The organism is Dorea amylophila, assembly GCF_025567265.1.
GTDB lineage: Bacteria > Bacillota > Clostridia > Lachnospirales > Lachnospiraceae > Dorea_A > Dorea_A amylophila.
This window is the reverse complement of the sequence record NZ_JAOQJW010000030.1, coordinates 1-48,540: the sequence shown is the minus strand read 5'-3', so window position 1 is coordinate 48,540 and position 48,540 is coordinate 1. Positions and strand designations below refer to the sequence as shown.

The window sequence follows — 48,540 nt, the reverse complement described above, 5'->3', positions numbered from 1 at the left end:
GTGTTTGAGGCGAACGCCGAGTTTGAGCGTAGTTCCTTTGCTTTTAGGTGATTCTGACTCTCTTAGTGTTTCTTATGGTATGGAACCTGAACAATAATCCTTATCTATTGTTTCCTTCAAGGACTGAGAGGTCGCTTCCCCAGTTAATAAATTAAATCCCAATTTAATACAAATAAATATACTTCGGAATCCCGTTCTCATACACCGTATTCATTTCCCCCTGAATCAACGGCGTCAGATAATCCACCATCTTTTCCGTTACATCATTTCCCGCATCATTAATATAATCCGCAGGTACACTCTTGATCGCATTGGCAATATCGCATACTGGAAGTGCCTTGAATTCTGTAGCGTAAGGCTTATCAGAAGTACGGATCACAGCAGCCATCATACCGGTTGCACCCCCGAGCGCATACTGGCAGGCGGTCTTTCCGAGCATTCTGGATTCCTGGATGTCGGTAGCACTTGCAAGATGTGCGGCGCAGCGCTGCATCAGGTTCAGTTCGATCGAACGTACCTTGCATCCGATCTCATTTCTGACAGCATCTTCCAGAACCTTTGCGGCACCGGCGATATAGCTGTGACCAAAGGAATCTACAGCAGAGCTCTGTACTTCTTCGGAAATGTAACGGCCGTCTTTGTTCTTCACGCCTTCGCTGACAGCGATGATCACGGCATCCTGTTCTTCCAGTTTTGCTTTTACATCTTTTAAGAATGTATCAATGCTGAATGGTACTTCGCAGAGATAGATGAAGTCAGGTCCTTTCGCACCATTTGCACGGGCAAGGCAGGAAGCGGCAGTCAGCCATCCGGCGTCACGGCCCATGACTTCTACGATAGTTACTGCTTTAGTTGCGTATACGTGGCAGTCGCGTTCCAGCTCGGCAAATGTAGTTCCGATATATTTTGCGGCAGAACCAAAACCAGGACAGTGATCCGTTCCGCAGAGATCATTGTCGATGGTCTTAGGAGCACCGACAACCGTAATATCTGTGATTCCCTTGGCGTTCAGATATTTGGAAAGCTTGTCCACTGTATCCATGGAATCATTTCCACCGATATAGATAAAGCAGTCAATATTGTATTTTCTAAGAACAGAGATAATGGTCTCATATTCATCTGCACACACAGTAGGATCTTTTAATTTCACACGGCAGGAGCCGAGTGCAGAAGCAGGGGTCTGACAAAGAAGATCCAGTTCGGATACATTTGTAATTTTAGTTTTCAGATCTACCAGGTTCTCAGTCAGCACTCCCTGGATTCCGTTGATCGATCCGTAAATCTTATCTACAGACGGGCTGGAAAGTGCGTTCTCAACTACTCCGGCAAGGGTTGCGTTGATTGCAGAAGTTGGTCCGCCGGACTGTGCAACTAGTAAGTTCTTCATATGATAATCTCCTAACTTTTTAAATTCAGTAAATATAGTATAACATAAACCAGGGGGATATGGTATAATAGAAATATATGTGAGTTTTTAAAAAGGAGAAACATTGGTATGGAATTGACAACAATCAGAGAATTGTATAAAAACAGAGATTCATACATGGATCAGAAAGTAACAATCGGAGGATGGGTAAGAAGTATCCGTGGATCCAAAGCATTCGGATTTATCGTAGTAAATGACGGAACCTTCTTTGAGCCTTTACAGGTTGTATATCACGACAAGATGGACAACTTTGCAGAGATCTCCAAGTTAAATGTAGGTGCAGCAGTAATCGTTACAGGTACACTGGTAGCAACACCTCAGGCAAAGCAGCCATTCGAGATCCAGGCAGATACTGTAGAAGTAGAAGGAGCATCCGCACCGGATTACCCACTTCAGAAGAAGCGTCACAGCTTTGAATATCTGAGAACAATCGCACATTTAAGACCTAGAACAAATACATTCCAGGCAGTATTCCGTGTACGTTCCCTGACAGCATATGCGATTCATAAGTTCTTCCAGGAGAGAGGTTTCGTATATGTGCATACACCACTGATCACAGGAAGTGACTGTGAGGGTGCAGGAGAGATGTTCCAGGTAACGACTATGGATCTGAATAACGTACCGAAGAATGAAGACGGAAGCGTAGATTATTCCAAAGATTTCTTCGGAAAAGAGACAAGCCTTACTGTAAGCGGACAGTTAAATGGTGAGACTTACGCACAGGCATTCCGCAATATTTATACATTCGGACCGACATTCCGTGCAGAGAACTCTAACACAACACGTCATGCGGCAGAGTTCTGGATGATCGAGCCTGAGATGGCATTTGCAGATCTGGATGACGATATGTTCGTTGCGGAAGCAATGTTAAAATACGTCATCAACTATGTGCTTGAGAATGCACCGGAAGAGATGAACTTCTTCAATTCATTCGTAGACAAGGGACTTCTGGAGAGACTGCACAACGTAGTATCTTCTGATTTCGCAAGAGTGACATATACAGAGGCTGTAGAACTTCTTGAGAAACACAATGATAAATTTGAATACAAAGTAACATGGGGAACAGACCTTCAGACAGAGCACGAAAGATACCTGACAGAAGAAGTCTTCAAACGTCCGGTATTCGTAACAGATTATCCGAAGGAGATCAAAGCATTCTACATGAAGCTGAACGACGATGACAAGACCGTTGCGGCAGTAGACTGTCTGGTACCTGGAATCGGTGAGATCATCGGAGGAAGCCAGAGAGAGGATGACTACGATAAGCTGAAAGCAAGAATGGATGAACTGGGACTGAAAGAAGAAGACTACAAGTTCTACATGGATCTTCGTAAATACGGTTCTACAAGACATGCAGGTTTCGGACTTGGATTTGAGAGATGCGTAATGTATCTGACAGGAATGGGTAATATCCGTGACGTGATTCCGTTCCCAAGAACTGTCAATAACTGCGAACTGTAATGGTGGATAACGACACTTGAAAAACTTATATAAAAATATATATGGGGACGGGGGATTTTTGGAAATCTCCCGTCCCTGTATAGAATCGAGGGCAGTATGAATATATTAGTAGTAGACGATGAAAAGGAAATCGCTGATGTAGTAGAGCTTTATCTTCAGAATGATCAGTACAAAGTATTCAAATTTTATAACGGCCAGGATGCACTGGACTGTATCAATAGTATGAAGATCGACCTCGCGATCCTGGATATCATGCTTCCGGATATTGACGGTTTCCAGATACTGAAGCAGATTAGGCAGAAGTATACATTCCCGGTGATCATGCTGACGGCGAAGACGGAGTACATGGACAAGATCACAGGACTTACGCTGGGAGCGGATGATTACATTCCGAAGCCGTTCAATCCACTGGAATTAGTTGCGAGAGTGAAAGCACAGCTTCGCAGATATACACAATACAACGAAGGAACCAAGGAAGAAGGCGATGTGTTGGACTTCGGAGGATTACTTTTGAACCGTACGTCTCATGAATGTGTATACAATGAAGTGCCGCTGACACTGACTCCGATAGAATTTGACATCCTTTGGCTTCTCTGTGAGAACCGGGGAAAGGTCATAAGCTCGGAAGAGTTATTTGAGAAAGTATGGCATGAGAAATATTATAAGAACAGTAACAACACGGTGATGGTGCATATCCGTCATCTCCGCGAGAAGATGAGTGCACCGACAGGCAAGTCTGATTTTATCAAGACTGTGTGGGGAGTGGGCTATAAGGTTGAAGAATAATTATCGGAAATTGAAATTCAGTATCCTCCTGCAGACAGTGTTGGTTACAGCACTTACCGTTTTGGTAGGAGGGGTACTGCTCAAATTTGTGATCGATGGAATTTATAATGACAGTTTTGCCAGGTTTTTTGTAGATGCTCTGGTGTTTCTGAATGTAAATGAAAAGACGGCGATCCACCTCTATTGGAAACTGGTCGGAGATAACAAGACATTCTATATGATCGTTGGGTATCTGATCCTTTTTGCGCTTTTCTTTTATGTGGCACTTTCCCAGATGACTAAATATCTGGATCAGATCGATCACGGAATTGAAAATATCATCTCGGAATCAACAGATCCCATCCACCTGATCACAGAATTAAAGCCTATCGAGATCCGGTTAAATGAGATCAAAGCGACATTGAAACGGCAGGAGCTGGAAGCAACGGAAGGTGAAAAGAAGAAAAATGACCTGGTACTTTTTCTGGCACATGATCTGAAGACACCTCTGACTTCCATTGTGGCATATCTTACGATGCTGGAAGATCATCCGGACATGCCGGAAGAAGAACGAGAAGCATATACACATATTGCCCTGGAAAAATCCATCCGGCTGGGTGAACTGATCAACGAATTCTTTGACATCACCAGATATAATCTTCAGAACATTGAATTGGAACCGGTAGAGATTGATCTCACGATGATGCTGGAACAGCTGGCAGACGAGCTGTACGGAGTTCTGCAGGAGAAGAAACTGACCTGTGAAGTGGATGTAGAAGAAGATCTGATGATCTACGGAGATCCGGACAAGCTCGCAAGAGTATTTGATAATATCTTAAGAAACGCAATTGCTTACTGCTATGCAAATACGGAGATCCGGATTGAAGCAAAGATAAAGGACGGGGATATCGAGATCACATTTACCAATGCAGGAGATAAGATTCCGGGTGATATGCTTCAGACAATATTCGAAAAGTTCTACCGTGTGGATGGTTCCAGATCAACGGGAACCGGCGGCGCAGGTCTCGGACTTGCAATCGCCAAACAGATTGTGGAGCTGCATGGGGGCAGAATTCTGGCAAAAAGTGATGACAATCAGACGCAGTTTGTCGTGACATTGCCATCGAAGGAAAAGACAGAACAGAAAGAAGGAAGCAAGGATGAAGTTCATACACATCGCAGACTTGCATTTAGGGGCAAAACCGGACGCGGGAAACGCCTACAGTCAAAATAGAGAACAGGAACTCTGGGACAGCTTTCGGGATATCATAACAATCTGTAACCAGAAGAAGACAGATCTGTTGCTGATTGCCGGAGATCTGTTTCACAGACAACCCCTGTTAAGAGAATTAAAAGAAATGAATTCCATACTGGAGATGCTGGAACATACGGAGGTGGTCATGATTGCCGGCAATCATGACTATATTAAGAAAAATTCTTATTACAGGACATTTTCCTGGGCACCGCATGTGCATATAATCTGTTCGCAGGAGATTGATTGTGTGGAACTTGACCGGATCCAGACGGCTGTCTATGGATGCAGTTATCATTCCAGAGAAATCCATGATCCGGTCTATGATCATGCAGTCCCGGAAGGACGGCAGAAATATGAGATATTGCTTGCACACGGCGGTGATGAGAAACACATTCCGATCAAGAGCAATCAGATTATGACACTTGGCTATGATTATGTGGCATTCGGTCATATTCATAAACCACAGCTGTTGGCGGAAAACAGGATGGCGTATGCCGGTTCGCTGGAACCGACGGATACAGGAGATATCGGGAGGCATGGCTATATCGAGGGAAGAATTACCGGAAAAGGCTGTCAGATCCGGTTTGTACCACATGCGTTGCGGGAATACAGAAACTGCGAGGTAAAGGTGGATAAATCTGTAACCGGTCATGTACTGAGGCAGAAAATTACAGATATGATAGCAGAGCAGGGAATGCAGCATATGTATAAGATCACATTAACCGGATATCGTGATCCGGATATCTGGTATGAGTTGGATCATATGGATCCCTATGGTAATATAGTGGAGATTACGGATCATACAAAGCCGGCGTATGATTTTACAAAATTAAAAAATGAAAATAAAGGAAATATTCTTGGGCAATACATTGAAAGCCTGGATGGGTATCCGGCGGACAGCCTGGAGTATCAGGCACTCTGTGAGGGAGTACGGGCGTTGATGGAGACAAGAAGAGGCTAGAACCGAAAAATGCAGATTAATGAATTATTGTTAAAAAACTTTGGAAAATTTCATGACCGGCAGATCAATCTGGAAGAAGGGATCAATCTGATCCATGGGGAAAATGAATCGGGAAAATCTACGATCCATACCTTTATCAAAGGGATGCTCTTCGGAATCGAACGGGGAAGAGGCAGAGCGGCGCAGAATGATACATTCAGCATCTATGAACCGTGGGACAATCCGAATTATTATTCCGGAACACTGAAATTTGCAAGCGGAGGGAAACATTTCCGTATTGAAAGAAATTTTGATAAATATTCCAAAAAGGCAGAGCTTGTCTGTATAGAGGATGGAGAGGTCCTTTCTGTAGAGGACGGGGATCTGCGGATGCTGCTTGGAGAGATGAATGTTGACCGTTATGAGAATACGGTTTCCATGAGCCAGAGAAATGCACAGATGGGCGAAAGTATGGCGATGGAATTGAAAAATTATGCGACAAATTATTATACTTCAGGCAATGGAGAGATCGATCTGAATGGGGCGTTGGAACAGCTGAAAGGCAGGAAGAAGGTTCTGGAAAATGAGATTCGCATGGAGATGTCCAGAAAGCAGCAGAAGCGTGAAAAACTGGAACAGGAAGTCTCGTTTATCTGGCGTGATGTTCATCATCTGGAGGAGGAACTCGACCGGGTGGAGGAAGAACTGGAGTACAGAGCCGGAAAAGAGGAAGAAAAACGGAAAGAACGGCAGCTGGAAGGAGAACATGGAAAAGGTGTCATGGATGAGATACGTCCGGAAAAATGGAGGATCCATCCGATGGAGATACTGATATTCGCACTGGTTATCGTGGCTGCAGTGATCATACTTTCGAGACCATGGAATTATCTGGTGGCGATTGTACTGTTCCTTGCATTTGGCCTGTATGTATGGAACCGGATGAAAGTCGGAAAGAAACAGGTAAAGACGGAACCGGAGATCATTTTGGAAGAGATCACGCAGGAAGAAGAAAAGGTTCCGATCGAGAAGTTACGGTGGGAAAAGGCCCATATTACAGAAGAACTGAAAGAAAAAACAATTCAGTATGATAATCTTGGAGAGCAGCTGGCAGAATTGGATGAGATCAATGAACAATCCCGAGAATACGAAATGAAACGCCAGGCAGTTCAGATGGCAGCAGAGCATCTGGAGCAGCTGTCAGGAGCAATGCGAGGGTATTTGAAAAGAGATCTGAATGAGAAGGCTTCTGCGATCATCCGTGAGATCACCGGGGGAAAATATACAAAGCTCGTCACAGATGAAAAACTTCACGTATCGCTTGTGACAGACGAAAAACTGGTGGAGATTGAACAGGTAAGCCGGGGAACAGTAGAACAGATCTATCTGGCATTGCGTATGGCGGTCGGAGAACTGTTGTGCGAAGAAGAGATGCCAGTGATTCTGGATGATGTGTTCGCATATTACGATGAAGAGAGAATGCTGCAGACACTTAAGTGGCTGAAAGCACATAAGAAACAGGTGTTGTTGTTTACCTGTCAGAAGAGAGAAGAACAGGTGATGAATGAAGCGGGAATTGCTTATCATAAAATAGAACTATAACGTGTTGAATTGAAGTAAGATAGAAAATAAAAATGCTGCCGGGAATTTCCAGGCAGCATTTTTAGAATCTTAAACTTCTTCGCCGTTTTTATATTTAGTAACAACATTCTGAATTCTTTCAATCGGATTCAGGATGCTGCTGATAGAACCGTCATGGTTCAGTGTATCAATAACAAGTGCGATATATTTGCTCATGTCACAGTTGATATAATATGGACGTTCCAGAAGTTCCGGTGTCTGATAGATTAAGTTGGTAGTCAGAACAGCATCCAGGATACCTTCTTCATATGCCTGGTCAAATTTCTCCAGTCCGTTTGTGAACAGACCGAATGTAGCGGCACAGAAGATACGTTTTGCCTTGCGCTGTTTTAACTGGCGGGCAACATCTAACATACTGTCACCGGAAGAAATCATATCATCCAGAATGATTACATCTTTTCCTTCTACGGACGATCCGAGGAACTCATGGGCAACGATTGGGTTACGTCCGTCTACCACACGCGAGAAGTCACGACGTTTGTAGAACATACCCATATCAAGATTAAGCACGTTGGCAAGATAGATTGCACGTCCTGTAGCACCTTCATCCGGGCTGATCGCCATCATGTGTTCGCTGTCGATCTGAAGGTCTTTGAATGTACGGAGAAGACCTTTGATGAACTGGTAAGTCGGACGGATTGTCTCGAATCCATTTAATGGAATCGCATTCTGTACACGAGGATCGTGTGCATCAAAAGTAATAATGTTGTCAACGCCCATGCGGACAAGCTCCTGAAGAGCAAGTGCACAGTCCAGAGATTCACGGCTGCCTCTCTTGTGCTGACGGCTTTCATATAAGAATGGCATAATGACGTTGATACGACGTCCTTTTCCACCTACTGCAGCAATAATACGTTTCAAGTTCTGAAAATGATCGTCAGGGGACATATGATTTACATTTCCTGTCAGTGAATATGTCAGGCTATAGTTACATACATCGACCATAAGATAAAGGTCTTTACCACGAACAGATTCGTTGATGATACCCTTGGCTTCACCAGAACCAAAACGTGGAACTTTTGCATCAATTAAGTATGTGTCTTTCTCATAGCCTGTGAAAGCAACATCGTTCTTATGAACATGTCCATCTTCTTTCCTCCATTTTACGAGATAGTCATTAACCTTTGCTCCCATCTCTGTACAACCGTCAAGAGCGATCAGTCCAAGTGCTCCTACCGGTATATTCTCAAGATTACGATCGTTACGGCGTAACATCATTAGTACCTCCCAGGTTTAATAATTTTTTTTGGATACGGATATCATCACCGGTAATACGCAGAATGGTGTAATTACTGCTGATGCGTGAAAATGTCCGTTCCGAGTAAATAGTTTTTATATCATCCAATGCAAGGTTGGTAGATATTATGGTTGATTTCTGTCTCAATATACGTTCATTCAGACAAATGAACAGCTGGGATACAGTGAATGAATTCGGCAGTTCTGTTCCCAGATCATCAATAATCAGTAAGTCACAGTCGTAGATATGTTCGAATACATCAGAATCCTTGTTCTGCCGTTTCCCAAATGTGTTCTCTGCAAGGATATCAAAAAGTCCGGCTGCTGTAAAGTAGATAACGGAATAAGCTGAATCCATTAACTCCTTTGCAATGCAGTGGGAAAGAAAAGTCTTTCCCACACCGGTGTCTCCATACAATAGTATGTTATGAAATTCTTCAGAGAATGTATCTACGAAGTTGTGACAGACATTTAATGCGGTTTCCATGGATTCCAGAGAAGACCGTCCGGTAAGAGGATCGATATGATTTCTGGAATAATAGGTCAGAGAACAGGTTGAAAAGTTCTCTTTGTCAAGGATATCTTTGAGATTGGATTGTGTGTATAAATAGTCTACAATCGCTTTTTTGAAACAGTGACATTTGTGTGTGCCAATATAACCGGTATCCTTACAGTCGGGACACTGGTAATGCATTTCCAGATAATTGGCGGGCAGACCGTGTGATTTTAACAGTGCAGGTTTTCGGGCAGAGAGTTCTTCAATCTCTGACTTTAATGAAGATAAAGCAGTCTGGTCTCCGTCCAAAAGCAGCCTTGCCTTTTTTACACTTAAAGAAGAGATGGAATGATCCATTTCCTCCAATTCAGGAATGAGAGCGTATGCCTTCTCATAGCGTTTTCTGAGCTGAAATTCATTATCCAGTTGTTTTTGTTCATAAGTACGCATTAAGTGATCGTACTGAGAATTGGAAAGTGCCATGTAATGGAAACTCCTTCATACCTAAGTATGCAAGAAAAACTGTCAGTGACAGGCTCTCTTGCATTCATATAATAAAATCTGATATGTATAATTTATTGCTGAACCAGGCGGCGTTCCAGATCGTTCATATCATAGGAACGGCCATCGAAGTTATTGAACTTATTATTCTGGCTGCTTACAGGCTTCTGAGCCTGCTGTTGTCTCTTGCGTTCTTTTGCCAGTTCTTTTGCACGTTCTTTCTCTTTGCGGTAGTCAGCATCAACCGCATCGATATCTTTCAACTGACGGACGTTCTTGTCCTTCCAGCGCTTCAGAATGGAATCGGTGTAATCAAAGCTTGGCTGATGAATGGAATTCATCGTGCGGTCGCAGGCTTCAAGGATGACCTCCAAAGCGAATCCATATTCTTCTGACCACTTGCGGATATAAGCAATCTCAGAAGCAGCAGGACCGCGTCCTTTGATACCATATGCATTCAGGACACAATAACAATTTTTATTATAGAGAAATGAACTTGTCTTGGCAAGGTTCACAGTTGTTATGTTTTCTTCATGCCATGATAAGGCCACCTTATTAATATAATGCATACTCTTATGACCATTCTCAACACAATATTCAATCAGATATTCAATAAGTTCAGCTGACATATTCAGTGTATCATAAAAATAAGTAATCTGGTCAATATCAGTAGCAGAAAGTGTCTTTCCGAGGTACTGCTCTGCTACGAACAGTAATTCTTTGAACTCTGCACGTTCTTTGCGGCTGCGGTACTGCTGGATGTTCGTTGTAGACGCCAAAGCTGCAGAGTCAGAGACAGAGTCTGCAGGTATGGAAGATGTCATATAGCCGGACTGCACATCGTGTAATCCAGAAGAGGCTGCCGGTGAAGGAGCCGTGCTCTTTGGTGAGGGATCATCCGGAGTGTCATCCAGATAATCGAGCAGTCCTTCGCTTTTCCAGTATCTCAATGCACGAAGGATATCTTTCTCGGTGCATTCAAGAAGATCAGCCAGTTCGGAAACAGAAAGATATCCGGAGGACTGATTCATATGACGGAGAAGCAGGAGATATACTTTGACATACTCTCCATTCGCTCTGACCATATAATGGTCAATAAATTCATTATCCAGTACAGTTGCATTCGTCTGTACATATTTTGTGAGTTTTAATTCCTTCATAATAATTCCCCGTCCTCCCCGGAACCTTTGTATCGTTCGTTTCATTGTAGACACATTATAGCACCGGGAAGCCGGGGAAAAAAGAAATTTTTGAGCCGAAATCCGACTTTTTTGTGGATAAAATTGTGTGGATAATGTGGATAACTAGCGGTTAAGCAGGTTTTCCCCAATGTTTACAACGTTTCCAGCTCCCATAGTTATCAACACATCCCCTTTCTGGCATCTGTCCAGACAGAAAGATTCAATCTCTTCGAAGCTTGGGAAATAGTAAGCATCGCATCCTTTTTTCTTTAATTCTTCTGCGATCATCTCAGAGGACATGCCCAGAGTATCTGTCTCACGGGCTGCATAGATGTCTGCGAGGATCACATGGTCGGCATGTGTCAGGGCATCTACGAACTCAGGGAATAACGCTTTGGTACGTGTATAAGTATGCGGCTGGAAGATACACCAGACTTCTTTGTGCGGATATTCCTTTGCCGCTGTTAACGTAGCGTTGATTTCTGTTGGATGGTGTGCATAATCATCGATGATCGTAAATCCGTTGACTTCACCTTTGTATTCAAAACGACGGTCAGTGCCGTGGAAGGACTTCAGACCTTCTTTGATCTTGCTGAAAGGAACTCCGAGAAGATCAGCGACTGCGATTGCAGACAATGCATTGGATACATTGTGGTCTCCGTTGACAGATAAGGAGATTCGGTCGATAAATTCCCCGGATTTTATCAGGTCAAAGGAAGCTTCACCCTTCTTGTCGTGGAGAATGTTGGTTGCACTGTAGTCAAGGGAGCTGTCGTTGCCGTAACGGATCACACGGCAGTCAAGGTCTGCAGTGATCTCTTCCAGATCAGGAATGTTATCATTGATGACCAGGGTTCCGTCCTTCGGAAGTAATTTAGCGAAACGATGGAAGGAATTACGGATATCAGCCAGATCCTTGAAGAAATCCAGATGATCTTCGTCAATATTCAGGATCACACCGATCTTCGGGAAGAAATGCAGGAAACTGTTCGTGTATTCGCATGCTTCGGTAACAAAGTATTCAGAGTCGCCCACACGGATATTTCCGCCGATAGCTTTCAGGATTCCGCCTACGGAGATCGTAGGGTCCAATTCTCCGGCGAGGAGAATGTGTGAAAGCATCGAAGTTGTGGTTGTCTTTCCGTGAGTACCTGAGATTGCGATCGGCATATCATAGTTTGTCATCAACTGTCCGAGTAATTCCGCACGGGTCAGCATAGGAAGCTTCTGTCTTACTGCTTCGGCATATTCTTCGTTATCCGGATGGATAGCTGCTGTGTATACAACTACATCAATACCGGGAATGATATTAGAAGCTTTCTGTCCGTAGAATACCTTTGCACCCATCTGCTCAAGGTGATCTGTAAGGGCAGATTCTTTATTATCGGATCCGGAAATAGTGAAGCCTTCTTTTAAAAGAATCTCTGCAAGACCGCTCATGCTGATTCCGCCGATTCCGATAAAGTGTACGTGTATAGGGGTTTCAAAATTAATTTTATACATAATATACCATCCTTTATGTTCATTTTGGTAAAAATATCATCATAAAAACTACATGTTCTTCATATTATTATAAACATATATCAAAAAAAATCCAACCCGTAAGTTTTTGTAATAATTTAACAAAAAGATTACGGAAATGTTTGAAAAATTGTAAAAATTGTTAGCAACATGGGAGGAAGTATGATATAATAAAAAAAGCAAGACTACTGAGAAGGGGTGATGACATGAGGAAAAAGGAAATGATAGCAATGTTGCTGGCAGGAGGACAAGGCAGCAGACTTGGAGTTCTCACAGCAAAAGTTGCAAAGCCTGCCGTTGCATTTGGTGGTAAGTACCGCATTATTGACTTTCCACTCAGCAACTGCATTAATTCAGGAATCGATACGGTAGGTGTATTGACACAGTACCAGCCATTAAGGTTGAATGCACATATAGGGATTGGTATTCCATGGGATCTTGACAGGAATTACGGAGGCGTAACAGTGCTTCCGCCATATGAGAGAAGTGGAAGCAGTGAATGGTACTCCGGAACTGCGAATGCGATCTATCAGAACCTGGATTATATGGAGCAGTTTGATCCGGATTATGTTCTGATCTTATCGGGAGATCATATTTATAAGATGGATTATGAGGTGATGCTGGATTATCATAAGGCACATAATGCCGATGTAACGATTGCGACAATGCCTGTACCGATGGAAGAGGCGAGCCGTTTTGGAATCGTTATCGCAGACGAGGATGGAAGAATTCAGGAGTTCCAGGAAAAGCCGGCAGAGCCGAAGAGTAACCTGGCATCCATGGGAATTTACATTTTCTCATGGAAAGCGTTGAAGGAAGCGCTTGAGACATTGAAGGACGAGCCGGGATGTGATTTTGGAAAACATATCATTCCGTATTGTCACAATAAAGGCGAGAGATTATTTGCATATGAATATAACGGATATTGGAAAGATGTAGGAACATTGGGATCATATTGGGAGGCCAATATGGAACTGATCGATATTATTCCGGAATTTAATTTGTATGAAGAATTCTGGAAGATATATACCAACAGTGAGATCCTGCCGCCACAGTATATTTCCGCACAGTCTGTGATAGAAAGAAGCATTATTTGTAACGGGGCAGAAGTGTATGGAGAGGTACATAACAGTATTATAGGATCCGGCGTTATTATAGGAGAAGGTTCTGTTATCAAGGATTCTATTATTATGAAAGACGCCAGAATTGGAAAGAATTGCGTGGTAGATAAGGCGATCATTGCTGAAAATTGTGTTGTCGGAGATAATGTTACATTTGGTATCGGAAGCGATGTGCCGAACAAATTAAAACCGGCGATCTATTCCTTTGGACTGGTTGCTGTGGGTGAAAAATCCGTGATACCGGATGGCGTACAGATTGGAAAGAATACTGCTGTCAGTGGCGTAACATCCAAAGAAGATTACCCGGATGGAGTACTGGAAAGTGGCGAAACATTGATAAAGGCAGGTGGACAGGCATGAGAGCAGTTGGAATTATTTTAGCAGGTGGTAACAGCAACAAGATGCGTGAACTGACACATAAGAGAGCAGTAGCGGCGATGCCGATCGCAGGAAGCTACAGAGCAATTGACTTTGCGCTCAGCAATATGTCAAACTCTCACATTCAGAAGGTGGCAGTTCTGACGCAGTACAATGCACGTTCACTGAATGAACATCTGAATTCCTCAAAATGGTGGGATTTCGGAAGAAAACAAGGGGGACTTTATGTATTTACCCCGACGATCACAGCAGAGAACGGATACTGGTATCGCGGAACGGCAGATGCGATATACCAGAATCTGGATTTCTTAAAACGTTGTCATGAACCTTATGTTATTATTACATCAGGTGATGCAGTATATAAGATGGATTATAACAAAGTGCTGGAATATCATATTGCAAAGAAAGCAGATATTACAGTTGTTTGTAAAGAACTTGGTCCGAACGAAGATGCGAGCCGTTTCGGAACAATCAAAATGAATGATTCTATGCGCATTGAAGAATTCGAAGAGAAGCCGATGGTGGCACAGTCACAGATTGTATCAACGGGTATCTATGTAATCAGAAGACGCCAGCTGATCGATCTGATCGAACGTTGCGCAGAAGATGACAGACATGATTTTGTGACCGATATTCTCATCAGGTATAAGAATCTGAAGAAAATCTACGGTTATAAAATAAAAGATTACTGGAGCAACATTTCAACAGTGGATGCATATTATCAGACAAATATGGATTTCCTGAAGCCAGAAGTACGGGAGTATTTCTTCCGGACACAGCCGAGCATCTATTCCAAGGTCAGTGATCTGCCGCCGGCAAAGTATAATCCGGGATCTATGGTTAAGAACAGTCTTGTGGCAAGCGGAAGCATTATTAATGGAACAGTCGAGAATTCGATTCTTTTCAAGAAGACATTCGTGGGGAACAACTGTGTCATTAAGAATTCCATTATTTTGAATGATGTCTATCTCGGAGATAATGTATATATTGAGAATTGCATTGTGGAAAGCAGAGATACGATTCGGGCAAATACACGTTATGTTGGTGAAAATGGTGTGAGAGTAGTCGTAGAAAAAAATGAGAGGTATGCACTTTAAGAGAAAATGGTGCAAAGGCTAGAAGAAAGGGGCTAGAAAAATGCAGATTACAGATGTACGCGTGCGTAAAGTAGCAAAGGAGGGCAAGCTGAAAGCTGTCGTTTCCATTACCATGGATGAGGAATTTGTGGTACATGACATTAAGGTGATTGAAGGAGAGAAGGGACTCTTTATTGCAATGCCTAGCAAGAAAGCTGTGGATGGGGAATATAGAGATATTGCACATCCGATCAATTCAAGAACAAGAGAGCGAATTCAGAATTTCATCCTTGAGAAATATGAAGAAGCACTGGCAGAGGATGCAGCAGAAGTATAGATGGTATATGTATCGGCGAAAAAAGGAGCAGGAATTTCCTGCTCCTTTTTTGAATGTTGTGTGTCAGAACAAGCTGTCAGCAGTTTGTTTAAAAATGTCTTATGACAGTTATTTTTTATCGGTAAAAATTACACAGGATCATTTGCTAACTGAAAATGCATAGTCTTATGTGTAATCGGGTGTTTAAAATCTAGTTTATAAGCACACAGCCGGATTGTCTGCCAGCCCGTGGTGTCAGAAAGTTCCTGATTATATTTGGTATCTCCAACAATCGGACAACCGACAGATGCGAGTTGTACACGGATCTGATGATGGCGGCCGGTATCCAGATGGATTTCCAGTTCAGTTCCGTGGAAAGCAGCAGGTGCGGTAAACAGCCAGTCCGTAACAGGAACTGTATCATAATGCAGCCGTGCAATTTTTGATCCGTTTTCCTTCGCAGAACAGATACGGGAAGTGTTTGTTCTGGCATCTTTGACCATATAATTTTCAAGCGTGCCTTCTTTTGTTGAAGGTGTATTGGAAACAAGTGCCCGGTAATATTTCCCGAATCCCTGATTCTGTAATTGTTTATTCAGATCTTTTGCAGCAGCCGGAGTCTTAGCAAAGACAAGGATTCCGGCGACCGGCTGGTCCAGTCTGTGGATGACGGCAAGGTAAGGCTCAGCTGAGCCGGGGTTCCTGGAACCACTGGATTTCGCCAGATGGTTTCTGATTAGGCTGACCATGTCTGGGTAACGGATACTTTTGCTCTGGGTTGCGATGCCGTGTGGCTTGACACAGACTAAAATGTGCGGGTCTTCATATAATATATTTAAAGTAGTCATATACTTCTCCTTTGTTAAAACAAATGTTATACTTATTAAATCATGGAGGGGAAAAAACTGCAAGAAGTTGTGGAGAAAAGAGGAAAACATAATTGAGCGGGAAAGTACTGGCAGAAGCAGGGATAGTATCTTGACAAAACATACCTCATGGATTAAAATAATTGACAATTCAATATTTTTTATGGCGATGAAGGGAATTAGTACATGAGAATCCAGCTGCAGAGAGGATATCATATGGTGTGAGATATCTGCTGTTCATCACATGGAACCGGTCCTGGAGCCACTGCATGAAAGTGCAGCGTGTCAGCCGGCGTTAACGGCCAATGAAGAGAGCTGCGAAAGGGTCGCAGTTAACTAGGGTGGTACCGCCGAGCTTTTCGGTCCCTTTTTCGGGGAGTCGAAAGGCCCGGCGTTTTTTGTGCCAGGTTGCGGAACTCCCGGCAAAAAAATAACGTGGAATAAGGATTTCACCAAAATTGAAAAGGAGAAGAGAAACATGGCAAAGGAAAAATTAGTCAAAAACATTACATCTCGTGACGAAGATTTCGCACAGTGGTACACAGACGTTGTACGTGAAGCAAATCTTTGTGATTATTCAAGCGTAAAAGGATGCATGAACTACTTACCGAACGGTTATGCAATCTGGGAACTGATCCAGGCAGATCTGGACAGACGTTTCAAAGAAACAGGAGTTGAGAATGTATACCTGCCAGTACTGATTCCGGAGTCACTTCTGGAAAAAGAAGCTGATCACGTAGAAGGATTCGCACCGGAAGTTGCATGGGTAACACACGGTGGAATGGAAAGACTGCAGGAAAGATTATGCGTACGCCCTACATCAGAGACACTGTTCTGTGACCTCTGGGCTAAAACAGTAAAATCATACAGAGATCTTCCAAAGGTATGGAACCAGTGGAACTCCGTTCTCCGTTGGGAGAAGACAACAAGACCATTCCTTCGTTCAAGAGAATTCTTATGGCAGGAAGGTCACACACTTCATGCAACATATGAAGAAGCAGAAGAAAGAACAATCCAGATGTGGGAAGTTTATAAGGATTGCTATAAAGAGACAATGGCTATCCCATTCGTAGCAGGAAGAAAGGCAGAACACGAGAAATTCGCCGGAGCAGAAGACACATACACGATCGAAGCACTGATGCATGACGGAAAAGCACTTCAGTCTGCGACAAGCCATTTCTTCGGAAACGGATTCCCGGATGCATTCGGAATCAAATATGTAGATAAGAACAACGAACTGCACAGTGCGTATGAGACATCATGGGGATGGTCAACAAGAAGTATCGGAGCCCTGATCATGGTTCACGGTGACGATGACGGACTGGTACTGCCACCACACGTAGCACCGGTTGAATGTAGAATCATCCCAATCGCCCAGCACAAAGAAGGTGTACTTGACAGATCTTATGCACTGCTTGACGAACTGAAAAAAGCAGGATACAGAGTGAAGATCGATGACTCTGATAAGAGTACAGGATGGAAATTCTCTGAGCAGGAGATCCTTGGTATCCCAACACGTATCGAGATCGGACCAAAGGATATCGAGAAGAACCAGGTTGTTGTTGTACGTCGTGACAACCGTGAGAAGATCGTTGTATCTCTCGATGAGATCGCAGTAAAACTGCGCGAGATCTTAGAGCAGGAGCAGCAGGATATGTACAACAGAGCAGAAGAATTCCTGAACAGCCACATTGATACAGCTACTACAATGGATGAAATGGTTGAGAAGTTCAAAGCCAACCGTGGATTTGTAAAAGCATGCTGGTGTGGAGATCCGGAATGTGAGGGCGAAGTAAAATATCAGACAGGCGGAGCTGCAACAAGATGTCTGATCGAAGATGAAGAGTTTATTTCCGATAAATGTATCTATTGCGGAAAACCTGCGAAACACATGGCTTACTGGGGAAAATCATACTAAGAATAAAGAGATTATAAGTAATGGACGGTGGATTTTAGGAATCTACCGTCCATTTTTTATCAACAGCCACCGGCAAAAATATGGTATGATATAGAATGTTGATAACGTGGATAAACGGAGGAAATATTTGTGAATAACTTTAATATAAAATTACCGGATGATGTACAGTTTATCATTCATACCTTACAGTTGCATGGATTTGAAGCATACGCAGTCGGCGGATGTGTCAGAGATTCCATCCTTGGCAGAGAACCGGGCGACTGGGATATTACAACATCAGCAATGCCGGAAGAGACAAAGGCATTATTTGACAAAACATTTGATACGGGAATTGAGCATGGAACGATAACCGTACTTTTGAATCATGAGGGATACGAAGTTACGACGTACAGAATCGATGGAAAATATGAGGACAGCAGACATCCGAAAGAAGTGACATTTACAAGGAATCTGAAGGAAGACCTGCTCAGACGGGATTTTACGATCAATGCCATGGCGTATAATGACAAGGATGGGATCGTAGATATCTTTGGAGGAATGCAGGATCTGGAAAAGCATATGATCCGTTGCGTGGGAAATGCCAAGGAACGGTTCTCGGAAGATGCACTCCGGATTTTAAGAGGTGTCAGGTTCGCAGCGCAGCTGGGATTTGAGATCGATGAGGAGACGAAAGAAGGAATGAAGCTTCTTGCACCGACACTCGAAAATATCAGTGCGGAGAGGATACAGGTAGAGCTGGTGAAGATGCTGACATCTGACCGGCCGGAACTGATAAGAACTGCCTATGAACTTGGAATTACGAAGATATTTTTGCCGGAATTTGACCGGATGATGGAGACAGAGCAGGAGACACCGCATCATATGTATACCGTTGGGGAACATACCATTCATGCAATGATGAATGTCCGCAATGATAAGATCTTAAGATTGACAATGTTACTGCATGATACAGGAAAACCGGAATACAAGACCATGGATGAAGACGGCGTTGCGCATTTTAAAATGCATGCATTGGGAAGTGAGCGCATTGCGAAAGAAGTGCTTCGGAGATTAAAATTCGATAATGATACACTGCATAAGGTTACAAGACTTGTGCTGAATCATGATTACCGCATGCCGGCCGTGCCGAAGAATGTCAGAAGAGCAATGAATAAGATCGGCGAAGATATTTTCCCATATTATATGGAAGTCAGAAGAGCAGATGTTCTGGCGCAAAGTGAGTACCGGAGGGCAGAAAAATTAAAAAATCTGGATGAAGTAGAACAGACATATACAGAGATTATAGAAAAAGGGCAGTGTGTATCGTTAAAAGAATTAGCTGTGACCGGCAGAGATCTGATCCGGGCAGGAATGAAGCCGGGAAAAGAGATCGGGGAAAAGTTAAACGAATTATTGAACCTTGTGATCGAGAATCCGGAAATGAATACGAGAGAGACCCTGTTGAATTATATTTCCACGGATAAAGAAGTATAACAGCAGTGAATATTTTTTATATTTCCCACATACATTTAAAAAGAATATCAAGTGTAAAGTGCGGGGAATATAAATGCAGGAATTTGAACAAAAAATACTGGAACAATATGATATAGAAGTAAACAGCACCCGTAAAGTCAGAGGTGCTGTTTTATGCGAAACGAACAAAGGGGTATTCCTTTTGAAGGAAGTTACAACATCCGAAAAAAGAATCCCTGCGTTATGCGAACTTTATACCTGGCTTTATGAACAAGGAGAGCATCAGATCGATTATATGATAGCGAACCGGAACGGTGAATATATCTCTTCGTTGGATAATGGTGACCGGTATATGTTGAAAAAATGGTATGCAGGCCGTGAATGCGACATAAAAAAGACCAGGGAAATATTAGAAGCGGCCGGGAATCTGGCGAAATTACATACTGTTATGAGGCATGAACTGGAGCATAGGATTACAGAAGGGATTAAGACCGGTGAAAAATACAGACGGCATAACCGGGAGTTAAAAAAAGTACGGCAGTTTGTCAGAAAAGCTGTGCCGAAAGGGGAATTTGAATTTGCATTTTTGCAGCAGTTTGAACTGATGTATCAGTGGGCAGAGGCTGCGGTGTGTGAACTGGAACAGTCGGATTATGAACAATTGTATCAGGAAGAGATGAACCGTTACGGTATGACGCACGGAGAGTATAATTACCATAATATCATCATGACAAGAGAAGGAATCGCGACAATGAATTTTGAAAAATTCCATCGGGATATCCAGGTAGAGGATCTGTACTATTTTCTCAGAAAAGTAATGGAGAAAAGCGGGTGGAAGCTCCGGCTCGGAGATGGCATGCTGAATGCGTATTCTGCAATCCACCCACTTACCAGAAGCGAAACAGAATATTTGAAAATCCGTCTGATTTATCCGGAAAAGTTCTGGAAAATTGCAAATTCATATTATTGCATGAATAAAGCGTGGATATCGGTAAAAAATACAGAGAAACTAAAGACTGCAATAAAGCAGACAGAAGAGAAAAAAATGTTTTTAAAAGAGCTGTTTGGATTTGAACTCTGAAGGCACCTGAAAATGCCGGAAAACCTTGAAAATACAGGGAAAACAGGGGATTTACCTTGACATTCCGTATGAAAACAGGTATAACAATACATAAAGGCATGTCATATGACGGGGTATGGACAGTGACTTTGTATAAAAAGAATCGAAATTATGAATTCTAAATGTAAATAAGAGGAGGATATATCCATGAACAAAACAGAACTGATCGCAGCAATCGCTGACCAGGCAGAATTATCAAAGAAAGATTCCGAGAAAGCTTTAAAAGCATTCGTTGATGTTGTAACAGATGAATTAAAGAAAGAGCATAAAGTACAGGTTGTTGGATTTGGTACTTTTGAAGTAAGCATGAGAGCTGAGAGAGAAGGAAGAAATCCTCAGACAGGCGAGACTATGAAGATTGCAGCTTGCAAAGCACCAAAGTTCAAAGCTGGTAAAGCATTAAAAGATGCTATCAACGAGTAGTCTGAATTTGTAATATTTATCCGAAAGGATTTATGCCGGAGAGTGTCCTGATACTCTTCGGTTTTTTAGCATTATGCGTTCGAAAGAACCGGCTGACAGTAAAGTATACAGGAGAACAGATAGATGAGATTAGACAAATTTTTAAAAGTATCCAGATTGATCAAACGCCGGACGGTTGCGAATGAAGCCTGCGATGCCGGTCGTGTACTGGTAAATGATAAACCGGCCAAGGCGTCTGTAAAAGTAAAACAAGGAGATATCATAGAGATCCAGTTCGGAACAAGAACCGTAAAAGTAGAAGTTCTTGATATTAAAGATACAACGAAAAAAGAAGAGGCAGGAGACCTTTTCAAATATTTATAAACCTTATTAATGGCCGGTGAAAAAGCGGCGGGGATCATCACAACCTTTCTTGCATAATTATGTGAAAAGTCATAATTTCGATTTCCTTTTCATATGATTAGTAAGAAAGGTTGTGATAGTTTTGGAGACGGTAGCAGTACAGAAAAACCATAAACTGATATTGAATAACCGGAAGGCAGGACTGGTGACAGGTGTTCTGGATGTGCTGTCTTTTAATCTGAATGAGATATTGCTGGAGACAGAGCAGGGAATGCTGATGGTGAGAGGAACGGATCTGCATGTGAACCGTGTGAATCTTGAAAAGGGAGAGATCGATCTGTCGGGAAACATTGACAGTATCTCATATTCGGATATCCATTCGACAGCAAAGCAGGCAGGAAGTCTTTTTGAAAAGTTATTCCGGTGATCTGCCGGAGAACCGGGAATGTCATGAGGAATAAGGAAAATAAGGTGAAATGTAAGATGGGGATAGGAAAAGAACTGTTCATATTTCTGCTGGCGGTCCTGACCGGAGCAATCGTACGTCTTGCATACCGTTGTATCAGCTGCCTGCGGGAAGTGGTACATCATGCTCATTGGGTTATTGAACTGGAGGATCTGATCTATTGGATCGGAACCGCGATTTTTTTGTTTGTGCAGATTTACTACACAAGCAGTGGTAGTGTGCGATGGTACTTTATACTAGGTGTTGGAATCGGCGGGATCATTATGTCAGTTTTTCTTGCGATTACGGGGAAAATTTGTCGGAAAATTGTACGGCGGCATAGCAGATTTTTTACCGAAACACTTGAAAAACCCGGGGAAAAAAGATAGAATAAAAATAATTAACAGGTGAGTGAAACGGCAGGGCTGCCGGCAAGGGTGAGTAAATTAATATGAATGATGTAAAGCAGAGAAACCGCAGAAGACGGCAGCGCAAGCGTTCTCAGAATCATAAGAGAAGTGTGTTGGCGATCAGCGCAGTTGTTCTTATGTTGACAGTTATGGTGTCTGCAAACAGTATGACATTAAAGGCAAAGAACAGGGAGTATCAGGCGCAGGAGACGGAATTAAAAGAGCAGATCCAGGCGGAACAGGATCGGAAAAAAGAGATTAAAGAACTGGAAAAATACGTTGGAACGGATAAATATGTAGAAGATGTAGCGAAAGAAAAGCTGGGTCTGGTACATGACAACGAGATTGTTTTTAAATCGAAATAAGACTATAAAAGACGAATGATAAGCTTCAGGAAGAGATTCCTGAAGCTTTTTTCCGTCATGTATTCAGAAGAAAGGGGAACGACAAAGTTGGCACAGATAAAGGAACAGGAAATATTTGTAAATCCATATGTGGTACAGATGGACAAATTTGCCGATTCACTGCAGCATTTATCCAAAACATTTCTGAATATGGAGGCATACAAAGGAACCTTGTCCAGAGAAGAAATTGATGAAATGTTTGAAAAGGTGACAGGGAATGTCTGTGCAGGCTGTGAACGGCGGGGAGAATGTCTGGGAGAAAAGCACTCGGTGACTTATCAGATGATGTATGAGATCCTGTGTGCGGCAGAAGAATATGGCGCAGAGCTGAATATGGAATTAAAACGCAGGCTGAAGAGACAGTGCCTGTTTGCACCACGTTTTTTAAGAGAGAGTCTGGAAGAATTCGAGAATGCCAAGCAGATCCTGATGTGGAATCACAGACTGGTGCAGGCGAGAGAGGGGTATGCAAGACAACTTACGAGCTTCGCTAAAATGATACAGTATACAACCAGGGAACTGGATGCCGGGATCTTCCAGGATGACCATTTGGAGAAGCGTATAAAAGCAGCGCTGAAAAAAGAAAATGTGAAGCTGCTTTCGGTTGTGTTTTACATGACACAGCAGGGAAAATATGAAGTCCATCTGACGGTAAAAGCCATGAAAGGACGGGTCGTCCTTGCAAAAGATGTTGCGTTTCTAGTGGGAAAATGTATAGGAAGAACGATGATTCCGAGACAGGGGGAAAGGCTTGTGATCGGAGAAGAATATGGCACCATTGCCTGTATGGAGGGAGCAAAGTTCCAGACACTGCAGGGTGTTGCGAGGATCGGAAAAGGACTGGAAGAGATATCGGGAGATACGTTTCTGATGAAGGATCTTCCGGGCGGACGCAAAGGAGTTGCGCTTTCGGATGGCATGGGTTCCGGAGAGGAAGCATTCCGGGACAGTACAATGGTGGTGGAGATGCTGGAAGAACTGCTGGAAGCAGGATTTCCGGTAGAGACAGCGGTGCAGATGATGAATACGGCGCTGGTAACAGGACGGGAAGAAGTGAAGTTCTGTACATTGGATGTCTGCCTGTTTGATCTGTATCAGGGAAGTTGTGAATTTGTAAAGGCCGGAGCCTCGGCGACTTTTATTAAGAGGAAGAAAGAAGTTGAAAAAATCGAGTCGACGACACTTCCGATCGGTGTTGTACAGAATATAGAACTGGACAGGGAAGAGCGGAATCTGGAATCGGGAGAATATGTGATCATGGTAACAGATGGCGTGATGGATGCCCTGCCTGAAGGTTCACAGGAAGAAAAATTAGTGGAATTCATCCGGGAGACGGATATTGTCAATCCGACGGAATTTGCCCGCGGAATCTTAAGTCAGGTGTTGAAAAGTTCCGGCGGGATGCCGATGGATGATATGACGGTGCTGGTGATTGGAATATGGGGCTTAAGTTGACTTTCTATAAGAAATTTTATATATTTAATTTATATATAGCTTATATATTTGCCATACCGGTGAGTGGAAGATCAAGGACCGGGCAGGAAGAATTTATACAGACAGAATAAAGGAAAAGGAAGGCCGGAATGTATCAACGGGTGAAAGCATATGTGGAAAAATACCATATGTTACAGGAGAATGATCATGTAATCACAGGCGTATCTGGAGGCGCAGACTCCGTATGCCTTCTTTTCATGTTAAAAGAATTTAAAAATGAGATGCCATTGGAACTGACGGTGGTGCATATCCATCATGGGATCCGCGGTGACAGTGCAGATGCCGATGAGAGATATGTAAAGGCACTATGCAGACAACTCGGGGTCAGGTATCTGGCATTTCATGAGAATGTGGAGCAGTATGCAAAAGAACAGGGCCTGACGCTGGAAGAGGCGGGCAGGAATATCAGGCGGCAGATATTTGAAAAGGTGTGCAAAGAGAAAAACGGTACAAAGATTGCGCTGGCGCATCACCAAAATGATAATGCGGAGACGCTTTTGTGGAACTTAAGCCGCGGATGCGGCCTGCGTGGACTTGGCGGTATCAGCCCGGCAGAAGGAGATACCGTCCGGTATATCCGTCCGCTTCTCTGTGTGCAGAGATGTGAGATTGAAGCATTTTTACAGGAAAAGGGAATCAGTTATTGTACGGATGAGACGAATCTGGAAGATCACTATACGAGAAACCGGATCCGGAATCATGTGATTCCCTATCTCGAACAAGAGGTCAATCCGCAGACGGTCATGCACATGTCCGAGACGATGGAACAGATGCGTGCAGTGTGGGCGTTTATGGAACAGGAAGTGCAAAAATGCAGGGAGCGATATGTGGAAAAGCGGCCGTGTGGGAGTGCAGAAGATCTGTATGAAGAACGTGAAAACGTTCCGGAACTGCTGATCAAAGAGGAATTATTCCGGGATGTCGATAAGACTGTACGTTCGTTCCTGATTCATGCGCTGCTATGTGAACTGGCGGGGCGCAGAAAAGATATCGAGCAGGTGCATGTAAGACTGATCGAAGATCTGGCACGGCTTCAGACCGGAAGAAAGATCAGCCTTCCTTATAAAATGACTGCGGAAAAATGTTATGATGGAATCCTGCTTGACAGATCGGATCTCAAAACAGGGGAAAAAGAGGACGCCGGCAATGAACCGGGAGTGCATATGCGGATGTTTGAACAAACGGCGGAAACAGGCGCATTTCCTAAAAAAACCTACACGAAATGGTTTGACTATGATATAATTAAGAGCACTGTAAAAATAAGACATAAAGAGCCTGGTGACTATATCACAATCGACAGAAATGGCGGAACGCAGAGTCTGAAGAAGTATTTTATCAATGCGAAGATCCCGCGGGAAGACAGAGATAAGATCTGGCTGGCAGCAGATGGCAGTCACATTCTGTGGATTATCGGATACAGACAGAACCAGGCGTATCAGATTACAGATAAGACCAAAAGGATTTTGGAAATAGAATTTAACGGAGGAGAAGAAGATGGCAGAGACAGTTAAAGTATTAGTTCCTGAAGAGGATGTTGCAAAGAGGATCAAAGAACTTGGAGAACAGATCAGCAAAGATTATGCGGGAAAGCAGGTGCATCTGATCTGCGTGTTAAAGGGCGGAGTATTCTTTATGTGTGAACTGGCAAAGAGAATCACCGTTCCGGTATCTATGGATTTTATGAGTGTCAGCAGCTACGGTGACGGAACAAAGTCAAGCGGTGTCGTTAAGATCGCCAAAGACTTAGATGAGACACTGGAAGGAAAAGATGTGCTGATCGTGGAGGATATCATTGATTCAGGAAGAACATTATATTATCTGATGGATATCCTGGCTAAGAGAAATCCAAAGAGTATGAAGCTTTGTACGCTTCTGGATAAACCGGAAAGAAGAGTAAAAGATGTAAAAGTAGATTATGTCGGATTCAATATCCCGGACGAATTTGTTGTGGGATATGGTCTGGATTACGCTCAGAGATATAGAAACCTTCCGTTTATCGGAGTAGTAGAGGGCGTAGAATAGGCGTGTCACAAGAAAGGAGCCTGAAAATTGGATAATAAGAAAGTGAGAGGACTGAACGGTGCTGTATTTCTGGTGTTTGTCATATTTTTGTTCGCAGCATTATGGTTTACCAATCAGTTCGATCAACGAGAAAAAGAGATTACCTGGAAGAATTTCCAACAGTTGGTTCAGAATGACAAGATCGAGTCGGTAGAAGTGAATCAGAATAAGAGTGTTCCGACAGGACGTGTAGAGATTACGTTGAAGGGAGACGACGATTCCGATAAGATCAGATATCTGTATGTTTCTGATGTTAACGAGATCCAGGATTATCTGAAAGAACAGAATGTGGAGTATACGATGCCGGATATCCCGCAGGACAGCTGGGCAGCAACCACATTTCTGCCAGTTATTCTTACACTGGGCGGAGTTTTCCTGCTCTTCGGTCTGATGAACCGGCAGGGCGGCGGTGCGAATTCGAAAGCAATGAATTTTGGAAAGAGCCGTGCAAGACTGAGTACAGACCGTGACAAGAAAGTGACATTTGCCCAGGTGGCAGGTCTGGAAGAAGAGAAAGAGGAACTGGAGGAGATTGTTGATTTCCTGAAATCTCCGAAGAAATATATCCAGGTGGGAGCAAGAATCCCGAAAGGCGTGTTGCTGGTAGGCCCTCCGGGAACCGGTAAGACACTGCTTGCGAAGGCAGTTGCCGGAGAAGCGGGAGTTCCGTTCTTTACGATCTCCGGTTCGGATTTTGTGGAAATGTTTGTCGGTGTCGGTGCATCCCGTGTCAGAGACCTGTTCGAGGAGGCTAAGAAGAATGCACCTTGTATCATCTTTATCGATGAGATCGATGCAGTTGCAAGACGCCGTGGAACCGGAATGGGCGGCGGACATGACGAGCGTGAGCAGACACTGAACCAGTTACTTGTAGAGATGGATGGTTTTGGTGTCAATGAAGGTATCATCGTGATGGCTGCAACCAACCGAGTAGACATCCTTGATCCGGCAATCCTTCGTCCGGGACGATTCGACCGCAAGGTTATGGTTGGAAGACCTGATATCAAAGGGCGTGAGGAGATCCTTAAGGTTCATGCGAAAGGCAAACCACTGAGTGAGGAGATCAATCTGCAGCAGATCGCGCAGACAACAGCAGGATTTACAGGTGCAGATCTGGAAAATCTTCTGAACGAGGCAGCAATTCTTGCAGCGAAGGATAACAGAGTATTCTTAAAACAGGATGATATTAAGAAAGCATTTGTAAAAGTCGGAATCGGTGCAGAGAAGAAGAGCCGTGTCATTTCCGAAAAAGAGAAGAGAATCACAGCATTTCATGAAGCAGGGCATGCAATCCTGTTCCATGTACTCCCGGATGTGGGACCTGTATACAGTGTCTCGATCATCCCGACAGGAAGTGCGGGAGGATATACGATGCCGCTTCCGGAAAAGGATGAGATGTTTAATACAAAAGGAAAGATGCTTCAGGATATTACGGTATCACTCGGCGGACGTGTAGCCGAAGAAGAAGTATTTGATGATATCACAACCGGTGCATCCCAGGATATCAAACAGGCAACCGGTCTGGCAAAATCCATGGTTACAAAGTTCGGTATGTCGGAAGCAGTCGGGCTGATCAACTATGATGATGACAACAATGAGGTGTTCATCGGACGTGATCTGGCGCATACAGCAAGAGGCTACGGAGAGGGTGTGGCTACTGTGATCGACCAGGAAGTAAAGAGAATTATTGATGAATGTTATGACAGAGCAAGACATATCATTAGAAAATATGACGATGTTCTGCATACATGCGCAGACCTTCTGCTGGAAAAAGAAAAGATTTCTCGGGAAGAATTTGAAGCGCTGTTCCCGGAAGATGTATCGGAGGACTAGGAGGAAGAGTTTTCCTTTCCGGAAACAAAAAATGAGAGAGGTGTTAGTTATATGAATAAGGCGGCTTTATTTTGCGATGGAACAGAAGGGTATGTATATCCCCCTGAACCGAAGGAGAATGAACTGGTAACGTTCCGGTTCCGTACGGCGAAGGATGATGCAGACAGAGTAGGGCTTGTGACATCGGCTGACACATATGTAATGGAAAAAGAGTGCACACAGGGAGAATTTGATTATTATACGTTTGAAGTGCGTCTGGGGGCAGAGCCTTTCAGATATTGTTTCGAAGTGCAGTCAGGAACAGAAAAATATTATTATGGACGATGTGGAATCTCTCGCGAGATCCTGGAGTATTATAACTTTGTTGTAGTACCCGGATTTTCCACACCGGACTGGGCAAAGGGAGCGGTTATGTATCAGATATTTACAGACCGCTTTTATAACGGAGATAAGTCAAATGATGTAGAGACGAACGAGTATTACTATATCGGAGATTATTCCCGGAGAGTAACGAACTGGGATAAATATCCGGCGAACATGGGTGTAAGAGAATTCTACGGCGGGGATCTGCAGGGAGTCATGGATAAACTTGATTATCTGCAGGAGCTGGGTGTAGAAGTTGTATATTTTAATCCATTATTTGTGTCACCGTCGAACCATAAATACGATATCCAGGATTATGATTATATTGATCCGCATTATGGGAAGATCGTAGATGACGGAGGTGAGGTGCTTCCGGATGGTGTGACGGACAACAGTCAGGCAACGAAGTATAAAAAACGCACGACAGGTCTTAAGAACCTGGAAGCAAGTAATGAGTTGTTCATTAAGCTGGTAGAAGAATTACACCGTCGTGGTATGAAAGTGATTCTGGACGGCGTGTTCAACCATTGCGGTTCTTTCAATAAGTGGATGGACCGTGAGAGAATATACGAAGGCGAAAAAGATTATGAACCGGGTGCTTATATATCGGCAGACAGTCCGTACAGAAGCTACTTCCGTTTCTTCAAAGAAGGACCGGAGAACTGGCCGTATAATGGTAATTATGATGGCTGGTGGGGACATGATACTTTGCCGAAACTGAATTATGAAGATTCTGTAAAGCTGGAAAATTATATCTTATATATCGGGCGGAAATGGGTATCACCGCCGTATAATGTAGATGGATGGCGTCTGGATGTGGCAGCAGATCTGGGACGCAGCAATGAATATAACCATGATTTCTGGAAGAAATTCAGAAGAGCCGTGAAAGATGCGAATCCGAGTGCACTGATCCTTGCGGAACATTACGGAGATCCGAGCGACTGGCTTAAAGGTGACGAGTGGGATACCGTCATGAACTATGATGCATTCATGGAGCCGATCACATGGTTTCTGACAGGAATGGAAAAGCACAGTGATGAGGCCAGAGAAGAACTTCTCGGTAACATCGATAACTTTATCGGGTCGATAGCACACCATATGTCGAATATGCTGACCCCTTCACTGCAGGTAGCGATGAACGAACTTTCGAACCATGATCATTCGAGATTCCTTACGAGAACGAACCACATGGTTGGCCGTGTAGAACATCTGGGACCGGAAGCTGCAAATGAATATGTAAATAAAGCGGTTATGCGTGAAGCGGTCGTCATGCAGATGACATGGGTCGGAGCACCGACCATATATTATGGTGATGAGGCGGGCGTCTGTGGATTCACGGATCCGGATAACAGAAGGACCTATCCGTGGGGACGTGAAGACCATGAACTGATTGCGTTTCACAAAGAAGCGATCCGCATCCACAAAGAGCATCCGGCACTTAGAACCGGTTCTCTGAAGATTCTTGGCGGAGAAGAGAATGTCCTGTCTTATGCAAGGTTCAAAGGCAATGACCGGATCGTCATTGTGATCAATAACCGCAGCGAACGTACGGAAGTGAAAGTTCCTGTATGGGAGGCTGAGATTCCGGCGAAATGTCGTATGAAACGTCTGCTGTATTCTTACAAAGACGGATATACAACAGAGTATGAGGAATATCTGGTGGAAGATGGTGAAGTGGTTGCAAATATGGGACCGCATTCGGCATTGGTGCTGGGAATGCGGAATGAAGAGGAGCATGACTGGCTGTATATCCTGTAGAGTGGAGATAAAAAAGATTACCGGAAAAGGAACTGTCCTTTCCGGTAATCTTTTTTAATATCTGAGTATGCAAAAAAGAGACTGTAATTAATTCTGTGTAAACTCTAAAAGAGCTATATATCCTCTTGGATTGATGTTAAAATAAATATCAATTCAGGAGGATTTTTTTATGGCACGAAGAAGAAAAATGGATCCAGAACGCAAAGCGTTCATCAACAGCTTGTTGGAACACTATCAACCAAAGGATGCTCAGGATATCCAGGACATGCTGAAAGACCTGTTAGGCGAAACGCTGCAAGGTATGTTAGAAGCTGAAATGGATGATCACCTTGGATATTCCAAGTATGACTACAAGAACAAAGAGACAGACGATAGCCGTAATGGTTATAGTCCTAAAACTGTTACCTCTTCAATGGGAACGATCGATCTGGATATACCACGAGATCGAAAGGGAGATTTTGAACCGCAGATTGTGAAAAAGAATCAGACAGATATCTCAAACATTGAAGATCAGGTACTTTCTATGTATGCAAAAGGAATGACGACAAGAGATATCTCCGCTCATCTCAAAGATGTTTACGGTGTGGATGCATCCGCAGAAATGATATCACATATGACAGATCGAATCCTTCCTATCGCAAAAGAATGGCAAAACCGGCCGCTGGAAAGAAAATATGCCATTGTTTTTATGGATGCGGTACATTTCCATGTTCGGGAGGACAATCGAACGGTAAAAAAGGCAGTTTACGTTGCTATAGGTGTTAAACTGAACGGAAAACGTGAGGTCCTCGGCATGTGGGTAGGAGGAAATGAAAGTGCAAAATACTGGTTGTCCGTCCTCAACGAGATAAAAAACCGAGGTGTAGAGGATATCATGATCGTATCTGTGGATGGATTGACCGGATTCGGGGATGCGATTCATGCAGTATTCCCGCAGGCAGAGATCCAGAGGTGTATTGTACATCAGATCCGTTATTCAACAAAGTTTATTTCTTACAAAGATCTAAGACCATTTATGGCAGATTTAAAGCTGGTTTACAAAGCAGATACAGAGGATCTTGCACTCACAGCCCTGGATGATCTGGAAGAAAAATGGGGTAAAAAGTACCCTGCTTCCATTGGATCCTGGAGAAATAACTGGACACAATTATCCACATATTTTAAATATCCATCTGAGATACGTAAATTAATATATACTACAAATTCCATCGAAAATTTTAATCGCCAGCTACGCAAGGTTACGAAATCCAAGACTATTTTTCCGACGGATGATGCTCTTTTCAAGATACTCTATCTGGCAATGATGGATGTCACAGAAAAATGGACCGGAAAGGCTTGGGACTGGGGTCTGACACTGGATCAGTTATGCATCTATTTTGGGGATCGGATCCAGCCGGTGGATATCGACTAAGCATAGATCCAATTACATATCAAGGGTAAATAAACACCCGATTTTATCGGGTGCCCTTGACATGCAATAAAATCCATGCTACTAAATAGACAACGGGCTGAACAGCAAGAGATGCCATTCAGCCCATCACATTATATTTTAGTATTCTATAAACCTACGATTTTATCATCAATCTGAGAGGTTTACACAGAATAATTTACACTACCGCAAAAAATGGAGTTGCCTGCGGCAGGTTCTCTGTGTTATTTTGTAAGAACTTCTACTCCGTCTTCTTTGATAAGAACCATATATTCAATCTGGGCAGAAAGACCGTCATCATCTGTATAAACGGTCCAGCCGTTGTCTTCATCTACATAGAATTCCGGAGATCCCTGATTGATCATTGGTTCAATCGTGAACATCATACCTGGGACCAGAACCATCTCGCTGCCCTTTGGAGTAACATAACTTACAAATGGTTCCTCATGGAATTCCAGACCGATTCCATGACCGCCGATCTCTTCTACGACAGAATATCCGTTTTCCTGTGCGTGGGAATTGATCGCATAAGCAATGTCTCCGAGATGTCCCCATGGTTTTGCGGCTTTGAGGCCGAGTTCCACGCACTCTTTTGTGACACGGACGATGCGTTCTGCTTCCGGAGATACCTCACCGATCGTGAACATACGGGATGCATCGGAAAAATAGCCGTTTAAGATAGTAGATACATCAACATTGATGATATCGCCATCGATCAGGATCTCGTGTTCACTTGGGATGCCGTGGCAGATAACGTTGTTGATAGAAGTGCACACGCTTTTCGGAAATCCTTCATAATTCAGAGGCGCAGGAATCCCGCCATGCTCTGTTGTAAAATCATACACCAGTTTATCGATCTCGGCAGTGCTCATTCCTGCGTGAATATGAGCAGCTACATGATCGAGAACTGCGGTGTTCAACGCTGCACTTTTTTTAATCATTTCAATCTGTTCTGGTGTTTTCAGTAATGAACGGTCAGGAACGATCTGACCTTTGGACGCAAGTGTCCATAATTTAATATCTAATTTATCCACAATACTACCTGCTTTCTACACAAATTTTCCACATGTATTATAACACGTTTTGGAAAAAGAGACAGGGGAATTTTTGTCAGCAGGAGTGAGCCGGATGAAAAAACATCTGTCTCGTATTGTCTCGGCCATAAAAATAAGTTATAATTTTACTGGTATTGTATACAGAAAGTGGGTAAGCTCATAGGTAGGACTTTTCTAAACCGGAAATTCTATATGGTGCAGAATAAACGAATACACAGGCAATATAGAAAGGAGCAGATATATGTTAAGAATTGGAATGCTTACAAGTGGCGGCGACTGCCAGGCACTGAATGCAGCAATGAGAGGCGTCGTAAAGGGGCTTGTTTCAAAAAGGGATGATGTAGAGATTTATGGATTTCAGGATGGATATAAGGGTTTGATCTATTCGAATTTTAAGATGCTTACGTCAAAAGATTTTTCGGGAATCCTGACACTTGGCGGAACAATCCTGGGAACATCCAGACAGCCGTTTAAGTTGATGAGAGTACCGGATAAGGACGGAATTGACAAAGTAGAGGCGATGAAACACACATATCACAAGTTGAATCTGGACTGCCTGGTAATTCTGGGAGGGAATGGAACACACAAATCAGCCAATATGCTGAGAGAAGAAGGACTTAATGTGGTAACACTCCCGAAGACGATCGATAATGATCTCTGGGGAACAGATATGACGTTCGGGTTCCAGAGTGCAGTAGATATTGCAACAGATACGATTGATAAGATCCATACAACAGCGACATCTCACAGCCGTGTATTTATCGTGGAAGTAATGGGACATAAAGTAGGATGGGTCACACTTCATGCAGGAATTGCCGGTGGTGCCGATATTATTCTTCTTCCGGAGATGCCATACGATATCAATTCAGTGGTTAACGCAATTGAAAAACGCGGCAAAGCAGGGAAGAGATTTACAATTATTGCTGTTGCCGAAGGTGCAATTTCAAAAGAAGATGCAGCACTCTCAAAGAAAGAATTAAAAGAGAAAAAAGCAAAGAAGAAATATCCTTCTGTTGCATATGAACTTGCCGAGAAGATTCAGGAAAAGACAGATAAAGAAGTAAGGATCACAGTTCCCGGACATACACAAAGAGGCGGCTCTCCGTGTGCATATGACCGTGTACTTGCAACAAGACTTGGTGCAGAAGCTTCGAGAGCAATTTTGGAAGGTGATTTCGGATGTATGGTAGGGACCAGAAATCAGGAGATTATCCGCGTGCCATTGTCAGAAGTTGCCGGAAAACTAAAATATGTAGATCCAAAAGCATCGATCATTGACGAGGCAAAGACCATTGGTATCAGCTTCGGTGATGAATAGATGCGGAGACTGAGCAGGATCTCCATTTAGACAAGGAGTGTAAAGAATGTCATATACGGCATTATACCGTAAGTTTCGTCCGGATGAATTCGAAGATGTAAAAGGACAGGATGCGATCGTCCGGACATTGAAGAACCAGATTAATGCAGATCGTATCGGACATGCATATTTGTTCTGCGGGACCAGAGGAACCGGAAAGACAACCGTTGCGAAGATATTTGCGAAAGCAGTCAACTGCGAACATCCGGTAGATGGAAGCCCGTGCGGGGAGTGTGCAATGTGCCGGTCGATCGCAGCTGGTACATCGATGAATGTGATCGAGATTGATGCGGCATCTAATAATGGTGTGGATAACATCCGTGAGATCCGTGAAGAGGTCACATATCGCCCGACAGAAGGGAAATATAAAGTATATATTATTGATGAGGTGCATATGCTGTCGATCGGCGCATTCAATGCATTGTTAAAAACATTGGAAGAACCTCCGGAATATGTTATATTTATTCTTGCGACAACGGAGGCACACAAGATTCCGATTACGATCTTGAGCCGATGCCAGCGATATGATTTTAAAAGAATTTCCATTGAGACGATCGCAGCGAGATTGCGTGAACTGATCGATAAAGAAGGATGGGATGTGGAAGATAAGGCGGTCCGCTATATCGCAAAGATGGCGGATGGCTCTATGAGGGATTCACTGAGCCTTCTGGATCAGTGTGCGGCATTCTATATGAATGAGACACTGACATATGATCATGTACTGGAAGTGCTGGGAGCGGTGGATACGGAAGTATTCAGCCGGCTGTTAAGACAGCTGCTTGCGATGGATGTACATCAGGTGATCGAGACGGTAGATGAGCTGGTAATGCAGGGAAGAGAATTGTCTCAGCTGGCGGCAGATTTCACATGGTATCTGAGGAATCTGCTTCTGGTGAAGAGCTCGGATGATATGGAAGATGTACTGGATGTATCATCGGAGAATCTGGCACTGTTAAAAGAAGAAGCACAGATGATTGACAGTGATACACTGATCCGCTACATCCGCATTTTTTCGGATCTGACGAATCAGTTGAAATATGCGACACAGAAGAGGGTTCTGCTGGAAGTAACCCTGATCAAATTATGCCGTCCGGCAATGGATCAGAATAAGGACGCCCTGCTGGACCGCATCCGTGCGATTGAAAAACAGCTGGAGGACGGAGCGTGGGAAGCACCGGTCAGGGAGCGTGTTGTGTATGCATCCGATGCAAAAGAAGCAGCGGCACCGAAGCCGAAACCGGAACTTCCGCAGGCATTAAATGAAGACGTGAAAGCGGTGGCAAAAGATTTCCGGATGATCATCAATGAGGCTTCCCCGATGCTCCGCACATATCTGAAAAAAGCGAGATTAAGTGCCGGAGAAGGCAACCGGCTTCTGATCGTGCTGCCGGATGAACTGAGTGCCAGTGCAGTTGCGACGCCGGATCACAAAGAAGAGATCCAGTCGTTGATCGAGCAGAAGATCGGTAAAAAAGTAGAGATAGACGTCCGCCAGATGGAGGCAGGACGCAGATTCGAGGATCACTTTGTGGATCTGGAGAACCTGATCAATATGGAAATTACTGTAGAAGACGAATAGGAGGATATTATCATGGCAAAAAGAGGAGGATTCCCAGGAGGCGGGATGCCGGGAAATATGGCAAATCTGATGAAACAGGCACAGAAGATGCAGCGTCAGATGGAAGAACAGGCAAAGGAAATGGAGACAAAAGAATTCAGTGCAACTGCAGGCGGCGGTGCTGTTGAAGTAACTGTATCCGGAAGCAAGAAGATATTAAAAGTAAAACTGGATGAAGAAGTAGTAGATCCGGATGATGTAGAGATGCTGGAAGATCTGCTTGTGGCAGCAGTCAATGAAGCACTGGAGAAAGTAGACGCAGAGACAACTTCTGCAATGTCTAAGTTCACCGGCGGCATGGGCGGCGGAATGCCGGGATTATTCTAAGAGAAGATCCGGAAAGAATGATTCTTACAGGGAGTTAAAAAATTATGGATTATTACAGTAATCAGATGAGCAAATTGATTGAGGAACTGTCATGCCTTCCGGGAATCGGAGCAAAATCTGCGGCAAGACTTGCGTTCCATCTGATCCATATGCCGGTTGATGATGTAAAAAGACTGGCTTCTACGATGGTGGAAGCCAGAGAGAATATAAAATATTGCAAAGAATGTTATACACTTACCGATCAGGAACTGTGCCCGATCTGCAGTAACAGTAACCGTGATCATCAGACGATCATGGTGGTTGAGAATACAAGAGATCTTGCGGCATATGAAAAGACAGGGAAATATAATGGTGTGTATCATGTGCTTCATGGTGCAATCTCTCCGATGCTTGGGATAGGTCCGGAAGATATCAAATTAAAGGAACTGATCGGGCGTCTGCAGGGAGATGTAAAAGAAGTGATCATTGCAACGAATTCGAGTCTGGAAGGTGAGACTACAGCGATGTATATCAGTAAGCTGATCAAACCGACGGGAATTAAAGTAAGCAGAATTGCAAGCGGTGTTCCGGTCGGAGGAGATCTGGAGTATATCGATGAAGTGACGCTTCTCCGGGCGCTTGAAGGAAGGACAGAACTGTAGAGCGTTTGTCCCAGCCAGAGGTGAGAGAATGAAGAAAAAGGTTACATCAACAGATATTGCCCATGCTGCCGGAGTATCACAATCTACGGTTTCTATGATCCTGAACAAAAAATATGATGTGTCATTTGCCAAAGAAACTGTGGAAAAAGTAGAAAATGCTGCAAAAGAGCTGGGATACGTCCCGCCGAAACGGAAAACGAGGAAGGGGACAAAAAGAGAGAAACTTCTGGTTGTATTTTGCCCCAATCTGACGAATCCGTATTATGTTATGCTGCTGCAGGGAATCGAGGCGCATGCAAAAGAAAAAGGATTTGGTCTTTTTGTATGTAATACACAGAGAGATCTCCGGATGGAAGAACGCTATCTGAAAATGATGTGGCAGTTACGGCCGCTGGGGATTATCTACACCTGTAATCCGAGCCATTGCTTTATGGATCTGGTGGGAGAGATTGCAGAACAGATACCGGTTGCGATCGTAAATAACCAGAATGAAAAGATGAATGTAGATGCAGTGGAACTTGATAATTCAAAACTTGGAAGAGTGATGGCGAAGCATCTGCTGGAATTAGGTCACAGAAAGGTTGCATATATAGCACCGCCATTGACAGCAAGACAGAAACAACGTTCAAAACGGGTGGAAGGTTTCCTGAAAGAGTATGAAAAAGCCGGTCTGCGAGACCAGGTGATCATCAAGGCGGCAAAAGAAGAGATTGATCTTGATGTGGCACATATTGATTCCGAATATAAGATCGGATATGAACTGACGAAAGAGTTGTTGAATGAAACGACAGATGTGACAGCAATTGTCGGATTAAATGACATGATTGCATTTGGAGTCATGGATGCACTTCATGAGGCAAAGATAAAAGTGCCGGCCGATGTGTCCGTGATGGGATGTGATAACACACTGTTTGCCAGAATGCATAACATGAATCTGACGACGATCGAGCATTTTGTGACTTTTAAAGGAAGGGATGCATGTGATATTATAATGAAGAAGATAGCATCACATCATTCAGCGAATATGGAAACAGCACCGATCAGTACCTATCATGTGGAATATGAACCGCAGCTGATCGTCCGTGGAACAACAACGTATGCAAAAAATGCACGAAAAAAGAAAAATTAATTCTTTTGCGAAAATTATTATTAATAATTATTCAATTTTACAAACTGAAAATACATGTTAGATGTTAATGCCCCTTATAAATGCGTGAAAATCGATAATAAAAAGAAAAAATCAAAAATAATGTTAACATTTCCATCAAAAATTTTAAAAAAGTTCAATTAATAATTTGAAAATATTAATAAAGAAAATTATTAATAAAAAATCATGGCTATTGACCGGAGTTCCATGAATAGAGTATAATTTATATCAAACGATAACAAGGGAATGGTGAACAGATTTCACCGGTTTTAAGGAGGAAGAATAACATGAAATTTTTCATTGACACAGCGAACGTAGAAGATATTAAGAAAGCAAATGACATGGGAGTTATCTGTGGAGTAACAACAAACCCATCTCTGATCGCAAAAGAAGGTAAAGTATTCGAAGAAGTTATTGCTGAGATCGCTTCTATCGTAGACGGACCAATCAGTGGAGAAGTAAAGGCAACAACAACAGATGCTGAAGGCATGATCGCTGAAGGAAGAGAGATCGCTAAGATCCATCCTAACATGGTAGTTAAGATCCCTATGACAGTAGAAGGATTAAAAGCAGTAAAAGTTCTTACAGCTGAAGGAATCAAGACAAACGTAACACTGATCTTCAATGCGAACCAGGCACTTCTTGCAGCAAGAGCCGGCGCTACATATGTATCACCATTCCTTGGACGTCTGGACGATATCTCTACAAGAGGAGTAGACTTAATCTCAGAGATCGCACAGATCTTCGAAGTTGCAGGAATCGATACAGAGATCATCGCAGCAAGCGTACGTAACCCAATCCACGTAACAGACTGTGCATTGGCAGGTGCTGATATCGCAACTGTACCTTACAAAGTAATCGAGCAGATGACACATCATCCATTAACAGATGCAGGAATCGAGAAATTCCAGGCTGATTATAAAGCAGTATTCGGAGAATAAGAATAAGTAAAGCTATCATATAAATGATTCAGGAGGAACAACATGAACAAATTAGAGCTTATGAAGACAGCCAACGAAGTCCGCAAGGGCATCGTTACTGCAGTTCACAGTGCAAAATCCGGACATCCGGGTGGATCACTGTCAGCAGCAGACATTTATACATATCTGTATTTTGAAGAGATGAATATTGATCCTAAGGATCCTAAGAAAGCAGACCGTGACCGTTTTGTATTATCAAAAGGACACACAGCACCAGGATATTATTCAACACTGGCACACAGAGGATTCTTCCCGGTTGAAGATCTGACAACTCTTCGTAAAGTTGGATCATACCTTCAGGGACATCCGGATATGAAACACATCCCAGGTGTTGATATGTCAAGTGGATCTCTTGGACAGGGCATCTCAGCTGCAGTAGGAATGGCTATTTCAGCTAAGCTTTCAGATGATGATTACAGAGTATACACACTTCTCGGAGACGGTGAGATCCAGGAAGGACAGGTATGGGAAGCTTCTATGTTAGCAGGACACAGAAAGCTGGACAACCTGGTAGTGATCGTTGACAATAACAACCTTCAGATCGATGGAAAGATTACAGACGTTAACTCTCCATATCCGATCGATAAGAAATTCGAGGCATTTAACTTCCATGTGATCAATATTGATGGAAATGACTTTGACCAGATCGAAGCAGCTTTCAAAGAGGCTCGCAAGACAAAGGGAATGCCGACTGCAATTATTGCAAAGACAATCAAAGGAAAAGGAGTTTCCTTCATGGAAGACCAGGCCGGATGGCATGGAAAAGCTCCTAATGATGAGCAGTATGCACAGGCAATGGAAGAATTAGAGAAAGCAGGTGAAGCATTATGTCAGAAGTAAAGAAAATAGCAACAAGAGAAAGCTACGGTAATGCTTTGGTAGAATTAGGAAAAGAACATGAAGATCTGGTAGTGTTAGACGCTGACCTTGCAGAAGCTACCAAGACGGGAATGTTCAAAAAAGCTTTCCCGGAACGTCACATTGACTGTGGAATCGCTGAGTGTAACATGATCGGAGTTGCAGCAGGTATCGCTGCCACAGGAAAAGTTCCGTTTGCAAGTTCATTTGCTATGTTTGCAGCAGGACGTGCATTTGAGCAGGTTCGCAACTCAGTCGGATATCCAAAATTAAACGTTAAGATCGGTGCTACACATGCCGGAATCTCTGTTGGAGAAGACGGTGCTACACATCAGTGTAACGAAGATATTGCTCTTATGAGAACAATTCCTGGAATGATCGTGATCAATCCTTCCGATGATGTAGAAGCAAAAGCAGCTGTAAAAGCAGCTTATGAGCACGTAGGTCCTGTATATCTCCGTTTCGGAAGACTTGCAGTTCCGGTTATCAATGATAATGCAGAATACAAATTCGAGATTGGTAAAGCCATCACACTTCGTGAAGGTACTGATGTAACAATCATCGCAACAGGTCTTGAGGTATCTGAATCCCTCGCAGCAGCAGAGAAGCTCGCAGCAGACGGAATCAGTGCAGAAGTGATCAATATGCACACGATCAAACCGTTGGATGAAGCAGCGGTTGTTGCAGCAGCAGCTAAGACAGGAAAGATCGTAACAGTTGAAGAACACTCTGTTATCGGCGGACTTGGAAGTGCTGTATGTGATGTAGTTGCAGAGAAAGCACCGGCTAAAGTAATGAAGATTGGTGTAAATGATACATTTGGTGAGTCTGGTCCGGCTGTAGAACTGATTAAGAAATACGGTCTTGACGCAGACAGCATTTATGCAAAAGTAAAAGCATTCGTAAAATAATAATATAGAACGGATAGTCAGAGGCTGTCGCTTTAACGAAAGAGATTTCGTTGGGCGGCAGCTTTTTTGCGGTAAGCAATTAAAAACGGTCAGATTCGCTCTTTGTTTGTGCAAAATCAACCAAAAACAGTCAAAATATTTGTGAACTAATGTGATTGAAAATGACTGAATTTGACGATATAATGAACTCAACAAGTTGAAAGGAGTAAGAAATATGATTTATACAGTTACGTTTAATCCATCGTTGGATTACATCGTTTCAGTGGACGATTTTAAACTCGGACTTACAAACCGTACAAGCTCAGAACTCATGCTTCCGGGTGGAAAAGGGATTAATGTTTCTATCGTGCTTAAGAATCTTGGAATCCAAAGTACGGCACTTGGATTTATGGCCGGATTTACGGGAAAAGAAATTGCAAGACGATTGGAAGAAGAAGGTGTAGCATCTGATTTCATTCAGATTGAAGAAGGAATATCAAGAATCAATTTGAAACTGAAATCCATTGACGGAACAGAAATTAATGGAAGTGGTCCAAAGATTCCGAAAGAGAAAGTAGAAGAATTGATGAAGCGTCTGAATACGATGAAAGAAGGCGATGTCTTATTCCTTGCAGGAAGTATCCCGGCATCTATGCCAGACGATATCTATAGCAGAATCATGAAAGAGTTGAAAGATAAAGGCATCATGATCGTTGTGGATGCAACAAGAGATCTTCTTATGAATGTACTGGAGTATCGTCCGTTTCTGATAAAACCAAATAATCATGAGCTTGGTGAGATCTTCGAAGTGACACTTAAGACGAGAGAGGACGTCATTCCTTATGGAAGAAAGCTTCAGGAAAAAGGAGCCAGAAATGTGCTGATCTCGATGGCGGGAGAAGGTGCGGTGCTGATTGCGGAAAATGGAGAAGTATATAGTTCGCCGGCGCCGAAAGGAACATTGGTCAATGGTGTAGGAGCCGGAGATTCCATGGTGGCAGGTTTCATGACAGGCTGGATGGAAAAGCAGGATTATGAGCATGCTTTCCGTATGGGAGTCGCAACAGGAAGCGCAAGTGCATTTTCCGAATATCTGGCAACCAGACCGGAAGTAGAAGAAGTATATAAACAGCTGGTGTAAGGCATAAAAGAGAAAAGTGTTACAAAGAAAACGATTTATCAACAGGAGGGAAAATTATATGAGAATCACAGATTTGCTGGATGCAAGAAGTATTCTTTTGAATGCATCGCCAAAGAGCAAAAACGAAGCACTCGACCAGATCGTTGATCTCATGGTAAAGAGCGAAAAGATCAATGATAAAGAAGCATATAGAAAGCAGGTATATGCAAGAGAAGAAGAAAGTACGACAGGAATCGGAGAAGGAATCGCCATTCCGCATGGAAAATGCGATGCGGTAACAAAACCGGGACTGGCAGCAATGGTAGTTAAGGATGGTGTGGATTTTAATTCGCTGGATGGGGAGCCTGTTACACTGATGTTCCTGATCGCAGCACCGAATACAGAAGACAATATCCATCTGGATGTATTGAGTAAGTTATCTGTTCTTCTGATGAATGAAGAATTTACAGAGGCTTTGAGAAATGCGGAGACAGTAGAAGAATTTATGGGTATCATCAATGATGCCGATGAAAAAGAAGCAGGAATTGATGAAAGACTTGCGGGAGAAGGAACGGCAGCAGAAGAAGAGACCAGAGGAAAGGTTAAGATTCTTGCAGTCACATCCTGCCCGACCGGAATTGCACATACGTATATGGCGGCTGAAGGAATTGAAAAAGCTGCAAAAGCAAAAGATTGTGCAGTAAAAGTGGAGACAAGAGGTTCCGGCGGAGCGAAAAATGTACTGACTTCAAAAGAAATCGAAGAAGCAGATGGAATTATCGTAGCTGCAGATGCACAGGTTCCGATGGATCGTTTTGACGGAAAGAAAGTCATTGTCTGCCAGGTGTCTGATGGTATCAGTAAAGCAGGTGAACTGGTTGACCGTGTGATCAGCGGGGACGTTCCGGTATATCATGCGGCAAATGGAGCAGAAGTGCAGGAAAGTAAAGGTGGAAGATCATCCGGCAGCGTCGGACATCAGATTTACACACAGTTGATGAATGGTGTATCCCATATGCTTCCGTTCGTAGTCGGCGGTGGTATTCTGATCGCACTGGCATTTTTGATCGACGGACTTTGCGTAGATATGAATGCATTGGCAAAAGCAGATAGAGCTAACTTTGGTACTATTACACCGGTAGCGGCGCAGCTTAAGACGATCGGCGGACTTGCATTTGGATTGATGCTTCCGGTACTTGCGGGATATATAGGTGAAGCAATCGGAGACAGACCGGCACTTGCGGTTGGATTTGTAGGCGGAGTTATCGCAGCAAACGGAAAATCCGGATTCCTCGGAGCGCTGGTAGCTGGTTTTGTGTCCGGATATCTGATTCTTCTTCTTAGAAAACTGTGTGACAAGCTTCCGGATGCACTGGAAAAGATTGCACCGGTTCTGATCTATCCGGTAGCCGGAATTCTTGGAATCGGCCTTCTTATGAACTTTGCGATTGAGCCGGTCATGGGAGCGATCAATACTGCACTGAACAACGGACTGACCGGAATGGGTGGCTCAAGCAAGCTTGTGCTTGGTCTGATCCTTGGCGGAATGATGGCGATTGATATGGGAGGCCCGTTCAATAAGGCGGCATATGTGTTCGGTACAGCCGCAATCGCAGCAGGAAATTATGATATCATGGCAGCTGTTATGATCGGAGGAATGACCCCTCCATGTGCAATTGCACTTGCAACATTATTATTTAAAGACAAATTTACAAAATCAGAAAGAGAAGCAGGACCGACAAACTTCATTATGGGACTCGCATTTATTACCGAAGGAGCGATTCCATATGCGGCAGCAGATCCGCTTCACGTACTGCCGGCCTGCATTGTCGGTTCTGCGGCAGCCGGAGCACTGTCTATGGCATTTGGATGTACACTGATGGCACCGCACGGTGGAATCTTCGTATTCCCTGTAGTGGGAAATGCAATCATGTATCTGGTGGCACTGGTAGCAGGAACTGTAATTTCAGCGGTATTACTCGGAGTACTCAAAAAGAAAATTATATAAAAATAATAGTAAAATACAGGTTTGTCCGCAGAGATGTTGACAGACCTGTAAAAAATGAATAGAATGAAAATCACCAAATGTAATATTCTATGGAGGTATGAAGAATGAAAGAATTTAAGTATGTAATCACAGATAACGAAGGAATCCACGCTCGTCCGGCAGGAGAACTGGTGAAACTTGCAAAATCTTTCGAATCATCAGTGATGATCGAAAAAGAAGGAAAGAAAGCTGACTGCAAGAAGATCTTCGGCCTTATGGGACTTGGTGCTAAGAAAGACCATGAAGTAACATTTACATTTGAAGGTGCTGATGAAGAAGCAGCTTGCGAAGCAGTAAGCAAATTCATGCAGGAGAACCTGTAGGAGGACATATGCTTACAGAACAGCGTTATGAACAGATATTGAAGCTTCTTGAAAAAGAAGGCAGTATTACCGTGACAGAAGTTAAAGAACTTCTGGATACATCGGAATCGACCGTGCGCAGAGATATCACAGCACTTCATAATGCGGGAAAACTGGTGAAAGTGTTCGGAGGTGCGGTCGCATTAGATCACGTGGTAACACCGCAGGAGCCGACAGTGGCTCAGAAAATAACCGTTCATGTATCGGAAAAACGGCAGATTGCAGAATATGCCGCAAGATTGATCGGACAAGGTGAATATATATATCTTGATGCAGGAACCACAACCGGATATATGCTGGAATTTCTGCGGGATAAAGATGTAACTGTTGTGACGAATGCGGTAGTGCATGCTCAGCAATTGGCAAAGTCCGGGGTGAAAGTACGACTGGTTGGAGGAGAACTGAAAAGTTCCACGGAAGCGGTTGTCGGAAGTGAGGCAATGGAGACGATTAGAAAGTATCATTTTACCAAGGGATTCTTTGGTACCAATGGTGTGACTAAGAAAACAGGGTTCACGACACCGGATGCGAGTGAAGCAATGGTCAAAAAGATTGCGATGGAACAGTGCCAGGAAAAATATGTATTATGTGACGAGTCTAAGTTCGGTGAGGTGAGTTCTGTAACGTTTGCTCCGTTTGCAGGCGCAAAAATCGTTACAGATCAGATGCCGGAAGGATACCGGGACTGTGGAAATATTATAGTCATATCATAAGAACAGAATATAATAAGATAGGGATTCCTGAATGATTTATTCGGGAATCTCTTTTTATGTACCAAAATTTGAAAGAAAAGCTGCCTGAAATCCCGGAAGTGTGTCGGGAAATAAAAAATTGTATCGGAAAATTCCATGGACAGGTCCCATTAACTGATAAAATACGCATATTTTGTATGATATCATAGGCAAAAATATATAAGACGAGGTGATTGTGTCATGGAAAGACAACTTCCAAAAAACGTAAGACAGATAGGAAATGTAAGTGACAATCCAAAGATATATGTAGAAGATTATGTAGATACATATCTGAACCAATTAAGAGAAAAAGCGAAAGAACAGCCGGTTGGAGTGATTCTGGCGGGAGAAGTGCTGGAACTGGAAGACGAAAAGGCTGTATTTGTGTCAGGAGCTGTACAGATGCAAGAATTATCGGAAAAGGATGGTAAACTTGAAATCGGACAAGATGGAATGAAACATATGATGGAAGAAGCAGCGCAGTATTTTCCGGAAAGTCATATTGTCGGATGGGGAATTGTTGAAGAAGGCAATCCGATGAGCCGCAACCGGGAAGTGAAGAAAATACAGGAAAGAGAATTTGGGCAGGAAGGAAGTCTGTTCCTGTGGAAAAACGCAAGAGAGCAGGACGAGATATTTTATGCGTACAAATTTGGTGAACTGATGCAGATCGGAGGGCATTACATTTATTATGAAAAGAATCCTGAGATGCAGAACTATATGATCAATACACGCAAGGAGAATGGAGTAACCCCCAGTGAAGTGGTTGAGGATCGAGCTGCAAAGAATTTTCGTAGTGCAGTGAGAGAAAAGATGGAATATAAAGAGCAGCATCAGAGTTCGGCATTTGCCTATATTACGAGTGCAGTGCTTGTGCTGATCGTATTGGTGATTGGGATCACAACGGTTAATAATTTTGATAAAATGAAAGCGGTACAGAATTCTCTGGAAACACTTTCGGAAACAGTCGGTGGCGGACAGGCTGATGCAAAGACAAGGACCGAAACCGCTGAAACGGCGAAAAACAATGCAAAAGAAGCGTCTGGAACGGTAAAGAAAGCAGAAGGGACAACGACATCAGAAACATCGGACGGACAACTCTCCGATCAGGATTTTTATGTAGTACAGAAAGGCGAAACACTTGCGGGAATCAGTCAGAAATTATATGGAGATACGTCTCATGTGAAGGCAATCTGCAAAATGAATGGGCTGTCTGACGGCAACCTGATCTATATAGGACAAAAATTATTACTCCCATAAATGTGAAATGTGGTATACTAGGGTACACAGTATCAGAAGAAACGTTGAAAGGATGACCAACGGATGGAACGCAGGAAGAACAGCAATCTCCATGTTGTGAGAGAGCCGGAAGATCCCACGGATAAGATCATAGATGAGATTATGGATGAACTGAACAGTGAAGATGGGATGCCGGAGAAAGAAGTCCGGGAAGAGTTGATGAAAAGAAAAAAAAAGAAACAGAAAAAGATGATGGTTGGTATTGCGATAGTGGCTGCAGTGGGCGTGTTGATATATCTGCTGATCAATCTACAGACATATACCAAGGTCCGGATCAGTGATACCTATGTTGGTGAGAGTGCATCGGACAATAATTATGTACAGTTTTCGGACGGTGTATTGAAATATAGTAAAGATGGTATTTCGTATCTGAGCCAGACCGGAAAAGAGAAGTGGAATCAATCCTATCAGATAAAGAATCCAATGATAGATATTACAGAAAAGTCGGCAGCGGTTGCGGACAAAGAAGGCAATGATATTCTGGTTTTTCAGGAAGATGGCCTGAAAGGTGAAGTGCATACGACGATGCCGATTGAAAAAGTCAGTGTATCGGAACAGGGAATTGTAAGTGCAATATTAAAAAGTGATACAGCAATGAAAGTAATCTGTTATGATACGGCAGGAAACATATTGGTAGAGCATAAGACCTCACTTGCAGGAAGCGGATATCCGGTGGATGTGGCTCTGTCTGCAAATGGTCAGTTGATGCAGGTGCTGTATCTTTATACGCAGGATGGCCGGATCGAGGGCAGATTACATTACTATAACTTTGGAGATGCGGGAAAAGATAAGACAGATCATCAGGTTGCTAAAAAGAGCTACAAGAACACAATTATGGCATCCGGATTTTTTGTGGATGAGAATACATCGACGGCAATCGGTGACAATGCTATGGTGATCTATACCGGAAAAGACATTCCGAAACAAGCTGTAAAGATAACCATGGATAAGGAGATAAAAAGTGTATTTCATAATGAGAAATATATCGGTCTGATCCTAAAGAATCAGGGAAAGGGCGGTTATGAGCTCAGGTTATACAATAAGACCGGAAAAGTCGTGCTGTCGAAAGAATTCACCGGTGATTATAATCATGTGAAATTATGTGATGATCAGGTGATTATGTATGACGGAAAAACATGCAGTATATTTATGAAAAATGGTGTACAGAAGTTCAAAGGCAGGATGGATAATAACATACAGGAAATATTCCCGGTTGGAGGGGTGAACCAGTATATTGTGTTGAGTGCGAATGGAATGGAAAAAATCCGTCTTGTAAAATAAGGAGAAAGTATGCATATGAATTGGCTGGAAATATCCATAGGGATCGTGTTTCTGATCTGTATCATAACGGGACTGGTCAGAGGTGCAATCCGGATTATGGTATCGTTGATCGCAACAATTGTCACGTTTGTGATTGTTTTCTTTGCAACGCCGTATGTGTCTCAGGCAGTAGAGAAATATACGCCGCTGGATGATATGATAAAGCAGAAAGTAGTCAGTACGATGGCAGATGCGGCGACTTCGGCAATTACCGGAGGAGGTACTGTATCCGGACAAGGGCTGAATGAAGCAGCGGTAAAGAAGGCTTTGAAGGCAGCAGGTGTCAGTGAAGAGATGTTGAACCGGTATGGAATCTCGATTTCAGATATTGTAAATGGAAAGATCGACAGTTCTGATCTTGCGAAGTATGGAATCTCTGCAAATGTGCTAGATGGTCTTACCGGTGGAAGTGGCAGCAGTGTAGAAAATGTTATAGAAAATGCAGATATACCAGAAAGTCTGCAGGAGACAATGATTAAGTCTGCAGATATACCGGAGGTATTCAAAAATCTGTTGCTTAAAAACAATAATAAAGAAATGTATGATGAATTGGGCGTTAAAACATTTCCGCAATATATAGGGGCCTATGTTGCCAGACTGGTGATCAATATTATAGCATTCATACTTACGTTTATTGTGGTGACGGTAATTATAAGAGCGGTTGTGTTTGCCTTGGATATTGTATCAGAACTACCGGTAATCGGTTTCTTTAATCATCTAGCAGGCGGTGCACTTGGAATCGGAATTGCACTTATCATTGTGTGGATCCTGTTTATGATTGTGACATTAATGTATACGACGGCTGTCGGAAAAGAAATCTATGAAATGGTACAGAACAATTCCATTCTGAAATTGATATATGATTGCAATCCGGTCATGAGGATGGCAGTGAAATTGATTTAATATGGATATAGCTTTTTGTCTGTATGGGAAATGAGATCAGGGAGAATATTCCTGGTCTTATTTTTTTGAATTGTCATGTCTGCAGAGATAATCTTCTTGTAAATATGTCTATAGAAGGAGGGAGAATAGAAGTTAAATTATCTGAATTGTCTAAATTGAAGAAAATATAAAAACAACGTTGACAATTCAAACGCCCTTGTGGTATATTAATCTAGCTGTCGCGTTAGACAAGGCCGTGAGGTAACAGAGTCGAAGC

The 48,540-nt window shown here is 43.1% G+C and carries 44 protein-coding genes and 1 other annotated feature; of the genes, 37 read left to right on the top strand and 7 right to left on the bottom strand.

Annotated features, from left to right (window positions below; all coding sequences use genetic code 11):
* Window positions 1-163 precede the first annotated feature (163 nt).
* Window positions 164-1,387, bottom strand: a complete 1,224-nt coding sequence (locus OCV72_RS15580; RefSeq protein ID WP_055284755.1) for a 6-phosphofructokinase — start codon at window positions 1,385-1,387, stop codon at window positions 164-166.
* 108 nt (window positions 1,388-1,495) lie between these two features.
* Between OCV72_RS15580 and asnS the strand changes: the two genes are divergently transcribed.
* From asnS to OCV72_RS15555, 5 genes are all read left to right on the top strand, one after another.
* Window positions 1,496-2,887, top strand: coding sequence for an asparagine--tRNA ligase (asnS, locus tag OCV72_RS15575; RefSeq protein ID WP_055284752.1), 1,392 nt, complete (start codon window positions 1,496-1,498; stop codon window positions 2,885-2,887).
* A gap of 96 nt (window positions 2,888-2,983) precedes the next feature.
* A complete protein-coding gene (gene vanR / locus OCV72_RS15570; RefSeq protein WP_055284751.1) occupies window positions 2,984-3,673 on the top strand; it encodes a VanR-ABDEGLN family response regulator transcription factor in 690 nt (229 codons plus the stop codon).
* Entirely contained in the window at window positions 3,663-4,886 is a 1,224-nt protein-coding gene (locus OCV72_RS15565) for a sensor histidine kinase (protein WP_028088355.1), read from the top strand. The genes vanR and OCV72_RS15565 overlap by 11 nt, the downstream gene beginning before the upstream one ends.
* Window positions 4,813-5,868: a metallophosphoesterase family protein gene (locus OCV72_RS15560; RefSeq protein WP_081021091.1), complete on the top strand. Its 1,056-nt coding sequence runs from the start codon at window positions 4,813-4,815 to the stop codon at window positions 5,866-5,868. The genes OCV72_RS15565 and OCV72_RS15560 overlap by 74 nt, the downstream gene beginning before the upstream one ends.
* A gap of 9 nt (window positions 5,869-5,877) precedes the next feature.
* On the top strand, window positions 5,878-7,446 hold the full coding sequence (locus tag OCV72_RS15555; protein WP_055284749.1) for an ATP-binding protein: 1,569 nt from the start codon (window positions 5,878-5,880) through the stop codon (window positions 7,444-7,446).
* Between the two features lie 69 nt (window positions 7,447-7,515).
* On the opposite strand, the gene OCV72_RS15550 is transcribed toward OCV72_RS15555, so the two are convergent.
* From OCV72_RS15550 to murC, 4 genes are all read right to left on the bottom strand, one after another.
* Window positions 7,516-8,700 (bottom strand): ribose-phosphate pyrophosphokinase, encoded by a 1,185-nt coding sequence (locus OCV72_RS15550; RefSeq protein ID WP_028088352.1) that lies wholly within the window; start codon window positions 8,698-8,700, stop codon window positions 7,516-7,518.
* The gene (locus OCV72_RS15545; RefSeq protein ID WP_055284747.1) at window positions 8,687-9,700 is read right to left on the bottom strand and encodes an ATP-binding protein; all 1,014 of its coding nucleotides are present in this window, start codon (window positions 9,698-9,700) and stop codon (window positions 8,687-8,689) included. Before OCV72_RS15545 ends, OCV72_RS15550 begins: the two co-directional genes overlap by 14 nt.
* 92 nt (window positions 9,701-9,792) lie before the next feature.
* A complete protein-coding gene (locus tag OCV72_RS15540) occupies window positions 9,793-10,878 on the bottom strand; it encodes a DnaD domain protein (protein ID WP_055284745.1) in 1,086 nt (361 codons plus the stop codon).
* Window positions 10,879-11,022: 144 nt separating this feature from the next.
* Window positions 11,023-12,402 (bottom strand): UDP-N-acetylmuramate--L-alanine ligase, encoded by a 1,380-nt coding sequence (gene murC / locus OCV72_RS15535; RefSeq protein ID WP_055284743.1) that lies wholly within the window; start codon window positions 12,400-12,402, stop codon window positions 11,023-11,025.
* Window positions 12,403-12,626: 224 nt separating this feature from the next.
* On the opposite strand from murC, the gene OCV72_RS15530 reads away from it, so the two are divergent.
* From OCV72_RS15530 to spoVG, 3 genes are read left to right on the top strand one after another with little or no spacing between them, the layout of a single operon-like run.
* Window positions 12,627-13,901 (top strand): glucose-1-phosphate adenylyltransferase, encoded by a 1,275-nt coding sequence (locus OCV72_RS15530; protein WP_055284741.1) that lies wholly within the window; start codon window positions 12,627-12,629, stop codon window positions 13,899-13,901.
* Window positions 13,898-15,016: a glucose-1-phosphate adenylyltransferase subunit GlgD gene (gene glgD / locus OCV72_RS15525; protein WP_055284739.1), complete on the top strand. Its 1,119-nt coding sequence runs from the start codon at window positions 13,898-13,900 to the stop codon at window positions 15,014-15,016. The genes OCV72_RS15530 and glgD overlap by 4 nt, the downstream gene beginning before the upstream one ends.
* Window positions 15,017-15,056: 40 nt before the next feature.
* Window positions 15,057-15,332: a septation regulator SpoVG gene (gene spoVG / locus OCV72_RS15520; protein WP_055284737.1), complete on the top strand. Its 276-nt coding sequence runs from the start codon at window positions 15,057-15,059 to the stop codon at window positions 15,330-15,332.
* A gap of 128 nt (window positions 15,333-15,460) precedes the next feature.
* Here spoVG and OCV72_RS15515 read toward each other — a convergent pair whose 3' ends face one another.
* Window positions 15,461-16,159 carry an RluA family pseudouridine synthase gene (locus OCV72_RS15515; protein WP_055284735.1) on the bottom strand — a complete coding sequence of 233 codons (699 nt, stop codon included), beginning with the start codon at window positions 16,157-16,159 and terminating at the stop codon, window positions 15,461-15,463.
* Between the two features lie 178 nt (window positions 16,160-16,337).
* Window positions 16,338-16,548: a binding site (T-box leader), on the top strand.
* Window positions 16,549-16,655: 107 nt separating this feature from the next.
* Between OCV72_RS15515 and proS the strand changes: the two genes are divergently transcribed.
* The 14 genes from proS (at window position 16,656) to OCV72_RS15445 (ending at window position 31,611) form a co-directional block, all read left to right on the top strand.
* Window positions 16,656-18,095: a proline--tRNA ligase gene (proS, locus tag OCV72_RS15510; RefSeq protein ID WP_006427496.1), complete on the top strand. Its 1,440-nt coding sequence runs from the start codon at window positions 16,656-16,658 to the stop codon at window positions 18,093-18,095.
* Between the two features lie 129 nt (window positions 18,096-18,224).
* Window positions 18,225-19,568, top strand: a complete 1,344-nt coding sequence (locus OCV72_RS15505; RefSeq protein ID WP_055284733.1) for a CCA tRNA nucleotidyltransferase — start codon at window positions 18,225-18,227, stop codon at window positions 19,566-19,568.
* 73 nt (window positions 19,569-19,641) lie between these two features.
* A complete protein-coding gene (locus OCV72_RS15500; RefSeq protein ID WP_055284730.1) occupies window positions 19,642-20,628 on the top strand; it encodes a CotS family spore coat protein in 987 nt (328 codons plus the stop codon).
* Between the two features lie 186 nt (window positions 20,629-20,814).
* On the top strand, window positions 20,815-21,090 hold the full coding sequence (locus tag OCV72_RS15495) for an HU family DNA-binding protein (protein WP_028087656.1): 276 nt from the start codon (window positions 20,815-20,817) through the stop codon (window positions 21,088-21,090).
* 123 nt (window positions 21,091-21,213) lie between these two features.
* Window positions 21,214-21,453, top strand: coding sequence for an RNA-binding S4 domain-containing protein (locus tag OCV72_RS15490; RefSeq protein ID WP_055284728.1), 240 nt, complete (start codon window positions 21,214-21,216; stop codon window positions 21,451-21,453).
* Between the two features lie 121 nt (window positions 21,454-21,574).
* Window positions 21,575-21,859, top strand: coding sequence for a sporulation protein YabP (yabP, locus tag OCV72_RS15485; protein WP_055284726.1), 285 nt, complete (start codon window positions 21,575-21,577; stop codon window positions 21,857-21,859).
* Between the two features lie 23 nt (window positions 21,860-21,882).
* Window positions 21,883-22,266 (top strand): spore cortex biosynthesis protein YabQ, encoded by a 384-nt coding sequence (yabQ, locus tag OCV72_RS15480; RefSeq protein WP_262568962.1) that lies wholly within the window; start codon window positions 21,883-21,885, stop codon window positions 22,264-22,266.
* Window positions 22,267-22,328: 62 nt separating this feature from the next.
* Complete coding sequence (locus tag OCV72_RS15475; RefSeq protein ID WP_028087652.1) at window positions 22,329-22,652, top strand: septum formation initiator family protein; 324 nt, start codon at window positions 22,329-22,331, stop codon at window positions 22,650-22,652.
* Window positions 22,653-22,739: 87 nt separating this feature from the next.
* A complete protein-coding gene (locus OCV72_RS15470; protein WP_055284756.1) occupies window positions 22,740-24,146 on the top strand; it encodes a SpoIIE family protein phosphatase in 1,407 nt (468 codons plus the stop codon).
* 128 nt (window positions 24,147-24,274) lie between these two features.
* Window positions 24,275-25,696 carry a tRNA lysidine(34) synthetase TilS gene (gene tilS / locus OCV72_RS15465; RefSeq protein WP_055284723.1) on the top strand — a complete coding sequence of 474 codons (1,422 nt, stop codon included), beginning with the start codon at window positions 24,275-24,277 and terminating at the stop codon, window positions 25,694-25,696.
* Window positions 25,680-26,207 (top strand): hypoxanthine phosphoribosyltransferase, encoded by a 528-nt coding sequence (gene hpt, locus OCV72_RS15460; protein WP_028087649.1) that lies wholly within the window; start codon window positions 25,680-25,682, stop codon window positions 26,205-26,207. Before tilS ends, hpt begins: the two co-directional genes overlap by 17 nt.
* Before the next feature lie 27 nt (window positions 26,208-26,234).
* Window positions 26,235-28,079, top strand: a complete 1,845-nt coding sequence (ftsH, locus tag OCV72_RS15455) for an ATP-dependent zinc metalloprotease FtsH (RefSeq protein WP_055284721.1) — start codon at window positions 26,235-26,237, stop codon at window positions 28,077-28,079.
* A gap of 51 nt (window positions 28,080-28,130) precedes the next feature.
* Window positions 28,131-30,200: a glycoside hydrolase family 13 protein gene (locus OCV72_RS15450; protein ID WP_055284720.1), complete on the top strand. Its 2,070-nt coding sequence runs from the start codon at window positions 28,131-28,133 to the stop codon at window positions 30,198-30,200.
* Window positions 30,201-30,387: 187 nt separating this feature from the next.
* Window positions 30,388-31,611: an IS256 family transposase gene (locus OCV72_RS15445; protein ID WP_390607495.1), complete on the top strand. Its 1,224-nt coding sequence runs from the start codon at window positions 30,388-30,390 to the stop codon at window positions 31,609-31,611.
* Between the two features lie 242 nt (window positions 31,612-31,853).
* On the opposite strand, the gene map is transcribed toward OCV72_RS15445, so the two are convergent.
* Window positions 31,854-32,663, bottom strand: coding sequence for a type I methionyl aminopeptidase (gene map / locus OCV72_RS15440; protein WP_028087646.1), 810 nt, complete (start codon window positions 32,661-32,663; stop codon window positions 31,854-31,856).
* Window positions 32,664-32,925: 262 nt separating this feature from the next.
* Between map and OCV72_RS15435 the strand changes: the two genes are divergently transcribed.
* From OCV72_RS15435 to OCV72_RS15365, 15 genes are all read left to right on the top strand, one after another.
* Window positions 32,926-34,002 carry a 6-phosphofructokinase gene (locus OCV72_RS15435; RefSeq protein WP_055284716.1) on the top strand — a complete coding sequence of 359 codons (1,077 nt, stop codon included), beginning with the start codon at window positions 32,926-32,928 and terminating at the stop codon, window positions 34,000-34,002.
* 46 nt (window positions 34,003-34,048) lie between these two features.
* Complete coding sequence (gene dnaX / locus OCV72_RS15430; RefSeq protein ID WP_055284714.1) at window positions 34,049-35,620, top strand: DNA polymerase III subunit gamma/tau; 1,572 nt, start codon at window positions 34,049-34,051, stop codon at window positions 35,618-35,620.
* Between the two features lie 12 nt (window positions 35,621-35,632).
* Complete coding sequence (locus tag OCV72_RS15425) at window positions 35,633-35,986, top strand: YbaB/EbfC family nucleoid-associated protein (RefSeq protein ID WP_006427477.1); 354 nt, start codon at window positions 35,633-35,635, stop codon at window positions 35,984-35,986.
* A 44-nt stretch (window positions 35,987-36,030) separates the two neighbouring features.
* On the top strand, window positions 36,031-36,627 hold the full coding sequence (gene recR, locus OCV72_RS15420; protein ID WP_028087642.1) for a recombination mediator RecR: 597 nt from the start codon (window positions 36,031-36,033) through the stop codon (window positions 36,625-36,627).
* 28 nt (window positions 36,628-36,655) lie between these two features.
* Window positions 36,656-37,756, top strand: a complete 1,101-nt coding sequence (locus OCV72_RS15415) for a LacI family DNA-binding transcriptional regulator (protein WP_055284712.1) — start codon at window positions 36,656-36,658, stop codon at window positions 37,754-37,756.
* Window positions 37,757-38,061: 305 nt separating this feature from the next.
* The gene (gene fsa, locus OCV72_RS15410; RefSeq protein ID WP_006427473.1) at window positions 38,062-38,715 is read left to right on the top strand and encodes a fructose-6-phosphate aldolase; all 654 of its coding nucleotides are present in this window, start codon (window positions 38,062-38,064) and stop codon (window positions 38,713-38,715) included.
* Window positions 38,716-38,757: 42 nt separating this feature from the next.
* The gene (locus OCV72_RS15405; protein ID WP_055284710.1) at window positions 38,758-39,594 is read left to right on the top strand and encodes a transketolase; all 837 of its coding nucleotides are present in this window, start codon (window positions 38,758-38,760) and stop codon (window positions 39,592-39,594) included.
* Window positions 39,582-40,523, top strand: a complete 942-nt coding sequence (locus tag OCV72_RS15400; protein ID WP_055284708.1) for a transketolase family protein — start codon at window positions 39,582-39,584, stop codon at window positions 40,521-40,523. The genes OCV72_RS15405 and OCV72_RS15400 overlap by 13 nt, the downstream gene beginning before the upstream one ends.
* A 214-nt stretch (window positions 40,524-40,737) precedes the next feature.
* Window positions 40,738-41,643 carry a 1-phosphofructokinase gene (gene pfkB / locus OCV72_RS15395; RefSeq protein WP_055284706.1) on the top strand — a complete coding sequence of 302 codons (906 nt, stop codon included), beginning with the start codon at window positions 40,738-40,740 and terminating at the stop codon, window positions 41,641-41,643.
* Window positions 41,644-41,701: 58 nt separating this feature from the next.
* Entirely contained in the window at window positions 41,702-43,630 is a 1,929-nt protein-coding gene (locus OCV72_RS15390) for a PTS fructose transporter subunit IIABC (protein WP_055284704.1), read from the top strand.
* Window positions 43,631-43,734: 104 nt separating this feature from the next.
* A complete protein-coding gene (locus OCV72_RS15385; protein ID WP_028087635.1) occupies window positions 43,735-43,992 on the top strand; it encodes an HPr family phosphocarrier protein in 258 nt (85 codons plus the stop codon).
* Between the two features lie 8 nt (window positions 43,993-44,000).
* Window positions 44,001-44,744 carry a DeoR/GlpR family DNA-binding transcription regulator gene (locus OCV72_RS15380; RefSeq protein WP_055284702.1) on the top strand — a complete coding sequence of 248 codons (744 nt, stop codon included), beginning with the start codon at window positions 44,001-44,003 and terminating at the stop codon, window positions 44,742-44,744.
* A gap of 219 nt (window positions 44,745-44,963) precedes the next feature.
* Window positions 44,964-46,022, top strand: a complete 1,059-nt coding sequence (locus OCV72_RS15375; RefSeq protein WP_055284700.1) for a LysM peptidoglycan-binding domain-containing protein — start codon at window positions 44,964-44,966, stop codon at window positions 46,020-46,022.
* A gap of 63 nt (window positions 46,023-46,085) precedes the next feature.
* Window positions 46,086-47,342: a DUF5711 family protein gene (locus tag OCV72_RS15370; protein WP_055284698.1), complete on the top strand. Its 1,257-nt coding sequence runs from the start codon at window positions 46,086-46,088 to the stop codon at window positions 47,340-47,342.
* A gap of 15 nt (window positions 47,343-47,357) precedes the next feature.
* On the top strand, window positions 47,358-48,284 hold the full coding sequence (locus tag OCV72_RS15365; protein ID WP_081021090.1) for a CvpA family protein: 927 nt from the start codon (window positions 47,358-47,360) through the stop codon (window positions 48,282-48,284).
* Window positions 48,285-48,540 lie beyond the last annotated feature (256 nt).

Bases quoted from the DNA above. Each gene is read 5' to 3' on its own strand.
- OCV72_RS15530 (WP_055284741.1), top strand. From the start codon at position 12,627: ATGAGGAAAAAGGAAATGATAGCAATGTTGCTGGCAGGAGGACAAGGC.
- proS (WP_006427496.1), top strand. From the start codon at position 16,656: ATGGCAAAGGAAAAATTAGTCAAAAACATTACATCTCGTGACGAAGAT.
- spoVG (WP_055284737.1), top strand. From the start codon at position 15,057: ATGCAGATTACAGATGTACGCGTGCGTAAAGTAGCAAAGGAGGGCAAG.
- OCV72_RS15385 (WP_028087635.1), top strand. From the start codon at position 43,735: ATGAAAGAATTTAAGTATGTAATCACAGATAACGAAGGAATCCACGCT.
- murC (WP_055284743.1), bottom strand. From the start codon at position 12,402: ATGTATAAAATTAATTTTGAAACCCCTATACACGTACACTTTATCGGA.
- OCV72_RS15375 (WP_055284700.1), top strand. From the start codon at position 44,964: ATGGAAAGACAACTTCCAAAAAACGTAAGACAGATAGGAAATGTAAGT.
- recR (WP_028087642.1), top strand. From the start codon at position 36,031: ATGGATTATTACAGTAATCAGATGAGCAAATTGATTGAGGAACTGTCA.
- OCV72_RS15475 (WP_028087652.1), top strand. From the start codon at position 22,329: ATGAATGATGTAAAGCAGAGAAACCGCAGAAGACGGCAGCGCAAGCGT.
- OCV72_RS15550 (WP_028088352.1), bottom strand. From the start codon at position 8,700: ATGTTACGCCGTAACGATCGTAATCTTGAGAATATACCGGTAGGAGCA.
- OCV72_RS15500 (WP_055284730.1), top strand. From the start codon at position 19,642: ATGCAGGAATTTGAACAAAAAATACTGGAACAATATGATATAGAAGTA.
- OCV72_RS15450 (WP_055284720.1), top strand. From the start codon at position 28,131: ATGAATAAGGCGGCTTTATTTTGCGATGGAACAGAAGGGTATGTATAT.
- OCV72_RS15540 (WP_055284745.1), bottom strand. From the start codon at position 10,878: ATGAAGGAATTAAAACTCACAAAATATGTACAGACGAATGCAACTGTA.
- hpt (WP_028087649.1), top strand. From the start codon at position 25,680: ATGGCAGAGACAGTTAAAGTATTAGTTCCTGAAGAGGATGTTGCAAAG.
- OCV72_RS15370 (WP_055284698.1), top strand. From the start codon at position 46,086: ATGGAACGCAGGAAGAACAGCAATCTCCATGTTGTGAGAGAGCCGGAA.
- OCV72_RS15425 (WP_006427477.1), top strand. From the start codon at position 35,633: ATGGCAAAAAGAGGAGGATTCCCAGGAGGCGGGATGCCGGGAAATATG.
- tilS (WP_055284723.1), top strand. From the start codon at position 24,275: ATGTATCAACGGGTGAAAGCATATGTGGAAAAATACCATATGTTACAG.
- OCV72_RS15515 (WP_055284735.1), bottom strand. From the start codon at position 16,159: ATGACTACTTTAAATATATTATATGAAGACCCGCACATTTTAGTCTGT.
- OCV72_RS15580 (WP_055284755.1), bottom strand. From the start codon at position 1,387: ATGAAGAACTTACTAGTTGCACAGTCCGGCGGACCAACTTCTGCAATC.
- OCV72_RS15415 (WP_055284712.1), top strand. From the start codon at position 36,656: ATGAAGAAAAAGGTTACATCAACAGATATTGCCCATGCTGCCGGAGTA.
- asnS (WP_055284752.1), top strand. From the start codon at position 1,496: ATGGAATTGACAACAATCAGAGAATTGTATAAAAACAGAGATTCATAC.
- OCV72_RS15490 (WP_055284728.1), top strand. From the start codon at position 21,214: ATGAGATTAGACAAATTTTTAAAAGTATCCAGATTGATCAAACGCCGG.
- OCV72_RS15495 (WP_028087656.1), top strand. From the start codon at position 20,815: ATGAACAAAACAGAACTGATCGCAGCAATCGCTGACCAGGCAGAATTA.
- OCV72_RS15435 (WP_055284716.1), top strand. From the start codon at position 32,926: ATGTTAAGAATTGGAATGCTTACAAGTGGCGGCGACTGCCAGGCACTG.
- OCV72_RS15560 (WP_081021091.1), top strand. From the start codon at position 4,813: ATGAAGTTCATACACATCGCAGACTTGCATTTAGGGGCAAAACCGGAC.
- OCV72_RS15445 (WP_390607495.1), top strand. From the start codon at position 30,388: ATGGATCCAGAACGCAAAGCGTTCATCAACAGCTTGTTGGAACACTAT.
- pfkB (WP_055284706.1), top strand. From the start codon at position 40,738: ATGATTTATACAGTTACGTTTAATCCATCGTTGGATTACATCGTTTCA.
- vanR (WP_055284751.1), top strand. From the start codon at position 2,984: ATGAATATATTAGTAGTAGACGATGAAAAGGAAATCGCTGATGTAGTA.
- OCV72_RS15405 (WP_055284710.1), top strand. From the start codon at position 38,758: ATGAACAAATTAGAGCTTATGAAGACAGCCAACGAAGTCCGCAAGGGC.
- OCV72_RS15400 (WP_055284708.1), top strand. From the start codon at position 39,582: ATGTCAGAAGTAAAGAAAATAGCAACAAGAGAAAGCTACGGTAATGCT.
- glgD (WP_055284739.1), top strand. From the start codon at position 13,898: ATGAGAGCAGTTGGAATTATTTTAGCAGGTGGTAACAGCAACAAGATG.
- fsa (WP_006427473.1), top strand. From the start codon at position 38,062: ATGAAATTTTTCATTGACACAGCGAACGTAGAAGATATTAAGAAAGCA.
- OCV72_RS15380 (WP_055284702.1), top strand. From the start codon at position 44,001: ATGCTTACAGAACAGCGTTATGAACAGATATTGAAGCTTCTTGAAAAA.
- dnaX (WP_055284714.1), top strand. From the start codon at position 34,049: ATGTCATATACGGCATTATACCGTAAGTTTCGTCCGGATGAATTCGAA.
- OCV72_RS15555 (WP_055284749.1), top strand. From the start codon at position 5,878: ATGCAGATTAATGAATTATTGTTAAAAAACTTTGGAAAATTTCATGAC.
- OCV72_RS15365 (WP_081021090.1), top strand. From the start codon at position 47,358: ATGAATTGGCTGGAAATATCCATAGGGATCGTGTTTCTGATCTGTATC.
- OCV72_RS15390 (WP_055284704.1), top strand. From the start codon at position 41,702: ATGAGAATCACAGATTTGCTGGATGCAAGAAGTATTCTTTTGAATGCA.
- yabQ (WP_262568962.1), top strand. From the start codon at position 21,883: ATGAGGAATAAGGAAAATAAGGTGAAATGTAAGATGGGGATAGGAAAA.
- OCV72_RS15545 (WP_055284747.1), bottom strand. From the start codon at position 9,700: ATGGCACTTTCCAATTCTCAGTACGATCACTTAATGCGTACTTATGAA.